Annotated in this window: 49 protein-coding genes (1 of these 49 cut by a window edge); 22 read left to right on the forward strand and 27 right to left on the reverse strand. The window is 70.0% G+C overall.

Annotation, left to right across the window (positions count from 1 at the left end; genetic code table 11):
• Positions 1 to 755 precede the first annotated feature (755 nt).
• Positions 756 to 1,598 carry a UbiA family prenyltransferase gene (locus tag MJ607_RS11725; RefSeq protein WP_243075783.1) on the reverse strand — a complete coding sequence of 281 codons (843 nt, stop codon included), beginning with the start codon at positions 1,596 to 1,598 and terminating at the stop codon, positions 756 to 758.
• Positions 1,599 to 1,608: 10 nt separating this feature from the next.
• On the reverse strand, positions 1,609 to 2,070 hold the full coding sequence (locus tag MJ607_RS11730) for a hypothetical protein (protein ID WP_243075784.1): 462 nt from the start codon (positions 2,068 to 2,070) through the stop codon (positions 1,609 to 1,611).
• Positions 2,071 to 2,240: 170 nt separating this feature from the next.
• Here MJ607_RS11730 and MJ607_RS11735 point away from each other — a divergent pair, with 170 nt between their 5' ends.
• A complete protein-coding gene (locus MJ607_RS11735) occupies positions 2,241 to 2,825 on the forward strand; it encodes a nitroreductase family protein (protein ID WP_243075785.1) in 585 nt (194 codons plus the stop codon).
• Positions 2,826 to 2,905: 80 nt separating this feature from the next.
• Here the strand turns inward: MJ607_RS11735 and MJ607_RS11740 are convergent, their stop codons facing one another.
• Positions 2,906 to 5,119 carry an ATP-dependent Clp protease ATP-binding subunit gene (locus tag MJ607_RS11740; RefSeq protein WP_243075786.1) on the reverse strand — a complete coding sequence of 738 codons (2,214 nt, stop codon included), beginning with the start codon at positions 5,117 to 5,119 and terminating at the stop codon, positions 2,906 to 2,908.
• Positions 5,120 to 5,268: 149 nt separating this feature from the next.
• Positions 5,269 to 6,264, reverse strand: a complete 996-nt coding sequence (locus MJ607_RS11745) for a GlxA family transcriptional regulator (protein WP_243075787.1) — start codon at positions 6,262 to 6,264, stop codon at positions 5,269 to 5,271.
• 108 nt (positions 6,265 to 6,372) lie between these two features.
• Here MJ607_RS11745 and MJ607_RS11750 point away from each other — a divergent pair, with 108 nt between their 5' ends.
• A complete protein-coding gene (locus MJ607_RS11750) occupies positions 6,373 to 6,609 on the forward strand; it encodes a hypothetical protein (protein ID WP_243075788.1) in 237 nt (78 codons plus the stop codon).
• 23 nt (positions 6,610 to 6,632) lie between these two features.
• Here the strand turns inward: MJ607_RS11750 and MJ607_RS11755 are convergent, their stop codons facing one another.
• From MJ607_RS11755 to MJ607_RS11765, 3 genes are all read right to left on the reverse strand, one after another.
• On the reverse strand, positions 6,633 to 7,727 hold the full coding sequence (locus MJ607_RS11755; protein WP_243075789.1) for a glycosyltransferase: 1,095 nt from the start codon (positions 7,725 to 7,727) through the stop codon (positions 6,633 to 6,635).
• 1 nt (position 7,728) lies between these two features.
• A complete protein-coding gene (locus MJ607_RS11760) occupies positions 7,729 to 8,952 on the reverse strand; it encodes a glycosyltransferase (protein WP_243075790.1) in 1,224 nt (407 codons plus the stop codon).
• 115 nt (positions 8,953 to 9,067) lie between these two features.
• Positions 9,068 to 10,249: an AI-2E family transporter gene (locus MJ607_RS11765; protein WP_243075791.1), complete on the reverse strand. Its 1,182-nt coding sequence runs from the start codon at positions 10,247 to 10,249 to the stop codon at positions 9,068 to 9,070.
• 151 nt (positions 10,250 to 10,400) lie between these two features.
• Between MJ607_RS11765 and cls the strand changes: the two genes are divergently transcribed.
• Entirely contained in the window at positions 10,401 to 11,864 is a 1,464-nt protein-coding gene (cls, locus tag MJ607_RS11770; RefSeq protein WP_243075792.1) for a cardiolipin synthase, read from the forward strand.
• Between the two features lie 87 nt (positions 11,865 to 11,951).
• Positions 11,952 to 12,551, forward strand: a complete 600-nt coding sequence (locus MJ607_RS11775) for a hypothetical protein (protein WP_243075793.1) — start codon at positions 11,952 to 11,954, stop codon at positions 12,549 to 12,551.
• Between the two features lie 130 nt (positions 12,552 to 12,681).
• On the opposite strand, the gene MJ607_RS11780 is transcribed toward MJ607_RS11775, so the two are convergent.
• The gene (locus MJ607_RS11780) at positions 12,682 to 13,794 is read right to left on the reverse strand and encodes an AI-2E family transporter (RefSeq protein ID WP_243075794.1); all 1,113 of its coding nucleotides are present in this window, start codon (positions 13,792 to 13,794) and stop codon (positions 12,682 to 12,684) included.
• 71 nt (positions 13,795 to 13,865) lie between these two features.
• Here MJ607_RS11780 and MJ607_RS11785 point away from each other — a divergent pair, with 71 nt between their 5' ends.
• Positions 13,866 to 14,699 carry a mechanosensitive ion channel family protein gene (locus MJ607_RS11785; protein WP_243075795.1) on the forward strand — a complete coding sequence of 278 codons (834 nt, stop codon included), beginning with the start codon at positions 13,866 to 13,868 and terminating at the stop codon, positions 14,697 to 14,699.
• A gap of 1 nt (position 14,700) precedes the next feature.
• Here the strand turns inward: MJ607_RS11785 and MJ607_RS11790 are convergent, their stop codons facing one another.
• The 3 genes from MJ607_RS11790 to MJ607_RS11800 are packed head-to-tail and all read right to left on the reverse strand — an operon-like array spanning position 14,701 to position 17,808.
• Positions 14,701 to 15,987 (reverse strand): ion channel protein, encoded by a 1,287-nt coding sequence (locus tag MJ607_RS11790; protein ID WP_243075796.1) that lies wholly within the window; start codon positions 15,985 to 15,987, stop codon positions 14,701 to 14,703.
• Positions 15,988 to 16,045: 58 nt separating this feature from the next.
• Complete coding sequence (locus tag MJ607_RS11795; protein ID WP_243075797.1) at positions 16,046 to 17,080, reverse strand: hypothetical protein; 1,035 nt, start codon at positions 17,078 to 17,080, stop codon at positions 16,046 to 16,048.
• A complete protein-coding gene (locus tag MJ607_RS11800) occupies positions 17,077 to 17,808 on the reverse strand; it encodes a potassium channel family protein (protein WP_243075798.1) in 732 nt (243 codons plus the stop codon). Before MJ607_RS11800 ends, MJ607_RS11795 begins: the two co-directional genes overlap by 4 nt.
• A 131-nt stretch (positions 17,809 to 17,939) precedes the next feature.
• Here MJ607_RS11800 and MJ607_RS11805 point away from each other — a divergent pair, with 131 nt between their 5' ends.
• Positions 17,940 to 19,358, forward strand: coding sequence for a DUF2252 domain-containing protein (locus tag MJ607_RS11805; RefSeq protein WP_243075799.1), 1,419 nt, complete (start codon positions 17,940 to 17,942; stop codon positions 19,356 to 19,358).
• On the opposite strand, the gene MJ607_RS11810 is transcribed toward MJ607_RS11805, so the two are convergent.
• A complete protein-coding gene (locus MJ607_RS11810) occupies positions 19,355 to 19,774 on the reverse strand; it encodes an MmcQ/YjbR family DNA-binding protein (RefSeq protein ID WP_243075800.1) in 420 nt (139 codons plus the stop codon). The two genes, MJ607_RS11805 and MJ607_RS11810, sit on opposite strands and share 4 nt — an antisense overlap.
• 162 nt (positions 19,775 to 19,936) lie before the next feature.
• Between MJ607_RS11810 and MJ607_RS11815 the strand changes: the two genes are divergently transcribed.
• Complete coding sequence (locus MJ607_RS11815) at positions 19,937 to 23,278, forward strand: DUF5979 domain-containing protein (protein WP_243075801.1); 3,342 nt, start codon at positions 19,937 to 19,939, stop codon at positions 23,276 to 23,278.
• A gap of 81 nt (positions 23,279 to 23,359) precedes the next feature.
• Here the strand turns inward: MJ607_RS11815 and MJ607_RS11820 are convergent, their stop codons facing one another.
• The 5 genes from MJ607_RS11820 to MJ607_RS11840 form a co-directional block, all read right to left on the reverse strand.
• Entirely contained in the window at positions 23,360 to 23,863 is a 504-nt protein-coding gene (locus MJ607_RS11820) for a heat shock protein transcriptional repressor HspR (RefSeq protein ID WP_243075802.1), read from the reverse strand.
• 108 nt (positions 23,864 to 23,971) lie between these two features.
• Complete coding sequence (locus MJ607_RS11825) at positions 23,972 to 24,967, reverse strand: DnaJ C-terminal domain-containing protein (RefSeq protein WP_243075803.1); 996 nt, start codon at positions 24,965 to 24,967, stop codon at positions 23,972 to 23,974.
• An 18-nt stretch (positions 24,968 to 24,985) separates the two neighbouring features.
• Positions 24,986 to 25,570: a nucleotide exchange factor GrpE gene (locus MJ607_RS11830; RefSeq protein WP_243075804.1), complete on the reverse strand. Its 585-nt coding sequence runs from the start codon at positions 25,568 to 25,570 to the stop codon at positions 24,986 to 24,988.
• A gap of 2 nt (positions 25,571 to 25,572) precedes the next feature.
• The gene (gene dnaK, locus MJ607_RS11835) at positions 25,573 to 27,441 is read right to left on the reverse strand and encodes a molecular chaperone DnaK (protein WP_243075805.1); all 1,869 of its coding nucleotides are present in this window, start codon (positions 27,439 to 27,441) and stop codon (positions 25,573 to 25,575) included.
• A 174-nt stretch (positions 27,442 to 27,615) separates the two neighbouring features.
• The gene (locus tag MJ607_RS11840; protein ID WP_243075806.1) at positions 27,616 to 28,734 is read right to left on the reverse strand and encodes a class I SAM-dependent methyltransferase; all 1,119 of its coding nucleotides are present in this window, start codon (positions 28,732 to 28,734) and stop codon (positions 27,616 to 27,618) included.
• Positions 28,735 to 28,765: 31 nt separating this feature from the next.
• Between MJ607_RS11840 and MJ607_RS11845 the strand changes: the two genes are divergently transcribed.
• Positions 28,766 to 29,338 carry a GNAT family N-acetyltransferase gene (locus tag MJ607_RS11845; RefSeq protein WP_243075807.1) on the forward strand — a complete coding sequence of 191 codons (573 nt, stop codon included), beginning with the start codon at positions 28,766 to 28,768 and terminating at the stop codon, positions 29,336 to 29,338.
• Here the strand turns inward: MJ607_RS11845 and MJ607_RS11850 are convergent.
• Both MJ607_RS11850 and MJ607_RS11855 read right to left on the reverse strand, forming a co-directional pair.
• Complete coding sequence (locus MJ607_RS11850; RefSeq protein ID WP_243075808.1) at positions 29,330 to 30,535, reverse strand: cation:proton antiporter; 1,206 nt, start codon at positions 30,533 to 30,535, stop codon at positions 29,330 to 29,332. The genes MJ607_RS11845 and MJ607_RS11850 overlap by 9 nt on opposite strands.
• A gap of 6 nt (positions 30,536 to 30,541) precedes the next feature.
• Positions 30,542 to 31,138 (reverse strand): cation:proton antiporter regulatory subunit, encoded by a 597-nt coding sequence (locus tag MJ607_RS11855; RefSeq protein WP_243075809.1) that lies wholly within the window; start codon positions 31,136 to 31,138, stop codon positions 30,542 to 30,544.
• Between MJ607_RS11855 and MJ607_RS20220 the strand changes: the two genes are divergently transcribed.
• The 3 genes from MJ607_RS20220 (at position 31,128) to MJ607_RS11870 (ending at position 33,952) form a co-directional block, all read left to right on the forward strand.
• A complete protein-coding gene (locus MJ607_RS20220) occupies positions 31,128 to 31,844 on the forward strand; it encodes a nitroreductase family deazaflavin-dependent oxidoreductase (RefSeq protein WP_243075810.1) in 717 nt (238 codons plus the stop codon). The genes MJ607_RS11855 and MJ607_RS20220 overlap by 11 nt on opposite strands.
• Before the next feature lie 159 nt (positions 31,845 to 32,003).
• Positions 32,004 to 32,411, forward strand: a complete 408-nt coding sequence (locus MJ607_RS11865; protein ID WP_243075811.1) for a PPOX class F420-dependent oxidoreductase — start codon at positions 32,004 to 32,006, stop codon at positions 32,409 to 32,411.
• A 98-nt stretch (positions 32,412 to 32,509) separates the two neighbouring features.
• Positions 32,510 to 33,952 carry an MFS transporter gene (locus MJ607_RS11870; protein ID WP_243075812.1) on the forward strand — a complete coding sequence of 481 codons (1,443 nt, stop codon included), beginning with the start codon at positions 32,510 to 32,512 and terminating at the stop codon, positions 33,950 to 33,952.
• A 74-nt stretch (positions 33,953 to 34,026) separates the two neighbouring features.
• Here MJ607_RS11870 and MJ607_RS11875 read toward each other — a convergent pair whose 3' ends face one another.
• Entirely contained in the window at positions 34,027 to 34,773 is a 747-nt protein-coding gene (locus MJ607_RS11875; protein WP_243075813.1) for a FadR/GntR family transcriptional regulator, read from the reverse strand.
• 108 nt (positions 34,774 to 34,881) lie between these two features.
• On the opposite strand from MJ607_RS11875, the gene MJ607_RS11880 reads away from it, so the two are divergent.
• Genes MJ607_RS11880 through MJ607_RS11895 form a run of 4 tightly spaced genes read left to right on the forward strand, consistent with a single transcriptional unit; the run spans position 34,882 to position 39,284 of the window.
• Positions 34,882 to 36,036 (forward strand): mandelate racemase/muconate lactonizing enzyme family protein, encoded by a 1,155-nt coding sequence (locus MJ607_RS11880; protein WP_243075814.1) that lies wholly within the window; start codon positions 34,882 to 34,884, stop codon positions 36,034 to 36,036.
• On the forward strand, positions 36,036 to 36,992 hold the full coding sequence (locus MJ607_RS11885) for an MBL fold metallo-hydrolase (protein ID WP_243075815.1): 957 nt from the start codon (positions 36,036 to 36,038) through the stop codon (positions 36,990 to 36,992). Before MJ607_RS11880 ends, MJ607_RS11885 begins: the two co-directional genes overlap by 1 nt.
• Positions 36,989 to 38,044, forward strand: coding sequence for a Gfo/Idh/MocA family protein (locus MJ607_RS11890; RefSeq protein WP_243075816.1), 1,056 nt, complete (start codon positions 36,989 to 36,991; stop codon positions 38,042 to 38,044). The genes MJ607_RS11885 and MJ607_RS11890 overlap by 4 nt, the downstream gene beginning before the upstream one ends.
• A 19-nt stretch (positions 38,045 to 38,063) precedes the next feature.
• Positions 38,064 to 39,284 (forward strand): CaiB/BaiF CoA-transferase family protein, encoded by a 1,221-nt coding sequence (locus MJ607_RS11895; protein ID WP_243075817.1) that lies wholly within the window; start codon positions 38,064 to 38,066, stop codon positions 39,282 to 39,284.
• A gap of 84 nt (positions 39,285 to 39,368) precedes the next feature.
• On the opposite strand, the gene MJ607_RS11900 is transcribed toward MJ607_RS11895, so the two are convergent.
• The 4 genes from MJ607_RS11900 to MJ607_RS11915 form a co-directional block, all read right to left on the reverse strand.
• Positions 39,369 to 40,313, reverse strand: coding sequence for a carbohydrate ABC transporter permease (locus MJ607_RS11900; RefSeq protein WP_243075818.1), 945 nt, complete (start codon positions 40,311 to 40,313; stop codon positions 39,369 to 39,371).
• Positions 40,300 to 41,127, reverse strand: coding sequence for a carbohydrate ABC transporter permease (locus MJ607_RS11905; RefSeq protein ID WP_243075819.1), 828 nt, complete (start codon positions 41,125 to 41,127; stop codon positions 40,300 to 40,302). Before MJ607_RS11905 ends, MJ607_RS11900 begins: the two co-directional genes overlap by 14 nt.
• Before the next feature lie 126 nt (positions 41,128 to 41,253).
• A complete protein-coding gene (locus MJ607_RS11910) occupies positions 41,254 to 42,612 on the reverse strand; it encodes an ABC transporter substrate-binding protein (protein ID WP_243075820.1) in 1,359 nt (452 codons plus the stop codon).
• A 151-nt stretch (positions 42,613 to 42,763) separates the two neighbouring features.
• The gene (locus MJ607_RS11915) at positions 42,764 to 43,345 is read right to left on the reverse strand and encodes a MarR family winged helix-turn-helix transcriptional regulator (RefSeq protein ID WP_243075821.1); all 582 of its coding nucleotides are present in this window, start codon (positions 43,343 to 43,345) and stop codon (positions 42,764 to 42,766) included.
• A 120-nt stretch (positions 43,346 to 43,465) separates the two neighbouring features.
• On the opposite strand from MJ607_RS11915, the gene MJ607_RS11920 reads away from it, so the two are divergent.
• Together MJ607_RS11920 and MJ607_RS11925 are read left to right on the forward strand one after the other, a co-directional pair.
• On the forward strand, positions 43,466 to 44,296 hold the full coding sequence (locus tag MJ607_RS11920) for a MarR family winged helix-turn-helix transcriptional regulator (RefSeq protein WP_243075822.1): 831 nt from the start codon (positions 43,466 to 43,468) through the stop codon (positions 44,294 to 44,296).
• A gap of 453 nt (positions 44,297 to 44,749) precedes the next feature.
• Positions 44,750 to 45,448: a sirohydrochlorin chelatase gene (locus MJ607_RS11925; RefSeq protein WP_243075823.1), complete on the forward strand. Its 699-nt coding sequence runs from the start codon at positions 44,750 to 44,752 to the stop codon at positions 45,446 to 45,448.
• Between the two features lie 18 nt (positions 45,449 to 45,466).
• On the opposite strand, the gene MJ607_RS20225 is transcribed toward MJ607_RS11925, so the two are convergent.
• The 3 genes from MJ607_RS20225 to MJ607_RS11940 all read right to left on the reverse strand — a co-directional run bounded on the left by MJ607_RS20225 (position 45,467) and on the right by MJ607_RS11940 (position 51,150).
• Positions 45,467 to 47,149, reverse strand: a complete 1,683-nt coding sequence (locus tag MJ607_RS20225) for a cell wall-binding repeat-containing protein (RefSeq protein ID WP_243075824.1) — start codon at positions 47,147 to 47,149, stop codon at positions 45,467 to 45,469.
• Between the two features lie 146 nt (positions 47,150 to 47,295).
• Positions 47,296 to 48,504, reverse strand: a complete 1,209-nt coding sequence (locus MJ607_RS11935; RefSeq protein WP_243075825.1) for a cell wall-binding repeat-containing protein — start codon at positions 48,502 to 48,504, stop codon at positions 47,296 to 47,298.
• Between the two features lie 405 nt (positions 48,505 to 48,909).
• Positions 48,910 to 51,150, reverse strand: coding sequence for a cell wall-binding repeat-containing protein (locus MJ607_RS11940; RefSeq protein ID WP_243075826.1), 2,241 nt, complete (start codon positions 51,148 to 51,150; stop codon positions 48,910 to 48,912).
• Positions 51,151 to 51,433: 283 nt separating this feature from the next.
• Between MJ607_RS11940 and MJ607_RS11945 the strand changes: the two genes are divergently transcribed.
• The 5 genes in view from MJ607_RS11945 to MJ607_RS11965 are tightly spaced (at most 54 nt apart) and all read left to right on the forward strand, a layout consistent with a single transcriptional unit that may run on beyond the window.
• Positions 51,434 to 53,164 (forward strand): nitrite/sulfite reductase, encoded by a 1,731-nt coding sequence (locus MJ607_RS11945; protein ID WP_374238057.1) that lies wholly within the window; start codon positions 51,434 to 51,436, stop codon positions 53,162 to 53,164.
• Positions 53,161 to 53,904 (forward strand): phosphoadenylyl-sulfate reductase, encoded by a 744-nt coding sequence (locus MJ607_RS11950; RefSeq protein ID WP_243075828.1) that lies wholly within the window; start codon positions 53,161 to 53,163, stop codon positions 53,902 to 53,904. Before MJ607_RS11945 ends, MJ607_RS11950 begins: the two co-directional genes overlap by 4 nt.
• The gene (cysD, locus tag MJ607_RS11955; protein ID WP_243075829.1) at positions 53,901 to 54,833 is read left to right on the forward strand and encodes a sulfate adenylyltransferase subunit CysD; all 933 of its coding nucleotides are present in this window, start codon (positions 53,901 to 53,903) and stop codon (positions 54,831 to 54,833) included. The genes MJ607_RS11950 and cysD overlap by 4 nt, the downstream gene beginning before the upstream one ends.
• Positions 54,833 to 56,146 (forward strand): sulfate adenylyltransferase subunit 1, encoded by a 1,314-nt coding sequence (locus MJ607_RS11960; RefSeq protein WP_243075830.1) that lies wholly within the window; start codon positions 54,833 to 54,835, stop codon positions 56,144 to 56,146. Before cysD ends, MJ607_RS11960 begins: the two co-directional genes overlap by 1 nt.
• Before the next feature lie 54 nt (positions 56,147 to 56,200).
• A protein-coding gene (locus MJ607_RS11965) for an ABC transporter substrate-binding protein (protein WP_243075831.1) crosses the window boundary here: on the forward strand, positions 56,201 to 56,845 show its 5' portion. It continues 441 nt past the right edge of the window; 645 of the gene's 1,086 nt are visible here — the first part of the coding sequence; it begins with the start codon at positions 56,201 to 56,203; the stop codon falls past the right edge of the window.

The following is a 56,845-nucleotide window of genomic DNA, read 5'->3' on the forward strand; positions in this document are numbered from 1 at the left end:
AGATCCCCGAACCCGACTACCGCGCCCTCACCGCATAACAACACGAGGGATCACACGCGACCGGATACACCACTCAAAAGGACTTGACCGGGTTCAGGTGGTGGTCGCGCCCGAGCGGGGTGAGTGGATGCCGCATCCACTCGCATGACCCGACACGAACTCACCCCACCCAGACTTGACTAGCCGGGTTGGGGTGAAGACACGACGCCTCCCCGACGGCGACCCGGCACGAACTCACCCCACCCCGACTTGGCACCCGGGTTCAGGTAGTGGTCGCGTCCGACCCGCTCCCGAGGCGTCGCCCGCTGCGCCCGAGCGGGGTGAGTGGATGCCGCATCCACCCCCACGACCCGACACGAACTCACCCCACCCCGACCTGACTAGCCAGGTTGGGGTGAAGACACGACGCCTCCCCGACGGCGACCCGGCACGAACTCACCCCACCCCGACTTGGCACCCGGGTTCAGGTGGTGATGGCGTCCGACCCGCTCCTGCGGCGTCGCCCGCTCCGCGAGCGGGGTGAGTGGATGCCGCATCCACCCCCACGACCCGACACGAACCCACCCCACCCAGACTTGACCAGCCAGATTGGGGTGAAGACACGACGCCTCCCCGGCTGCGACCCGGCAGGAACTCACCCCACGCCCGGCCGCCCGGCCGCCCGGCCGCACACCCCGGCTCGCGGCCAACCGTCCGCAGCGCGGGCTGTCGCCGACCGCCCATGACGTTCCCGAACACGACAGGGGCGCCCCGGCTCACGCCGCGACGGCGCCGCCCGTCGCGACGAGCTGGGCCGCGAGCAGCAGCGCCGCGACCATCACGAGACGGAACAGCGCGCGCGTCGGCGGCCGCACGAGCGCGAGCACGCCCGTCGCGACCGCGACGACGACGACGGCCGCGAAGAACACCCACGACACGGCCGAGACATCCGCGAGCGCACCGCCCGACGAGCCCACGAGCACCGCGACGGCCCCGACGACGATCCCGGCCGCGGCGAGCACGGCGGAGGCCCGGGCTCCGAGCCGGTGGGGCAGGCCGCGCACGCCCATGCGGCGGTCGTCTTCGAGGTCGGGCAGGACGTTCGTGAGATGCACGGCCGCGCCGAGGGCCGCCCCCGCGACCCAGCCCCAGCCCGCCGCGATCCTCGGGTCGGGCAGCGAGAGGGTCGCGAGCGAGGGGAAGATACCGAAGCTCACGAGGAACGGGACGATCGAGGATGCTGTCGCCTTGAGCCCCGCGTTGTACGCCCAGGCCGACGCGAGGAAGACGGCGTGGGCCGCCAGCATCCCGAATCCGAGCGCTCCCGAGAGCGCGAGCGCCACCGCGACGGCGCCGATCGCGCTGGCCCACGCCAGTCGCTCGCTGACGTCGCCGCGCGCGATCGGCTTGTCGGTGCGGCCGACGGCGCGGTCGCGGGGCGCGTCGATCGCGTCGTTGGACAGGCCGATCGAGACCTGCCCTGCGAACACCGCGAGGGTCAGCAGCGCGAGCCGCCACGGCTCGAGTCCGACGGCGATGCCGAGGGCGAGCGCGAGCGCCGAGACGACGAGCGTCGGACCCGGATGGGTCGACCCCCACAGCGCGCGCACGGCCGCCATCGAACGGAGCCTAGGACGCGACCCGGCGCCCGCGAACGATCCCGACGATCGAGAGCACGAAGGCCGCGAGGTAGGCGAGTCCCATGACGACCGCGGCGCCGTAGAAGATCGCCGCAGACGTCTCGTACGAGATCCCGGTCCACGTCGTCAGCGCCGAGTCGAGGTGGCCGCTGTCGCCCGAGTCGGGCACCGTGAGCGCTCCGAGGACGAGCGTGAGCCACAGCACGATCGTCGCGATGTCGTAGCCCAGGCGCGTCGACTTGCGCGCTCGCGCCTCCGGGTCGAAGCGCGTGAGGAGGGGCGGCACGAGCAGCGCGAGGATCGTCAGGACGCCGTAGAGCACCCCGACGATCGCGAGGTAGCCGATGTCGGCGCCGACCCAGCCGCGGCCGAGGAAGAAGAAGATGGGCAGGAGCACCCCGAAGACCCACTGGGCGAGGAACACGAACCGGCCGGATGCTGCGAAGCGCATGCTCCGACCGTAGCGCCCGCACCCTCCGCGACCCGGGAGCGTGCACCCGCCCCGCCCCGCGACCGGCCGAAACGCGGCGAAACATGGGAACAGCATTCAGGTTCGAGGAGTTGGATCGTCGAGGGCCGACGTCGTCCCGCCGGAATGCACACCACCCGAACGGAGCCGTCATGTCGCTCATCGCCACCCGCACCGCGTCCACCGAGGCGCCCATCCTGGACGTGCTCGCCGAGCGCTGGAGCACGCGGATCTTCGACCCCGCCGCAGTGATCGACGAGGGTGCCCTCGCAAGCGCGCTCGAGGCCGCACGCTGGGCGCCCTCCGCATCGAACACGCAGCCCACGCACTACATCGTGGCGCGCCGCGGCGGCGAGGCGCACGCCGCCATCGTCGTGACGCTCGCGGGCTTCAACCAGGCGTGGGCGGGCGACGCCTCGGTGCTGATCCCGGTCCTCGCCGAGACCGCCGACGAGACGGGCGCGCCGCGGCCGTGGGCCCTCTACGACGCCGGCCAGGCAGCCGCCCACTTCACGGTGCAGGCGCACGCCGTCGGGCTCTACACGCACCAGCTCGGCGGCTTCGACGTCGAGGCCGTGCGCGCCGCCTTCGCTCTCGACGAGCGGTTCCGGCCCATCACGATCATCGCCGTCGGTTCGCTCGGCGACCCGGCCGCGGCATCCGTCGCCATCGTCGACCGCGAGAACGCCCCGCGTCAGCGCCGCCCGATCGCGGACTCGGTCCTCCTCGACGCCTGATCCTGGCCAGCACGACGCGAACGGCCCGGCGACCACGCCCCGGCGGATGCCGCGCACAGGCCGTTCGCGTCGTCGCCGATTCAGTCGTCGAGCAGCTCGGCTTCGATCACATCGTCGTCGGAGGGCGAATCGGATGCCGCGCCGGCACCTTCGCTCGTCAGCACGAGGTCCGAGCCGTCGGCCGCGACATCCACCCGCACGACATCGCCGTCGCGGACTGCGCCCGACAGGAGCGCCATCGCGAGCCGGTTCTGGATCTCGGACTGGATGAGCCGGCGCAGCGGCCGCGCGCCGAAGACGGGATCGTAGCCGCGCTCCGCGAGCCACGTGCGCGCCTCGGGCGTCACGGCGAGCGTCAGCCGGCGGTCGAGCAGCCGCCGCTGCAGCGCGTCGACGGCGAGCTCGACGATCTGCGCGAGGTCGTCCTGCGTGAGCGCCTCGAAGATCACGATGTCGTCGAGGCGGTTCACGAACTCGGGCTTGAACGCCTGCCGCACGAGCGCCTGCACCTGCTCGCGCTTCTGCTCGGATGAGATGGTCGGATCGATGAGGATCGGCGACCCGAGGTTCGACGTGAGAATCAGGATGACGTTCTTGAAGTCGACCGTGCGGCCCTGGCCGTCCGTCAGCCGGCCGTCGTCCATGACCTGCAGGAGGACGTCGAAGACCTCGGGATGCGCCTTCTCGACCTCGTCGAGGAGCACGACGCTGTACGGCCGCCGGCGGACGGCTTCGGTCAGCTGCCCGCCCTGCTCGTAGCCGATGTAGCCGGGAGGGGCGCCGACGAGCCGCGAGACTGTGTGCTTCTCGCCGTACTCCGACATGTCGATGCGCACCATGGCGTGCTCGTCGTCGAAGAGGAACTCGGCGAGCGCCTTCGCGAGCTCGGTCTTGCCGACGCCCGTCGGCCCGAGGAAGAGGAACGAGCCGGTCGGCCGGTTCGGGTCGCTGATGCCCGCGCGCGAGCGGCGCACGGCGTCGGATACGGCCTTCACGGCCTCCTTCTGCCCGATGAGGCGTCGGCCGAGCTCGGTCTCGAGGTGCAGCAGCTTCTCGGTCTCGCCCTGAAGGAGCCTTCCCACCGGGATGCCGGTCCACGCCGCGATGACGGCGGCGATGTCCTGCTCGGTGACCTGATCGCCCACCATGCGCTCCTCCGGCGAGCTCGCCTCGGCCTGCTCGGCTTCGGAGATCTCGCGCTCGAGCTGCTTGATCGTCTCGTACTCGAGCTTCGACGCGCGCGTGTAGTCGGCCTCGCGCAGCGCTCGATCGCGGTCGATGATCGCCTGGTCGAGCCGCTTCTTGAGCTCACCGACGCGCTTCAGGCCCGCGCGCTCGCGCTCCCACCGCGACTCGAGCCCCGCCAGGTCGGTCTCGACGTCGGCCATCTGCTCGCGCAGCTTCGCGAGTCGCTCCTTCGACGCGTCGTCCTTCTCCTTCTTGAGGGCGAGCTCCTCGAGGTGCATGCGGTCGAGGCGGCGGCGCAGCTGGTCGATCTCGAGCGGGCTCGAGTCGATCTCCATCTTGAGGCGGCTCATCGCCTCGTCGATGAGGTCGATCGCCTTGTCGGGCAGCTGCCGGCTCGGGATGTATCGCTGCGAGAGGGATGCCGCGGCCACGAGCGCGCCGTCGCCGATCGTCACGCCGTGGTGGGCCTCGTAGCGGCCCTTGAGCCCGCGCAGGATCGCGACGGTGTCTTCGACCGACGGTTCGCCGACGTACACCTGCTGGAAGCGGCGCTCGAGCGCGGCATCCTTCTCGATGAACTCGCGGTACTCGTTGAGCGTCGTGGCGCCGATGAGGCGCAGCTCGCCCCGGGCGAGCATGGGCTTGAGCATGTTCGACGCCGCGACCGAGCCCTCGCCGCCGCCGGCGCCCATCAGCACGTGCAGCTCGTCGATGAACGTGATGACGCGCCCTTCGGACTCGGTGATCTCCTTGAGGACGCTCTTGAGGCGCTCCTCGAACTGCCCGCGGTACATCGCGCCGGCGACGAGCGCCGAGATGTCGAGGGTCACGAGCTCCTTGTCCTTGAGCGACTCAGCGACATCGCCCGCGACGATGCGCTGAGCGAGCCCCTCGACGACGGCGGTCTTGCCGACGCCGGGCTCGCCGATCAGGACCGGGTTGTTCTTCGTGCGGCGGGTCAGCACCTGGCTCACGCGCCGGATCTCGCTGTCACGGCCGATGACGGGGTCGAGCTTGCCCTGCCGCGCGCGGTCGGTGAGGTTGATCCCGAACTGCTCGAGGGCGCTGCGGGCATCCTCCTGTCCGGGCTGCTGGGTGGCGTTCATGCATCTCCTGAAAAGTTGAGTCGTCTTGGCTCAAGTTTAGCAAGTGACGGATGCCGCGGCAATGCGGCCCCGCACCCGGTCGTCGAGCGACCGCCCCACACGCGGCAGCCGATTCTGCGAGTCGCCGGGAGGCGCGGCTCGCCCCGCGATCAGGCGACCGGCTCGAGCACGCGGACGGGAGCCTCCATCGACTCCTCGTGGCACGCGAACCGGGCCCGATAGGCCGTGGGGGTCGTGTCGAGCACGCGGGCGAAGTTCTGGCGCAGGACGGCGGCCGAGCCGAAGCCGCTCTCGTACGCGATGCGGTCGAGACCCAGATCGGTCTTCTCGAGCAGCCGCTGCGCATGGATGATGCGCTGACGCGCGAGCCACGCGGCGGGCGTCGCGCCGTGGTCGGCCTTGAACCGGCGGGCGAAGGTGCGGGGCGACATGTGCGCCTTCGCGGCGAGCTGGTCGACGGTGAGCTCGAGGCGGAGGTTGTCGAGCATCCAGTCGGTCACAGGCGCGAGCGACAGGCTCTGCGCGGCCGGGAGGGGCTTGTCGATGAACTGCGCCTGCCCTCCGTCGCGCTGCGGCGGCACGACCATGCGCCGCGCGATCTTGTTCGTGAGTTCGGCGCCAAGCTCCTGCCGCAGCAGGTGCAGGCACGCGTCGAGACCCGCGGCCGTGCCTGCGCTCGTGATGATGCGGCCGTCCTGCACGTAGAGGACGTCGGGGTCGACGTCGATCGAGGGATACATGCGCTGCATCGTCTCGGCGTACATCCAGTGCGTCGTCGCACGGCGGCCGTCGAGCACACCGGACGCCGCGATCACGAACGACCCGCTGCACACGCTCAGCACCCAGGCCCCACGGTCGACGGCGCGGCGCACGACGTCGGTGACGCGCGGGTCGACGGTGCCCCACGTCTTCCGCGGGATCGGCGTCACGACGACGAGGTCGGCCTCTTCGGCGAAGGCCAGGTCGTGCTCGACGTTGATCGAGAACGCGAGGTTCGAGGCGATCGCGCCGGGCTCGGCCGCGACGATCCGGAAGTCGAAGGACGGGATGCCGTCATCCGACCGATCGAGGCCGAACGCCTCGCAGGCGAGTCCGAACTCGAAGGGGGCAAAACCCTCCTGCACGATGACGGCGACGGTGCGCATCTGGAACTCCTCCCGCCGAACGGCTCCGAATCGGTGTGGCAGTTTTCATACTGTCGATGTCCATCCTGCCACTCGTGGCAGTTCTGGTGCAAGCGTAGCGTGACTGCCATGTTCATGGTGATTCTTCTTGCAGCGCTCTCGATCTTCGCGATCGCCGCGACGGTCGCCGCCCTCCGCACGGACGGCTACCGACGCACGCCGACCGACTGGTCGCGCCTCCCTGACCGTTCCGCCTCCGACGACAGGCCCCAGATCGGCCAGACCCTGTGGAAGGTCGACGCCGCGCGCGTCGACTCCTCCGCACCCGACGCCGGCGTCCGCCGGCTCGAGCCCGCGCACCGCTGAGGCCGCGCTCCGACCGCGGCGGCTCAGCTCTTCGCGAGCCCCGCCGCGGTCTCGAGCAGGATGTCGGCCGAGCGCGTCCACGTGAACCGCGCGATGTGCGCGGCACCGGTCGCGACGAGCTCGGCGTGCAGCGCGGGGTCGTCGAGCGAGCGCACGGCGGCGGCGAAGGCCGCGGCATCCGTCGCCGGGGCATAGAGCGCGCCGCCGCCCGCGACCTCCCGGAAGATCGGCATGTCGGTGGCGACCACCGGCACGCCCAGCTCGAGCGCTTCGGCGAGCGGCAGTCCGTAGCCCTCGTCGAGCGATGCCGAGACGAGCACGGCCCGATCGGCGAGGAGCGCCGCGTATTCGGCGTCGGTGACGCCGCCGTGGAAGACGACCGACGCGCCCGCGGGCACGAGTGCCTCGAGCTCGGCACGGCGGGAGTCCGAGATGCGCGAGAGCAGGTGCAGCGTGCGCCCCGGCAGGTCGCGCATCGCGCGCACGAGCGTCTCGACGTTCTTGTACGGCATGAACGAGCCCATGTAGACGAGGTTCTCGGCGCCCGGGACGACCGAGATGCCCGCCGGCAGCTGCTCCGCGAGGCGCTGCGGAGCGTTGGGGATCACGACGACGGGCCGCTTCGTGAGGCGCACTGCCGCGAACTGGTCGGCGCTCGTCCGGCTCACCGTCGCGACGACGTCGGCGCCGTTCAGCGTGAGCCGCTGCGGCACGTACGACAGGTGGAACAGCCGCCACCCCAGCCGCACGTACCACGGCAGGTTCTTCGGCGGAGTGCGGTGCCGGTAGTAGATCGTGTCGTGCAGCGTGAGGATCAGCCGGAAGCGCCGCCCCCTCGACCCCAGCGTCTGCATCGGCGAGAAGACGACATCGGGTCGGTGGCGATTGAGGAGCCGAGAGGCGAGCGGCTCGCGCAGCGACGTCGGGGGGTTGATCACGATGACCGGCGCGCCCTCGGGGAGCAGCGCGCGCTGCGCGTCGTCGCAGATCACGAACGAGACCTCGACGTCGCGACGGGATGCCGCGGCCCACACGGCCGCCGCGAGCTCCGCCGAATAGCGGCTGATGCCGTCGTGGAAGTCGGTGCGGATGTACCGCGCGTCGAAGAGCAGACGCATGTCAGGAGTCGAGCGGTTCGCCGCGGTAGAGCTTCTCGAACGTGTCGAGCGTCTTTTCGATGTCGTGGATCTCGACGCCGTCGAGCGACGCCTGCTGCATGCGCAGGTATTCGTCGGGCGAGGCGGTCAGCACGCGGCGGAGCTTGTCGGCGAGGTCGTCGACGCTGCCCGGCTCGAAGAGATACCCGTTCCCGCCGTTCTGCACGAGGTGCGGCAGGGCGACAGCATTGGCCGCGACGATGGGGAGTCCCGACGCCATGGCCTCCATCGTGGCGATGGACTGCAGCTCGGCGATCGACGCGATCGCGAAGACGTCCGCGCGCGTGTAGGCGGCGCGCAGCTCGTCCTCTTCGATCTTGCCGAGGAACGTCACGCGGTCGGCGATCCCCAGCTGGTGCGCGACCTGCTCGAGATGACGACGCTGATCGCCGCCGCCCACGATCTCGAAGACGACGTCGAGGTCGCGCGCGAGCTTCGCGATCGCCTGCAGCGTGACGTCGACATGCTTCTCGGTCGTGAGGCGGCCGACGGAGAGCACCCGGCGATGCGGCCGGGGAGCGAGATCGGGCGTGTAGTTCGCCTTGCGGATGCCGCAGCTGATCGGGAGGACGCCCTCGATGTCGATCGTCTTCTCGAGGAACTCCGCGGCGCGGCGCGTCGGCGTCGTCACGGCGCGAGACATCTCGAACGTGCGGCGCGCGTCGTCCCACGCGAGCTTGAGCACGAGCTTGTCGATGAACGCCGGCATCGACGTGTGGTCGATGATGTTCTCGGCCATGACATGGTTCGTCGCGACGACCGGGATGCCGCGCTCGCGCGCGATGCGCGTGAAGCCGCGGCCGATGATGATGTGCGACTGACTGTGCACGACGTCGGGCTGCACGTCGGCGAGCACACGACGGGCGTAGAACTTCGAGCGGAACGGCAAGACGTAGCGGAGCCACTCGTGCGGACGCCAGCGGAACGCCGGCAGACGGTGGACCGTCATCTCCTCGCCGTCGATGACCTCGCGGAAGCGGCCGTGATTGCGGTGCCCGACGCTCGGCGCGACGATGTGCACGTCGTGTCCGCGTGCGGCGAGACCCGCAGCGAGCCGCTCGGCGAACCGCGCGGCGCCGTTGACGTCGGGCGCGAACGTGTCGGCGCCGATGAGGACGGTGAGCGAACGGGCGTCTCGATCGGCCGACTGTGCGGCGGGGGAATCGGGGGTCGCGGGGGGAGTCACGGGATGGGTGGCTGCCTATCTCTGCGGCGCGCCGGTGGGTGGGCTGGCGCTCGTCCACTCTACCGGAGCCCCTCCGAGCGACGCGGATCCGCGCTCGGCCTGCCGCCGCGACGCCTCAGATCTTGAGGTCCTGCTTGGGGACGACGACCTCGCGGATGATCAGGAGGATGGATGCCGTGATCGGCAGCGCGATGAGCACGCCGAGCACGCCGAGCAGCGTGCCGCCGACGAGCGCAGCGATGAGCACGAGCGCCGCCGGGATCTCGATCGCCTTGTTCATGACGCGGGGGCTCACGACGTACGACTCGATCTGGATGTAGACGAGGTACGCGATGAAGAAGATGAGCGCCTGCTGCGGGCTCGAGAACAGCGCGACGATCGACGCGAGGATCCAGAAGATGACGGAGCCGAAGAGCGGGATGAGCGTGATGACGAACGCGATGACCGCCATGAGCGCCGCGAACGGCAGGCCGATCACCCAGTGCAGGCCGAACACGACGACCGCGTTGATCGATGAGAGGATGACGCCGCCGATGAGGGCGCTGCCGACCGAGCCGGTGATCCGCTCGGTGAGGTCCGAGAGCTTGGGGCGGTTGCGCGCCGGAGCCAGCGCGTAGAGCGCACCCTTCATCGCCGTGAGTGATGCCAGGAAGTAGAGGGTGAGCGCCACCACGATGAAGCCACCCGAGATCGCGGCCACGATGCCGGCGCCGACGGCGAGGACGCCGCCGCCGATGGCAGCGAGGAACGCGGGGTCGGACAGTGAGAGCGCGAGCTGGTCGAGCGCCGCGCCGAGTCCGACCTGCCACTCCGCGGGCAGGCCCAGGAACCAGTCCGACTGCGGGATCTCTTCGACCGCCTTGGGCAGCTCGACGAAGAACTGCACGATCTGCGCGATGACGGGCGGCAGCACGAAGACGAGGAAGGCGACCATGAGCAGCGCGAACGCGCCGAACACGATACCGATCCCCGCGCCGCGCTTGACATTGTGGCGCTCGAGCATGCGGACGATGGGGTCGAGGCCGAGCGCGAGGAAGAGCGCCAGCACGATGTAGACGAGGATCGTCGAGATCGAGAGCATCGCGCCGCCGATCAGCAGCGCCAGAAGCACTCCGAGGGTCGCCGCGAACCCGACGATGAGAGGCCGGTCGAGCGTCGCGAGGATGCGCGCGCGGAGCCCCGTATCGAGACTCAGGACCGCGGGCTCGGCGAGGACGCCGGGGATCGGTGCGGCCTCGACGACGGCCGGCTCGGGCTGACGCGTGGAGGCGTCGGCAGACGGCGTCGGTTCGCTCATGGCGCCACTCTAGGGCCAGGTCCCGCGCGGGAGGCGACGACGCTCGAATCGGCGCTCACCCGGCCGGGGTGACCGCGCTCCGGCTCCCAGGCGGTAGCGTTCCGAGAGCGGCGGGGGAAACGCGCCCTGCCCCGGCATCGGGAGATCCGCCATGGAACCGACCCTGACCGTGAACCTCATCTGGCTCGCCGGCGTCCTGGTGAACTTCGCGATCATCGTCGCGGCCCTCCTCATCCTCCCCAAGCGCCGCAAGCCCACGGCCGCGATGGCCTGGCTGCTCGCGATCTTCCTGCTCCCCTATCTCGGCATCCTGCTCTTCCTCGTCATCGGGAGCATCAAGCTGCCGAAGTCGCGCATGGAGGCGCAGGCCCGCATCGACGAGCGGATCAAGGAGCGGGTCGCCCTCGCTCGGCTCGACTCGCCGCACGCCGACGAGCCGCGATGGTTCCAGCGGGTGCTCGAACAGGCGGAGCAGCTCACCGGCATCCCGGCCCTCCACGGCAACGCGATGACACTCAACGGGGATTACAACGGCTCGATCCTGCAGATGGCGCAGGAAGTCGACCTGGCCCAGCGCTTCGTGCACGTCGAGTTCTTCATCATCGGCTTCGACGACACGACGCGCCCGTTCTTCACCGCGATGGAGAACGCCGTGAAGCGCGGTGTGACGGTGCGCCTGCTCGCCGACTACATCGCGACGCGGAAGGTGCCGAACTCTAAGGAGATGACGGCGGAGCTCGACCGCATCGGCGTCGACTGGGCGTGGATGCTGCCCGTCGAGCCCTTCAAGGGCAAGTACCAGCGGCCCGACCTGCGCAACCACCGAAAGATCGTCGTCGTCGACGGCACTGTCGCCTTCACCGGCTCGCAGAACCTCATCGACCGCAGCTACGACTCCCCCAAGAACATCAAGCGGGGCCTCAAGTGGCAGGAGCTCGTGACGCGCGTCGAAGGGCCCGCGGCATCCGCCCTCAACGTCGTCTTCCTCTCGGACTGGCTCATCGAGACCGGCCATCAGCTCTCCGACGAGTACGTCGCGGTCGAGACGATGCCCGCCAAGGGAGACCTGCTGTGCCAGGTGCTGCCGAGCGGCCCGACCTACAGCACCGAGAACAACCTGCGCCTGTTCCTCGCGCTCATCTACGGAGCGACCGAGAAGGTGATCCTGACCAGCCCCTACTTCGTGCCGGACGAGGCCATGGTCTACGCCATCACGTCGGCGTGCGAGCGGGGGCTCGAGGTGCAGCTCTTCGTGTCGGAGGTCGCGGACCAGTGGCTCGTCGGGCACGCGCAGCGGTCGTACTACAGCGTGCTGCTCGAGGCGGGGGTGCGGATCTTCCTGTACCCCGCGCCGTACATCCTGCACTCGAAGCACTTCTCGATCGACGACGACATCGCCGTCATCGGCTCGAGCAACATGGACATCCGCTCCTTCAGCCTCAACGCCGAGGTCTCGGTGCTCGTGCGCGGCGAGTCCTTCGTCGCGGACATGCGCGCAGTGGAGCAGGGCTACCGCGACGCCGGGCGCGAGCTGACCCTCGAGGAGTGGCGCCGCGAGCCGCGCTCGGCCACCTTCTACGACGGCGTCGCGCGGCTGACCTCCGCCCTCAACTAGACGCGCCTCGCGGGTCCAGGTCGAGTAGGCCGCCGCAGGCGCCCGTATCGAAACCTCCCTTCCAGCCTCCGCACGTAGCCTGGAGGCATGACGACACTGCGCGCCGACGCCGACCCGACGCTCTGGGTGCCGGTGACCGATTCGCTCGGCTTCAAGGGACGCCGGCACCGCAAGGCCGCGATCCGGATGCTGCTGACGCAGGCGAATCGCGCGCTCGGCTCGACCGAGAAGCCGGGCAGCGGATTCCTCGCGTGGAGCATGAGCCAGGCGGCGCCGTTCCTTATCAAGCGCGCCGCGGGGCGCGTGCTCGTGTGGGTGTGGAAGGCCGACCCCGAGCTCGTCGTCGTCATGGCGCAGGTGCAGGAGGCGACATCCCAGCTGCGGGCCGCGCGCGCCTCGATGCCGATGGAGTACGACGACACCGAGTCGTTCCGCAATCCGCACCTCGGGGTGGGCGAGAAGCTCGCGATGCCGCTCCCCCGCGATGAGCGCACGCCCCCCTTCGCGACCTACACGTGGGACACCGGCTCGCACTTCCTGACCGTGACGGCCGTCTGCTCCGATCGCGAGCGGTTCGGCACGATCATCGGCAGCGTCGACGACCTTGCCCGCACGGTCCGCGTCGCCGAGGACCTCACGATCGGCGAGTCGCCCACGGTCCTGCGGATCGACCCGCCGACGGCCTGACGATCGGCCGCGGCATCCCGAAGCAACCGCGCCGCGCGGCATCCCTCCCACGCCTTCCAGGACGATTGCACCGCATTCGGACGTCTCGCGCGCATCCATCCGAATGCGGTGGAATCGTCCGAAGAAAGAATCAGTCCGCGGGCTCTGGAGGCTTGCCGTCGCGCAGCGGCGCAGCGTCGTGATCGCCCGACAGCCATCGCAGCCACACCGCGCGCGGATCACTCTCGAGGATGAGCGCGCGCACGAGGAGCGTCAGCGGGATCGAGAGGATCGCGCCGAGCGGCCCGATGACGAAGGTCCAGAAGATGACCGAGAAGAAGCTCAGGGTGAGGCTCAGGGCCACCGCGTCGCTCACGAACTTGGGCTGCACGAGCACCTGCAGCGTCACGTTGACGACGCAGTAGATCGCGACGACCGCGAGCATGAGGGGCCAGCCTCCGACGACGAGGGCCAGCAGCGCGGGCGGGATGAGCCCCAGGACGAAGCCGATGTTCGGGACGAAGTTGGTCACGAACGCGAGGATCGCCCAGACCGCCGGCGCCGGAACGCCGAGCGCCCACAGGGCCAGCCCGTCGATGATCGCGACGATCGCGCCGAAGGTCGCGTTCACGACGTAGTACCGCCGGACGCCCGAGTTGTAGACCTGGAACCGGCGCACCGTGGGGCGGATCTGCCGACCGAAGGATGCCTCGGCCCGCGCATAGCGCGACCCGTCCGCCGCCATGAAGATGACGTATGCGAGGACGAAGAAGAACGCCGTGAGCACCCCGAGGACGGTGCCCCCGAGCGACGTCGCGAACGACAGGATCGTCTGGGGCTGGAGGAGGGATGCCCCGGCGTCGGCGGCCCCGGACTCCACGCCGAGCGACTGGAGCAGACCCAGCAGGTTCTGCGCCGCCGCCCGCAGCTCGTCCTGGTAGTCCCCGACGAGCCGCGCGAACTGCACGCCTGCGAAGAAGAGCAGCGCCGCCATGATGCCGAGGATGAGGTACCCCACGACGATGACGGCCGTCGTCGCGGCCCACCGCGGCCAGCCACGGCGCTCGAGCGGGAAGCGGACGGGGTGGCAGATGATGACGATGACGGCACCGAGCACGAGCGGGCCCACCCATTCGCGCGCGTAGGACAGTCCTGCGAGCACGATGACCGCCGCCGCGAGGCCCAGCAGGATCCGCAGCATCGGCGGGAGGACGGGAGCCGCGGGCGCCGGCACGGGCGTGGCGGACGGGCGCGAGTGCTTCACGCGCGCAAGGCTAGCCGCGCGTTGCGGCGAGGCACCGGGGGCGCGCCCGGCCGCGTCGCTATCGTGAGCGCGTGGATCTGAGTCAGGTGCTTCCGACCTCCGTCGAGTGGTGGCAGGTGCTGCTCGCCGTGGTCGTCGTCATCGCCGGCTGGATCCTCTCCCGCGTCGCACGCAAGGCGACGATCGTCCTCCTTCGGCGCGCTCCGAGCGTCTCGGAGCTCGTGACGACCTTCATCGCGCGCTTCGTGTCCTACGCGATCGTGCTGCTGTCGGTCGCCGTCGCGCTCGCGGTGCTCGGCGTCAACATGCAGCCGCTCCTCGCGATCGCGGTAGTGCTCGCGGTCGTCGCGGTGCTCGTGCTGCGCGGGGTCGCCGACAACTTCGCGGCGGGGGTCGTGATCCAGGCGAGCCGTCCCCTCGTACTCGGCGACGAGCTCCAGGTCGAGGGGGTCGACGGGACGCCGACGATCGGCGTCGTGACCGACCTCAACTCGCGCACGGTCGTGCTCGAGACCTACGACGGCCGCACCATCCACGTCCCCAACGCGAAGATGGTCCAGGAGCCCATCGTCAACCACTCGACGGCGGGCCTGCGCCGAAGTGAAGTGCAGGTGCGGGCGGAGCGCGGCGGCGGTGAGGCGGAGGAGCTTCTCGCGCTCATCGCCGAGGCAGCGGCATCCGTCCCCGGCGTCGATCAGACCAAGCCGGCCTTCACGGCAGCCGTCTCGATCTCGCCCGAGCGCCTCACGGCGCGGGTCCTGTACTGGCACGCACCGACCGTCGGCCTCACCGTGACGGCAGCCGTCGTGCGCGCCGTGACGTCGGCCCTCGTCGCCGCGGGGGTCGACAGCACCGTGACGAGCGATCCCGGACTGCCGCCGCTCGTGCCGTCCGACAGCGTCTGAGCTAGGGCTTCGCCGCCGAAACCGACTTCGGCTCGCTCGGGTGCACGACGAGCTCGGGCGCCTTGGTCACGATGAGCCAGACCGGAAGGATGATGATGCAGAGCAGCGGGATCACCGTGACGTCGCCGCACAGCGCGACCCCGACGAAGATCGCGATCCAGCCGTCCTTCGTCGCTGCGAGGGTGATTCCGAGGACGCCGCACGCGACGGCGAGCGAGATCGGCATGCCGGGGACGAGTGAGTAGGCGAGCAGCCCGAACGCCGTGCCGATGAAGACGGCGGGGAAGATGCGCCCTCCGCGGAAGCCCGCGCTCGCCGCGATGAGGAGCGCCACGATCTTGACCGCCGTGAACAGCGCCAGCTGCTGCGGTGTGTACGCGTCGGGGTTCTCGAGGAGCTCGCCCGTCTGCTGCAGCCCCTTGAAGAGGGTGATGGGACCGCCGATGATGCCGAGCACGCCCAGGATCATGCCGCCGAGCGTCGTGAAGATGATCGGATTGCGCAGCGCGTGGAAGAGGCGGTGGATGTGCGGGAACACGAACGCGGCGAGGACTCCGAGCAGTGCCGAGACCCCCGCGACGAGCACGCCCTGCCACAGGAAGCTCCACTGGTAGTCCCCGATGGGTTCGAGGGTGAACCCGATCGACTGGCCGCCGATGAGCATCATCGTGACCGAGCCGGCGCCCGCCGCAGCGAGGGGAAGGAACAGCTTGTCCCACAGCGAACCCGGCATCGCCATGGCGCCGACCATGCCCGTGAAGACGAGCGCCGCGGCCACCGGCGTGCCGAAGAGGGCGCCGATCGTGCCCGACACGGCGAGCATGACCAGCAGAGCGGGCGGGACCTTGGTCGAGAGCCGGCCGAACACGGCGACCGCGAGAGCCGAGTTCACGGCGATCGTGGGATTCTCGGGGCCGAGACTCACGCCGCCCGCGAGCCCGAGGATCGACACCGCGAGGATCGTCGGCACGGCGTGGAGCTTGGGCGGCGTCCCGCCGAGCTCGGTCGTCGCCGAGTCGGGACCGCCATGGCCGGGCACGAGCCACACGATGGCGCCGACGGCGGCACCTGTGAGGGTCAGCGCGAGGAAGATCCACCACGGCGTGCTCTGGGTCGCGCCGAACAGGCCGGGCAGGTAGTCCCAGAGGAAATGCATGAGCTCGTCCGACACGAGGTCGAGCAGCCGCAGCACGACGGCGGAGCCGACGCCGATGAGCACGGCGGGGACCGACATCAGCAGCAGCGTGCGGATGCCGGGGCTCGCGGGACTGGCGGTCGCGTTCGTCATGCCTTCTCCTTCGTGATTCCGCCCCCATCCTGCCGGACGCCGTGCAGGCGCGGCATCCTCACTCCTGCGGACGCAGGTCTTCCTGCAGGGCCGCGGCGCTGCGGATGAAGAGGATGATCCACGTGAAGACGAGGGTCCCGGCGACCAGCTCGACGGCCGTCAGGGTGTAGTAGCCGATCGCGTAGAAGACGCCGAGCGCGACCACGACGGCGAGGAAGACCCAGCCGAGGTAGACGAAGAAGCGCGACATCCCGGTAATCCAGACCGGCAGCCGGACGACGAGGACTCCGTAGACGACAGCCATGCCGGACGCGAAGGCGGTGTGGATCCAGAACCAGTCGTCGACGGGGAAGACGCCCACGAACGCGAGGAACACGCCCACGAGGATGAGCGACAGGCGCACGCGCGCGACGCCCTTCGGATGATCCGTCGGGATGCCGGCGGTCGCGGCCCGCGCGAGCGTCGTCACCAGGACGCCCGCGACGATGAGCGTGAGGTTGAAGGCGAGCGACGAGACGTCGCCTGTCACGCCGAGCGAGCTCAGGTGCTCCTGCCACCACAGCGGATCCGAGGCCGTCAGCATGCTCGCGACGATGCCCTCGACGAGGAACGTCGCGAGGATCACGGCGAGCAGCTGCAGGTCGATGTGGGTCCCCGAGAAGAACGCGACGTACCCCGTGACGGCGGCGACCGCGCCGGAGAGCAGGATGACGGGGATCGCGAAGACCTCGGCGCCGATGAAGGCCTGCTCGAAGATGACCGAGACGAGGGTCCAGCTCAGCAGCGCGATGACGGCGTGGGCGAACGAGAGTGCCACGAGGTCGACGATGTCCAGGATGCCGGGCCGCACGCCGCCCGCGAGCATGCGCCCGCCGGCGAAGGCGACGACCGCGACGAGCGCCGAGGTGACGGCGGCGAACTGCCCGACCGAGTTCGGTCCCGCGATCGGCGCGGGCTGGAAGCGGAAGGCGATGACGGCGACGAGCGCGACGACGATGAACGAGGCGACGCCGACCGCGAGGGCGATCGACTCGAGCGTGCGCTCGCTCGGCGCGGCCGCCCGCGCGCCGGCGACCGGAGATGCGGTGGTCATGAGTTCTTCTCCCCCTGTGCGAGCAGCTGCTTGAGCTCGTCGACCTGCTGGATGAGGCCGCGGACCTGACCGCGTGTGGCGGCCTCGTCGTCGTCGCGACCCTGCGCCGCCTTCTCGATGACCCACGACGACACCGTCGCCGTCACGGTGCCGACGATCGCGATGCCGCCCGCCATGAGCCCGACCGCCCACATCCGCCCGATCGTCGTGATGGGGTAGTAGTCGCCGTAGCCGACGGTCGCGACCGTCACGAACGCCCACCAGATCGAGTCTCCGAAGGTCTCGATGTTGGCGCCCGGCGCGCGGCGCTCGACATCGAGCACCGCGAGCGAGCACAGGTAGATGACCAGGAGCGACGCGCCGGCGCCGTAGATCGCGATGCGGCTGCGCAGCACCGTGCCGGCGGTCTGCTTGCCGAACGTCATGGCCGTCAGCACCCGCAGCAGCCGCAGCGCGCGGAGCATCGGGATCACGACGATCGCGAGGTCGAGCAGATGAGTCCGGAACCACGCGGCGCGGGGGCGCCCGAGCGTGAGCCGGACGAGGTAGTCGACGACGAACGCGGCGTAGGTGAGCGCGATGACGGTCCACAGGACGACGGCGCTCGGGCCGTGGACGTCCGCGATGACCTTCCACGAATAGGCGACGAGCCACAGCATCGACGCGACGATGAGCGGCCAGTGGGTCAGCGACTCCCACCGGGTCATCGTCAGCCGCGAGCGAGCCATGGGTGCACTCTAGAGGCGACCGCGCGGCCGCCGACGGTGCATCGCCGGGGCGTCACCCGAGCCGAATGACCGGAGCCGGGCCCGGCTCGGAGCCCATCGCCGTCCGCGCGGGCCGGTGGCATGATGTGCGCATGACCGAGGCCAACTACATCTCCGCGCTCGAGTGGAGCCGCCCATCCACCGTCGCGGAACGGCTGGCCGAAGGCAAAGCCGCCCGAGAGGCGGCGCCGCGAAGCGGACTCGCGCACTTGACGACCACAGACCGCGACCCCCTCAGCATCCTCGAGGCGCAGAACGCGACGCGCATGCAGGAGCTCGTGCCCCTGCGCGTCGAGCGCATGTCGGCGAGTCCCTTCGCCTTCTATCGCGGCACTGCGGCCATCCAGGCCGCCGATCTCGCGGCCGACCCGCACAGCGGAATCCTGGTCGCGTCCTGCGGCGACGCGCACGTGTCGAACTTCGGGTTCTTCGCCTCACCGCAGCGCACCCTGATGTTCGATCTGAACGACTTCGACGAAGCGGCCTTCGCCCCGTGGGAATGGGATCTCAAGCGCCTCGTGACGAGCGTCGTGATCGCGGGGCAGGCCACCTCGCGCGACGACGACGTCGTCCAGACCGCCGCGCTCGCCGCCGTGCGGACATATGCCCGCGCGATGGCGGCGAACGCGGACCGCAGCAGCGTCCAGCGCTTCTTCGAGCACTTCGACGCCGAGTCCGGGCTGAAGGCCATGGACTCGGAGTCTCAGCGGACGATGCGCGCCGCCATCAAGGAGGCCGAGAAGCGGACCGGAGAGCGGGCGGCGCGCAAGCTCACGACGCTCAGCGAGGATGGACGGCTGCTCTTCGTCGAACGCCCGCCGACCATGACGCACACGACGCCCGAGATCGAGGGGCGTCTGCACGACAACATGCTCAAGTACCTGGAGTCTGCGAACGTCGATGTGCGCCTCGTGCTGCGCCAGTACGTGCTCTCCGACATCGCGATGCGGGTCGTGGGTGTCGGCAGTGTGGGGACGCTGTGCACACTCATCCTTCTTCAGGACGGCGATGCGAACGCGCTGATCCTGCAGGGCAAGCAGGCCGGGCGAAGCGTCCTCGAGGAGTACGGCGGCATCGAACAACCACCGGCGGTGGCCGAGTTCGTCGCAGAGCAGGGCGAGGGAGGGCGCGTCGTCGCCCTCCAGCGCATCCTCCAGGCCGTGTCGGATCCGTTCCTGGGCCACCTCAAGGCATTCGCCGGCGACTTCTACGTGCGGCAGTTCAACGACATGAAGGGCGGCATCGAGATGAATGAGCTCGAGGACACGCCCTTCCGGCAGTACGCAGAGTCCTGTGCCACCGTCCTCGCGCGCGCCCACTCCCAGTCACCGCACGCAGCGCAGGTTGCGGGCTACATCGGCAACGGGCGCATCGTCGGGGAGGCGATCCTCGAGTGGGCGTACGCCTACGCCGATCTCTCGCGGGCCGATTACGACGCGTTCGTCGCGGCACATGCCAAACCCCATCCCGCGACCGTCGCGACGCAGGCGGCGGCCAAGGCGCTCGGCTAACCCTCTCGCGGCGGGTGCGCCGCGAGCCACTCCTGCGCGACGCGCTTCGGCGCGCGGAGGAGCCAGGCATCCGTCACGACCTCGCGCAGCAGATCCTGGTCGATCGCGTCCAGCCGGACGAGCACGGCGGGGTAGCCGTCGAAGTGCGGGATCGTGAAGAACTCGGCGGGGAAGGTCTCGAGCAGCGCCTGCTTGCCGTCGAGCCCATCGGTACGCACGCCGACGACCGGCCCGTCCGGCCAGGTACGGCCGAGCGCCGCGAGGGCCGCCACATCGGTCTTGCTCGGCCCGCGCTCCCAGACGAAGAGCCCAGCACGCGTGCGCCAGGCCGCACCGCCGCGATGACCGTCCACCACCTCCGCAGCCTCGGGAAGGGCGAGCGCGATCGTCCGCACGTCCTCGAGCGTCGCTGCCATGAAGCCATGGTCGCGGCATCCGCCGGCTCGCGCCACCGCATGACCCGTGGCAGGCCCGCCGAGAAAGGGCGGCCAGGCCGCCGGCGGAAACGGCGCCTGTAGGGTACTGAACGAGCCGGCATCCTGATTCCTGCGTCCTGTGCCGGCGGGAGGAGCGACCGAATGCCCCACCTCGAGAACCCGGTCCGTCGCCTTGTCGCCGGGCTGACGGCCGCTGTGCTCGCCACGACAGGACTCGTCGTTGCCACGACGATCGAGCCCGCTCCAGCCGCGGCAGCCTTTCCCGAGACGGTCAACCCCTTCTCGCTCGGCGGCGGGTTCACGATCTACGCGCGCGAGGATGCGCTGCTGAAGAACCAGGAGACCGAGGGGAGCATCGCGGCGGGCGGCTCGGCCACCTTCGCACCCAGTGGCGCGAGCCAGTACGCGATCATCCACGTCGTCGCGGGCACGGGCGACTACGACCTCCCCGTCGTCGACGGCGACCCCACGCGTCTGCTCGTGGGCAGCTACAGCCCCGCGAGCACAGGCATCCTCGAGATCACGAGCGCAGGCACGACAGAGCCCTCGCTCCTCGGCGCCCTCAAGATGGTCGAGCGCGACGGGCCCTGGAGGGCGTTCGAGCGGTCCGACTGGCTGCGCCTCAACACGAACCCCGCGAACGTCGATCAGACCCCCCTCATCGACTCGACGCATCAGCAGTACCCCGCGGATTCCACTCCCCCCGCCGGCGCGGCAGGCAACGGCAGCATCTACACCGCCGACACGTCGCCGACCGCCGTCGCGGACTATGTCGAGGCGAACGCCGATGCGTCCTGGGAAGAGGCGCAGAGCTGTCTCGACGACATCGCCGACCCGATCGGGGGCATCGGATACCCCGTCGAGGTCGCGGAGGATGCGGGTGACCGCGTCGTGCTCGCGCCGCTCAGCGAGGACCAGCCGAACATCGTCGACTACGCCGACATCGCCGGAGCCGCGCTCATCCAGTTCTCGCAGGGCCCCGCGCCGGGCGTCTCGAACCCGCTCGTGATCCGCGTCGCCCCGGGCACGACCGAAGTCATCGGGGCGCGGGCCGACCCGCAGGGCGCCTACTCTCCGTACATGCTGTGGGACCTCTCGCAGCTCACCGGCGACGTGACCGTCACGGCGGCCCAGGCCCGCATCGACGGGTCGATCTACGCGCCCAACGCCTCGGTGACCGTCGACGCCGCGCCGCTCGACGGCCAGATCATCGGGCAGGACGTCACGCTGCTCGGCGGCGAGGCGCACTCGTTCCTCTTCGCGGGCGAGGTCCCCTGCGTCGCCGACAGCGGCACCTTCGAGATCAGCAAGGAGCTGGCGGGCATCGACGCCGACGACCTGCCGCCGGGGACCACGTTCACGGTCAACTACGTCGCGCGCGATCCCGAAGGCGCCGTGATCTCGACGGGCTCCCTCGAGGTGCCCGCGAACGGGACGCCCGTCCCGGCGGACGAGCAGTTCCCGCTCGGCACCACGGTGGAGTTCGAAGAGATCGTCCCCGAGGACATCCCCGGCTGGGAGTGGGGGGATGCCTCCGTCAGCCCCGACCCTCTCACGATCGGCGCGGGGGTCGCAGAGGTCGTCCTGACCAATACCGCCACCGAGCAGACGGGCACCTTCAGCATCGCCAAGTCGATCGTCGACCTCTCCGGCGGCGAGGCGGGTCCGCCTTCGGCCGCGAGCGTGCCGGTCGATTGGATCGCGCGCTTCGGCGGCGAGCAGATCGCAGCCGGCACGCTTGTCCTGCCGTTCGACGGCACCGTCGTCGAGGCAGGAGAGGACTTCCCTCTCGGCACGCGCATCGACCTCACGGAGGACCTTACGGGCATCGACCCGCCGGACGGGTACGAATGGGAGGGTGCGCACTGGTCTCCCGGGCGCACGTTCGTCATCACCGGCACGGGCACGGTCGAGGTCGAGCTGAACAACGCGGTCGCACCCGTGGAGGACGACCGCACCATCACGATCGTGAAGTCCGCGACCGCCGAGGCCTCGGATCCTTCGTTCGCGTACACCGTGAGCTACAACACCGATCCGCCGGGCTCGCGCACGACGCGGGCACTCCCGGTGGGAGACCCGCAGCTTCTCGACGACCTCGAGTCGGGTGCCGACATCCTCGAACTCGCCGAACTCCTCCCCACCCTCGACGGCACGCCCGTCGACCCGGCGGACTGGGCGGTCCCGGTCATCCGCGTCACGGCCGAGGACGGGACGGTGACGGAGTACCGGCCGGAGCACTTCGAAGGCGCAGGACCGATCGAGACGGCGATCGTCGAGATCCCCCTGCCCGAGACGGGCGATCTCGGGATCGAGGTCGTCAATGCGCTGCGCGAAGGCACGTTCACCGTGTCGAAGTCGTTCGCCGGCATTCTGGACGGCTCTGCCATCGTCGAGGGCCTCGTGTACACGGTCGGCTGGACCGCGACGCTGCCGACCGGCGATGTCGAGCGCGGGACCATCCGCGTGCCCGGCGACGGAACACCCGTGGGTCCCCTCGACGCCGAGGGGACGGCGCGCACCTTCCCGTTCGGCACGGTCATCGACCTCGCCGAGCTGCCCGCACCTGCCCTCCGCGGCGTGTCCTGGCTCGCCCCGGCGTTCGTCCCCGGCCAGCTCGTCATCGGCGAGGGTGCGGAGGCGACGGTGAACTCGACGCTCACGAACAACCCGCTGCAGATCATGGGCACCTTCCAGGTGACCAAGAGCATCGTGGGCATCGATGCCGACGACCTGCTCGCCGACTCGTTCACGGTCGACTACGTCGCCTACGTGCCCGGCGCGGAGAACCAGGCGGGCAGCTTCGCCCTGCCCGCCGACGGGACCCCGGCAGGACCCCTCGATGAGGCGGGCGACCCGCTCGAGTTCCCCATCGGCACGATCGTCGACCTCGCCGAGGCCGAGCCGGACGCCTCCATGCTGCCGCCGGGTTACGAATGGGCCGAGACGGTGTGGAGCCCATCGAGCGCCGTCGTCATCGGCTTCGGCGAGACGCCCGTCCTCGAGGTCACCAACACGGCGGTCGAGCTGACCCGCTGGTCGGTCGTCAAGACGGTGCGGGGGGATGGCGCATCCGCACTCCCCGCCGGCACGACGTTCCCCATGGACTGGTGGTGGGACGGCGAAGCGCAGACGCGCATCGACCTCGTCCCGAATGTCGCGGTCGTCTCGCCGTACTTCCCCGTGGGATCGATCCTCGAGGTGCGCGAAGGCGAGCTCCCGAGCGTTCCCGGAGTGGATTGGGGCACACCGGTGTGGTCCGCGAACGGCGAAGTGCTCACACCGGATGAGGACGGACGCGTCGTCCTGCCTGTCTCGGTGACGGGTGAGAACGACCCCGCCCAGCTCGCGCTCGACAACACGGCGTCGGCGCGCCCGCTCCCCGCGACGGGCGGGGGCGGCATCCCGCCGCTCGTGCCGCTCGGAGCGCTCGCGATGGTCCTCGTCGGAATCGCCCTCGTGATCTCGCGCGCACGGAGGGCGTGAGCCGGGACGGGATTCGGGCGGGCGCGGGTCCGGCACGGCCGCGATCCGGATCGGATCCCGGCGGGCCCGGCCCGTGGGTCGTCAGCGACCCTCGTCGTCCGCCTCGGCGTCGGCTGCGGCATCCGTCGTGCCCGGCTCCACCGTGCTCTGCTCGATCCGCTGGCGCGGCTGCCACAGCACGACCTCCGTCGCACGGCGCAGGCGCGTGCCGTGGCGCAGCGTGACGACGGCTCCCGTCGCGCCGGCGGCGAAGACGCGCGCGCCGGGACGGCGGTCGAGCTCGCCGCGCACGCGCTCCTCGAGGTCGCGGACGCGCAGGTGCAGCTCGCGCACGCGGTCCTCGAGCTCGACGATGCGGGCGATCGCGGGCAGGCTCATGCCGTCGGCCGACATGCGCGCGACCTCGCGCAGCTGCTGCACGTGGCGCAGGGAGTAGCGGCGGGATCCGCCCTGCGTGCGCGCGGGGACGACGAGCCCGACGCGGTCGTACTGGCGCAGGGTCTGCGGGTGCATGCCCGAGAGCTCCGCCGCGACGGCGATCGCGAAGATGGGGGCGTCCTCGTCGAACTGCTGCTGCTCAGCCATCCAACCCACCTCTCGCCGCTGCCTGCCGGAACACGAGGTTCGGCGAGCGCAGGCGGCCCATGCCGCCCGCCATCTCGCCGAACCTCCTGATCTCGCGCACGATGGTTCCTAGCCGCGCGCCTTCGTCATGAGGTCGGCGCGCGGGTTCTCCTTGGGCTCGAGGGCGTGGAACCGCTCGAGTGCCTCGCGGGCCGCGTCGTCGAGGTGCGAAGGCACCGCGACCTGGACCTCGGCGAGCAGGTCGCCCGTGCCCTTGGCCGTCTCGACGCCGCGCCCCTTGACGCGCAGGACGCGCCCCGACGGCGTGCCGGGGGCGACCCGCAGGCGGACGGGATCGCCGCCGAGCGTCGGCACCTCGATCGTCGCGCCGAGCGCGGCCTCGGTGAAGGTCACCGGCACTGTGACGCGCAGGTTGAGCCCCTCGCGGGAGAAGACCGGGTGCGGCCGCACCGCGACCGCGACCACGACATCGCCCGCCTCCCCGCCGTCGGGTGAGGGGCGGCCGCGGCCGCGCAGGCGGATCTTCTGGCCGTCCGAGACGCCGGCGGGGATCTTGACCTTGAACGGCTTGCCGTCCTCGCCCTGCAGCGTGATGGTCTCGCCGCGCGTCGCCGTCAGGAAGTCGATCGTCGTGCGCGCCGTGACGTCCGAGCCGCGCGTCGGACCGCCGTAGCCGCGGAAGCCGCCGCTCGGCTGGCCGAAGCGCCCCGAGCCGAAGGTGCCGCCCTGCTGCTGGTTGAACATCTGGAAGATGTCCTCGAAGTCGCCCGGCTGCGCACGTCCGCCGCGGCCGCCCTGGCCGAACATCGAGAAGACGTCCTCGAAGCCGCCCGCGCCCTGGCCGCTCGCCGTGAAGCGCGCACCCCCCGCGCCCATCGCGCGGATCTGGTCGTACTCCTTGCGCTGCTCGGCGTCGGAGAGCACCGAGTAGGCCTCGCTGATCTCCTTGAACTTCGCCTCGGCGGCCGCATCCCCCTGGTTCGAATCAGGGTGATGCGTGCGCGCCAGTTTGCGGTACGTCTTCTTCAGGTCGGCGTCACTGACGTCCTTCGAGACTCCGAGGACCTTGTAGAAGTCCTTGTCCAACCAGTCCTGACTGGCCATGCGTGCTCCTCTCGGGCGTCACTCCGCCGGGACGGCGACGACGACCTTCGCGGGTCGCAGCTCGACCGAGCCGAGGCGGTAGCCCACCTCGACGACCTCGAGCACCGTCGGCACCTCGACGCCCGGGGTGGGGGCCTGGAAGATCGCCTCGTGCTGCTGCGGGTCGAAGACCTCGCCCGCCTCGCCGTAGGCGGTCACACCCAGGCGCTCGGCGACGGCGCGCACCTTCTCGCCGATCTGCGCGAAGGGCGAGCCCTCCACGAGATCGCCGTGCCTGGCGGCGCGGTCGAGGTCGTCGAGCACGGGGAGCAGGCCCTTGACGGCCTCGCCCTTCGCGCGCTGCACCTCGATCTCGCGCTGCTCCTCGGTGCGCCGGCGGTAGTTGGCGTACTCGGCCTGCAGGCGCTTGAGGTCGTTCAGCAGCGCCGACTCGAGGTCGGCGAGCACGGCGTCCTCGGCCGCGGCATCCGCGTTCTGAGCCGAGCCGAGGATGTCGTCGACCGTCAGCTCTTCACCCTGGTCCTCCTGCGGGTCGGACCCGGAAGCCTGCGCTTCCGGGTCCTCGCCACCGGGGACCTCGTTCTCGAAGTCCTTGTTCGCCATGGTTACTTCTTGTCGTCCTCGTCGTCCACGACCTCGGCGTCGACGACGTCCTCGTCGGGGTTCGACGGCGCCTGCTCGTCGGACGGGCCGTCGGGAGCGGCATCCGGAGCCGCCTGCGAAGCCTGCGACGACGCGTAGATCGCCTCGCCGAGCTTGTTCTGGCTCTGGCCGAGGGCGTCGAACGCCGTCTTCACGGCGTCGTCGTCGTCACCGGCGAGAGCGGCCTTGAGCGCGTCGACGTCGGCCTGGACCGACTCCTTGACGTCGGTCGGCAGCTTGTCGTCGTTGTCCTTGATGAGCTTGTCGATCGAGTACGCGAGCGTCTCGGCCTGGTTGCGCACCTCGGCGGCCTCGCGGCGCTTCTTGTCCTCGGCGGCGTGCTCCTCGGCCTCGCGCACCATGCGCTCGATGTCGTCCTTGGGCAGCGACGAGCCGCCCGTGATCGTCATCGACTGCTCCTTGCCGGTGCCCTTGTCCTTCGCGGAGACGTGCACGATGCCGTTGGCGTCGATGTCGAAGGTGACCTCGATCTGCGGGATGCCGCGCGGAGCCGGCGCGATGCCGGTCAGCTCGAACGTGCCCAGCGGCTTGTTGTCGCGCGTGAAGTCGCGCTCGCCCTGGAAGACCTGGATCGCGACGGACGGCTGGCTGTCGTCGGCCGTCGTGAAGGTCTCGCTGCGCTTGGTCGGGATGGCCGTGTTGCGCTCGATGAGCTTCGTCATGATGCCGCCCTTGGTCTCGATGCCGAGGCTCAGGGGGGTCACGTCGATGAGCAGGACGTCCTTGCGCTCGCCCTTCAGCACGCCGGCCTGGAGGGCTGCGCCCACGGCGACGACCTCATCGGGGTTGACGCCCTTGTTCGCCTCCTTGCCGGCCTCGCGCTTGACGAGCTCGCTGACGGCGGGCATGCGCGTCGAACCGCCGACGAGCACGACGTGGTCGATGTCGGCGACCTTGATGCCGGCTTCGCGGATGACGTCCTCGAACGGCTTCTTGGTGCGGTCGAGGAGGTCCTTCGTGAGGTCCTCGAACTTGGCGCGCGTGATCGTCTCGGACAGCGAGACGGGGCCGTTCTCGGTCAGCGAGAGGTAGGGAAGGTTGATGCTCGCGCTCGTCGAGGACGAGAGCTCCTTCTTCGCCTGCTCCGCGGCCTCCTTGAGGCGCTGCAGCGCGATCTTGTCCTTCGAGACGTCGACGCCGGTCTGGTCCTTGAACTGCTTGATGAGGTACTCGACGACGCGCTGGTCCCAGTCGTCGCCGCCGAGGCGGTTGTCGCCCGCCGTCGAGCGCACCTGGATCGTCGAGAAGTCGTCGTCCTTGCCCACTTCGAGAAGCGAGACGTCGAACGTGCCGCCACCGAGGTCGAAGACGAGGATGAGCTCGTCCTCCTTGCCCTTGTCGAGGCCGTAGGCGAGCGCCGCGGCGGTGGGCTCGTTGATGATGCGCAGAACATTGAGGCCCGAGATCTCGCCGGCCTCCTTCGTGGCCTGGCGCTCGGCGTCGTTGAAGTACGCCGGGACCGTGATGACGGCGTCGGTGACGGTGTCGCCGAGGTACTGCTCGGCGTCGCGCTTGAGCTTCTGGAGGATGCGCGCGGAGATCTCCTGCGGCGTCCACTTCTTGCCGTCGACGCCGAAGCTCCAGTCGGTGCCCATGTGGCGCTTGACCGACGAGACGGTGCGGTCGACGTTCGTGACGGCCTGGCGCTTGGCGGTCTCGCCGACGAGCACCTCGCCGTCCTTGGTGAATGCGACGACCGAGGGGGTCGTGCGGAAGCCCTCGGCGTTCGCGATGACCTTGGGCTCGCCGCCCTCGAGGACGCTCACGACCGAGTTGGTCGTACCGAGGTCGATTCCAACAGCACGTGCCATGTGTATCTCTCCTTCTTGCGGGGCGAGCGGATGCCGCACCCCAGGGTCTTGCGGAAGTCGTGCTCGCGGCCGGCGCCTGCCTCGAGCCTGCCGAGGGGTTGAGCCGCGATGACTCAAGGCTAAACCGTCTCGCTCGCGGCGTCAAATGAACTTGAGCCGACTCATATCAACTTTTCAGCGAGCGGTGGATGCAGTGATCGTGAACGTACGGTCCCGCGCGATCTGCCGTGTCGGCCCGACGAGCCGCTCGAGGTCGGGCCGGTACTTCAGGTGCGCGTTCCACACGGCCCACAGCTCGCCGCCGGGGGCGAGCACGCGGCCCGCATCGGCGAAGAGCTTGAGCGCGATCCCGCGGTGCACCGTCGCGCCGATGTGGAACGGAGGGTTCAGGACGATGAGCCGCGCACTGTCGTCGGGGCGCGACGAGAGGGCGTCGTCGCGCACGACCTCGACCCGGTCCGCGACGCCGTTCGCAGCTGCCGTCGCGCGGGCCGAGGCGACGGCCGCGGCGGACTGATCTGTCCCGACGACGCGCAGCCCCGGCCGCGCCCGCGCGAGCCACGCGGCGATGACGCCCGTGCCGCAGCCGAGGTCGATCGCCTCGTCGACGTCGGGCGCGCCGTCGAGGTGCTCGAGCAGGAAGCGCGTGCCGATGTCGACTGTCGCACCCGCGAACGCGGCACCGCGGGCGACGACGGTGAGGCCCGTCGCGGCATCCGTCCTCGTCTTCGGCCACGTCTGCGCGGCGCCCGGCAGGGGCTTGGCGGCGATGAGCACGCGCGCCTTCTGCCGCGCGTGCGTGACGTCGAGCCGGCCGAAGCCCGCGCGCATGACGTCGTTCATCGAGACGGCCATGTGCTTGACCATGCCGCCCGCGAACACCCGCACATCGGGTGCCGCGTACCGGGTGATCGCCTCGACGATCTCGCTCAGGGCGTCGAGCGACCGCGGCAGGCGCAGCAGCACCAGCGTTGCGCCGGCGAGCAGAGTCGCGTCGAGATCATGCGACCGCCAGTCCTGCGCGATGCCGAGGCGCCCGGCGTTGGCCGCGAGCGCATGCTCACCCGAGAGGGCGTCCTGATGGACCCGGATGCCGCGCACCCCGTGCCGCGCGACGGCGCCGAGGGTCAGCGCGCCGTAGGCATCGCCGATGACCGCGACCGTCTCCGGCGGCGCGGCCGCGAGGGCCTCCGCTGCCTCGTCGAGCAGCAGGCGGTCGGCGGCGTCGGCCGCGACGAGCTCGGGAGCCTCGACATCGGGATGCCGCGACAGCGCGCCGAAGTCGAAGTCCATGACTCCACGCTAGGGCCGCCATGATGATCGCATGGGCCTGCCATGGGACTTCCACCCCGTGCAGGGCGAGCGGGTGACGCTCGACCTGCTGCGGGACGCCGACCTCGAGGCGCTGCACGAGATGCAGTCCGACCCCGCCGTCTGCCGTTACCTGCTCTACGAGCCGCGTTCACTCGAGCAGGTGCGCGAAGCGCTGCGGAGGGATGCCGCGGCGACGCGTCTCGCGTCGGCGGGCGACTTCATCCAGCCGGCGATCCGCGAGCGGGACGGGACGTTCCTGGGCACGATGTACTTCACGATCGCGAGCGTCGAGGACACGGGCGAGATCGGCTGGATCATGCTCCCCCGGCACCACCGCAAGGGCTACGCGCGCGAGGCCGCCGCGCTCGTGCTCGACCTCGCGTTCGGCGAGCTCGGCCTGCACCGCGTGTTCGCGGAGCTCGACCCGCGGAACGCGGCATCCGTCGCCCTCTGCCGGAGTCTCGGGATGCGGCACGAGGGCCACTTCGTCGAGCACATGTGGCTCAAGGACGAGTGGACCGACACGGGGCACTTCGCGATCCTCGAACGCGAATGGCGGGCCCGCGGCTCGGAGTCACGATGAGGACGCCGACGCGAGCCGCGCACGGCGGTCGGACTGGACCCGCTTCGCCCAGCGTGCGAACCACCGCGTGTCGGGGATCCGCGCGATGAACGGGCCCGTGATGATCGTGATGAGGACGTACGCGGTCGCGAGCGCCGCGAGCGACCTGTCCAGCCCGCCTGCGACCGCGAGCCCCGCGATCACGATGCTGAACTCGCCGCGCGGCGTGATCGCGAAGCCCGCGCGCCAGCGCCCGGCCTCGCCTATCCCGGCGCTGCGCGCCGCGAGATAGCCCGTCAGCACCTTCGTCCCCATCGTGGCGATCGCCAGCGCGGCCGCCGGCACGAGCATCGGGACGAGGTCGCGCGGGTCGGTCGAGAGCCCGAAGAAGAGGAAGAAGACCGAGGCGAACAGGTCGCGCAGCGGCGTCAGCACCCGTTCGGCGTGCTCCGCGGCAGGACCCGAGATCGCGATTCCGACGAGGAAGGCGCCGACGGCGGCCGACACGTGCGCCTGCGCTGCGAGCCCCGCGACGAGCACGGCGAGGCCGAGCACCGACAGCAGCAGCACTTCGGCGTGGCGCGACCAGACAAGTCTCGACACGGTCGCGCTGTGCCGGAGCGCAATGTAGAGGATCACCGCCACGACCGCGAGCGCGAGCGCGACGCTGAGGGTTCCGCCGCCGAGGTCCATGCGCACGAGCAGCGCCGTGAGGATCGGCAGGTAGAACGCCATCGCGAGATCCTCGATGACGACGATCGAGAGCACGACCGGCGTCTCGCGGTTCGTGAGGCGCCCGAGATCGTGCAGCATCTTGGCCGCGACCCCCGACGACGTGACCCACGTGATCCCCGCGAGTGCGACGGCGCCCACGGGACCCCAACCCAGCAGGAGCGCCAGGGCGGCACCGGGCAGGGCGTTCAGCAGCATGTCGATGAGTCCGGCCATGCGCGAACGGCGCAGGCTTCCGACGAGCTCGTCGGGGCTGTACTCGATGCCGAGCAGCAGCAGCAGGAGGATGACGCCGATCTCGGCGCCGATCTCGATGAACTCCCCGCCCTGCGTGATCGGCAGGATCCCGCCTTCGCCGAAGGCGAGGCCGCCGATCAGGATGAGCGGGATCGGCGAGATGCCCAGACGCGCCGCGAGGCGCGCGAGGAGTCCGATGCCGAACAGGAGCGCGCCGATTTCGATCAGGACGAGGGCGCCGTCGTCCATGGCGGCTCAGCTCTCGTTGAGGATGCGGACGAGCTTGTCCAGGCCCTCGCGCGTGCCGACGACGATGAGAGAGTCGCCCGCATCGAACACGTCCTGGGGCGATGGCGACGGCACCACGCCATCGTCGCGCACGATGGCGACGATGGAGCAGCGCGTCAGCGTCCGGGCATGCGTATCGCCGAGCGGCCGCCCGACATAGCGGGAATCCGCGCGCACGGGGATCTGCTCCATGTAGAGCCCCGCGAGCTGATCTCGAAGGCCGGCGATCTGCGTCAGGATCAGCGAGCCGCCGAGCACCTCCGAGAGAGCGGTGGCCTCGTCGTCGGTCAGCGCGACAGTCTCTTCCGCGCGGTCCGGGTCGTCCTCGTCCGAAATCGCGAGCTCGCGGCTTCCGTCGCGGAAGTTGATGACCGACAGACGGCGGCCCGCCTCGGTGTTGATGTCGTGCCGCACGCCGATGCCCGGCAGCTCGGCACGTTCCACGTGCGCTGGCATACGCCCATCATGGCATTGCAGGTCGGCGCGGATGAGGGCATCGGTACTCCCACGACGGACCGCCCATCGGGCGGTGGGTTCGACGTAGTCTTGCCGCGTGTCGGTCAAGAGGGTCGTCAGAAGCGCCTTCGGCGCCGCGCTGCTCGTCAACGCCGTCCCGCACGGCGTGAGCGGCGTCCAGGGGAGGCCCTTCCCCAGCCCCTTCGCCGACCCGCCCGGCGTGGGCATGTCGCCACCGCTCGTCAACGTCGGCTGGAGCGCCGCCAATGCGATCGCGGGAGCGCTCCTCCTGCGGCGCGGCATCCGCTCTCGGAGTGAAGCCGTCGCAGCGGCGGCCGGCGCCGTGGCGATGGCTGCCGTGCTCTCGTACCACTTCGGCGACGTACTGGCCGGCGGCACGGGTCTGCGCGGTGTCTCGGCACGGCAGCCGGGAGGCGGCCCGCCCCGGGCGCTCGTGAAGGCGACCGAGCCGATCGCGAGGGCACTCGCGGGTCGCCGCGGGTTTCCGCTGTGGGCGGTCCTGAACCACCGCGGGCGCAAGAGCGGGACGGCCTACTCCACGCCCGTCGCGATCGTGCCAACCGTGGATCCGTCGCTCGTCCTGATCGGCCTGCCCTGGGGCCCGAAGACCAACTGGGCCCGCAACGTCGTCGCGGCGGACTCCGCCGACCTCACCTGGAAGGGCGCGCGGCACACGACCTCGGCACCCCGGATCGTCGGCTCCCCCGAGGCGGCGGCACTCGCCAAGCCCCTCTTCCGCGTCATCGTGAAGCGGATGCCGGCCGCGATCGTCCTGCGACTGTCGCGCGGCTGATGCCGGGTCACCGCCGCCTGAGAGGCGCGCGGGTCGGGGGAGGCAGGGCGCGCATGTCGGCCGTCCGGGAGTGCTCACCGTCGACATCCCGGCATCCGGCCGATCCTCCTCCCCACCCCGCCGGACTGGGGCACGGCGGATCCCGGCTACGGTCGGATGATGCACGCAACCGACCCCTGGTCGCAGGTCGCCGCCAGCACGTACGTCTCGCTCGGGACCTATCGCCGCACCGGCACGGTCGTCGCGACGCCCGTGTGGATCGCAGCCGACGGCGACGAGCTCGTCGTCACGACGGATCGCTCGACCGGCAAGGTCAAGCGCCTGCGTCGCGATGAGCGTGTGACGCTCCGCCCCTGCGATCGCGCGGGGAAGATCGCCTCCGACGCCGTGACGGTCGCGGCCTCGGCGCGCCTCGACAGCGACGACGCCGCGGGCAATGCCGCGCTCGCCGCGAAGTACGGCTTCCCGTTCCGCGCCATCGTCGCGCTGCAGCGGATGACGCGCCGCCTGCAGCGAGCGCCTCGCGAGAGGGTCATCATCCGGATCACCGGCCCCGTGGCGGAGTGAGGGTGGGCGCACAGGACTAGCCTGGGCTGGCATCGCGATGGCGCGGTGCACGCGCCGGCGCAACCCGGCGTTCACCGGAGGACCCTAGCGTGACCGACATGAGCCCCGCAGCCCCCGACGGGCACGAGCCGCCGCCCATCCATGAGCCGGTGCTCTCGGACGGGGTCATCCGCGCGACGGATCTCACCGAGACGCGCGTGCCGCGCCGGCAGGTCTACTCGTGGGCGCTGTGGGACTGGGCGACGCAGCCGTTCAACTCCGTCATCCTGACGTTCGTCTTCGTCTCGCTCTACCTCGTCTCGGACAGCTTCCTCCCCGCCGACGTCGCGGCGCAGAACGCCGACGGCGGGCTCGTGTGCTCGCGCGCCGCCGACGCAGCAACGGCGTACTGCCAGGGCCTCTCGGATCTCGCAGAGTGGTACGGCTGGGTGGCGTTCGCCGCCGGCATCCTGATCCTGCTCCTGGCTCCCGTGCTCGGTCAGCGCGCCGACGCGCTCGGCAACAAGAAGCGCTGGGTGATCGGCGGCACCGCGGTGCTCGCACTGCTGCAGTTCGCGCTGTTCTTCGTCTACGCAGAGCCGGCGTTCTTCTGGCTCGGCGCGATCATCGTCGCCCTGGGCTCCATCGCCTCCGAGATCGCCGGCGTCAACTACAACGCGATGCTCGTGCAGGTCTCGACGCCCCGCACGATCGGGCGGGTGTCGGGGCTCGGATGGGGCCTCGGCTACATCGGCGGCATCCTGGCCCTCGTCCTCGTCGTCGTGCTGAACCAGTTCGAGTGGTTCGGGCTCGACGTGTCGGACGGGCTCGCGTACCGCCTGATCGCCGTCGGCGCGGCGGTGTGGACCATCGTCTTCGCGCTCCCGTTCGTCTTCAACGTGCCCGAAGCGCCCGCGCGCGAGGACCGCGACCGCGTGCCGTTCTTCCGCAGCTACGTGATCCTCGTGAAGGACATCGCGGCACTCTTCCGCGAGCACCGGCCGACCTTCTGGTTCCTCATCGCGAGCGCCGTCTACCGCGACGGGCTCGCGGGCGTCTTCGCCTTCGGCGGCGTGCTCGCGGCCGTCTCGTTCGGCTTCTCGCCCACCGAGGTGATCCTCTTCGGCATCGCGCTCAACCTCGTGGCGGGCGTCTCGACGATCGCCGCCGGCTGGCTCGACGACCACTTCGGCGCCCGCGCCGTCATCGTCTCGGCGCTCTCGCTGCTCATCGCGAGCGCCCTGTTCGTCTTCATCTTCCGCGAAGAGGGCAAGATCGTCTTCTGGATCGGCGGGATCATCCTCTCGGCCGCCGTCGGACCCGCGCAGGCATCGAGCCGCGCCCTGCTGGCCCGCCTGACTCCGGTCGGCATGCAGGGCGAGATCTTCGGCCTCTACGCGACGACCGGTCGCGTCATGAGCTTCCTCTCGCCGCTGCTGTGGGCGCTGTTCATCGGCGTCTTCGGCGCGACGCACTTCGGCATCCTGGGCATCGTCATCGTGCTCGCCGCGGGGCTCGTCCTGCTGCTCCTGGTCCGGCTCCCGAAGCACCAGCGCCTCTGACCTACTCGAGTCGCGTCGGCACCGGGCGCAGCTGCGGGTCGGCCGGGCACACCGGGGACGGGATGCCGCGCGGCTCAGTCCTTGCCGCGCTTGAGTGTCGGCATGCGCCGCCGCTCCCACGAGCCGAGGATGTGCTCGTCCATCGCGCGGCGCGCGGCGGCGGCATCCCCCGCGATGATCGCCTCGAGGATCCGCTCGTGCTCGTCCATCGTCATCTCGAAGGCGTGCTCGGGATCCACGCCGTGATAGCGAGTGCTCTCGAGCGCGCGGTCGAAGAGCACGAGCGCGATGTTCTCGGCGAGCAGATTGCCCGAGAGCTCCATGACGGCGTGATGGAAGCGGATGTCGGCCTGCCGGAAGGCCTCGGAGTCCTCGATGGTGTCGCGCATGTCCTGCAGGCCCGCGCGCAGCCGCTCGATGCCCTCGTCGGTGGCGGCGCCTGCGACGGCGCCTGCCATCGCAGACTCGAGCGCACCGCGCACGACGCTGAGGTCGTCGAGGATCCCGAGCGCGTCGTCGTGCCCGATGAGGGACGACAGCACGAGCGGGTCGATGAAGTTCCAGGCCTTCATCTCGTTGACGTGCGTGCCCCGCCCTTGCGCGACGGTGACCATGCCCTTCTCCTGCAGCCGCTTCATCGACTCGCGGATGACGGTGCGGCTGACGCCGAACTGCTGGCTGAGGACGGCCTCGGGCGGGAGCGTGTCGCCGGGCTGGACGCGGCCCGAGACGATCATCTCGACGAGCTCGTTGAGCACCGCGACCCCGATGCGGTCGAAGGGCGCTCGGTTCTCGCGCAGGCCTCGGGGCTCGTCACTCATGGCGCCACTGTAGCCCGCGGCATCCCGAACCGAGCGGGTTCTCTCGCGACACGCCATACATGTGATGTATGCTGTTTTAGATCCACTCGATCGAGAGTCAAGGGCGATATGAAGATCACGGGATACCGCACGCTGCAGACGCGCCACGACTGGGGGCGCCCCGTGGGCGACGCCAACGGCTTCATCGCATCGGGCATCACCGAGGTGCCGCTCGTGATCCTCGAGACCGACGAGGGCATCGAAGGCGTCGGCATGGGATCGCACCACGACCTCGACCGCATCTTCCCCGCGCTCGAGGGCAGAGATCCGCGCTCGGTCGCCTCGCTGTACGACGCGATGCTCGCGCGCGTGTTCAAGACGGGGCACTCCGGAGCGACCTTCGGCGGGATCGGCGCGTTCGACACCGCCCTGTGGGACATCAAGGCGAAGGCCGCCGGCGAGCCGCTGTGGCGCCTGCTCGGCGGCGGCGACCGCTTCGTCACGGGCTACGCGTCGGGCCTCGACATCGCCCTCGACGACGACCGGCTCGCCGCCTTCTACACGGGCATGGCGGAGCGCGGCTTCACGAGCGGCAAGCTCAAGGGCGGGCGGGATGCCGAGACCGACGTCCGCCGCCTGCAGATCCTCGCCGACGTCCTGAGCGTCAATACCCCGCGCCCCGCGCTCATGCTCGACGCCAACGAGTCGTGGAACCTCAAGCAGGCCGTCCGCTACGTGACCGAGGTCGAGCGCTCGATCGACCTCACCTGGATCGAGGAGCCGCTGCGGCGGTGGGATGCCGCGGGTCATGCGCGGCTCTCGGCATCGGTGCGCGCCGCCGTCGCGACGGGCGAGAACCTCACGGGCCTCGAGCAGTTCCGGCCCCTCTTCGACGCGGATGCCGTCGACGTCGCGCAGGCCGGCGCCGTGTGGGGGATCACGCACTTCCTGCGGGTCGCCATCGCGGCGCACAGCCGTGATCTGCCCGTGAGCCCCGTGGGGCTCACCGCCAACTACGCCGTCGCAGGTGCCGCGACGGCCGTCCCGAACCACCTCTCCGCCGAGATCCAGGATCTGGGCGTGCCGTTCGGTGTGACGATCGACCAGGAAGTCCTGGACGGCGGCATCGTGCTCGGCGACCAGCCCGGCATCGGCATCTCGATCGACGAGGGTCTCATCGCGCGCAGCCGCGAGGCGGGCTCGTGGGCGACCCCCGAGGGCCCGCACGTGCGCTCGCACCGCACGGGACTGCACCTCGTCTCGGACGGCACGTGGGAGCTCTGATGCAGCTCCGCCCCGGGCTGCACCGCATCGAGGCGCCGCTCGGCGAGCGCTTCATCGCGATGCACCTGTTCGAGGGCCCCGAGGGGGCCCTCCTGTTCGACACCGGGATCGCGGAGAGCGTCCCGGGAACCCTCCTGCCCTACCTCGATGCGATCGGGTTCGACCTCGCGCGGCTGCGGTGGGTCGTCAGCTCGCACTGCGACTTCGACCACACGGGCGGCAACGCCGCGCTCGCGGCCGTCGCACCGCACGCCGAGTTCCTCGCGGGCCGCGCCGACGTCGCGATGACCGAGGACGTCGAAGTGCTGATCCGCGGCCGCTACGGCGAGTTCGCCGAGCCCGACGGGTTCGACGATCCGCCCGAGACGACAGCCTTCGTGCGGGCGTCGACGGGGCTCGTGCCGGTCGCGCGCGCGCTCGACGGCGGCGAGGTGTTCGACCTCGGCGATCGCCGCGTGACGGTGCTCGCCGTCCCGGGCCACTCGCCGGGGCACCTCGCGCTGTGGGACGAGCGCAACGCGGCCCTCGTGATCTCGGACGCCGTCCTCGGCGAGACGGTGCCGACGGCCGACGGCGCGCCCGCCTTCCCGCCGACGTATCGCGACACCGCCGACTACGTCCGCACGATCGACGCCCTCGCGGCTCTCGACGCCGAACTGCTCCTCACGGCGCACTATCCCGTCTACGAGGGTGCCGCCGTCGCCGAGTTCCTGGAGACGTCCCTCGCCTACACCGACCGGATCGACGAGGTCGTCTCGGCCGAGCTGCGCGCGGCCCGGACGGGCCTCACGACGCTCGAGCTCATCCGGCGCGTCGCGGGAGCACTCGGCCCGTGGGAGCCGTCGGCCGCGGATTACCTGATCTTCCCCGTGACGGGCAACCTCGAGAGGCTCGCGGCGGCAGGCCGGGTCGCGGTCGGCGCCCGCGACGGCCTCCGCACATGGGCCTGGACATGACGACGCGCGTGCGCGTCGGGGCCATCGGCGCGGGATGGTGGGCGACGAGCAACCACTTCCCGCTGCTCGCGGCGCGCGACGACGTCCAGCTCGTGGGCGTGTGCGGCCTCGGACCTGATCTCCCCGAGATCCGCGACCGATTCGGCTTCGGCTTCGCGACCGAATCCTCGGACGAGCTCTTCGACGCGGGCCTCGACGCCGTCGTCATCACGACACCGCACGATCTGCATCATCCGCTCGCCGCGCAGGCCCTCGACCGGGGCCTGCATGTCCTGTGCGAGAAGCCCATGACGCTGCACGCCGACGAGGCGTGGGACCTCGTCGCGCGCGCCGAGCGGGCCGGCACCGTCTTCCTCGTGCCGTACGGCTGGAACTACAAGCCGTTCACGGTCGCGGCGAAGCGGATGCTCGCGGCCGGCCGCATCGGAGAGATCCAGTACGCGCTGTGCCACATGGCCTCGCCGACGCGGGGCCTGTTCGGAAGCGACCCCACCCACATGCTCGAGCGGTGGAACTCGCGGACGGCCCCCGACCCGACGACGTGGTCGAGCCCCGCGCGCGGCGGCGGCTACGCGCACGGCCAGGTGACGCATTCGACGGCGCTCCTGTTCTGGCTCACGGGCCTGCGCGCGGCGACCGTCGCAGGTCGGGTCATGGATGCCGGCACCCCCGTCGACCTCTTCGACGCGGGCGTCGTCCGCTTCGACAACGGCGCGCTCGGGTCGCTCAGCGGCGCCGCGACCCTCGCGGACGGCGACAAGTACCAGGTCGACATCCGCCTCTTCGGCACCGAGGGCGTGCTCATGATCGACGTCGAGCGGGAGCGCGTGACGCTGAGCCGCTACGACGGCGAGCGCGAGCACGTCGTCATCGCCGAGGGTGAGGGCGAGTACGAGTGCCTCGAGCCGCCCGCCCGATTCATCGACCTCATCACGGGGGCCGCGACCCACAACAACTCGGGGGTCGACGTCGCCGCGCGCTCGGTCGAGCTCATCGACGCCCTCCTGCGCTCGTCGGCCGACGGCGGCGCCGAGACACGTGTCCACGATTGACGAACGAAGGCCTCGCACCATGAACGCTCCCTCCCGGATCCTCGACGGCTACCGCGTCGTCGACTGCTCCATCGCGATGGCGGGTCCGTTCGCCGCGCAGCGCCTCGGCGATCTCGGCGCCGACGTCATCAAGGTCGAGCCGACGGCGGGCGAGTGGCAGCGCTTCGCCGCGGCCGGCGGCGCGCAGGGCAACCGCATCAACGTGTCGTTCCTGTCGCTCAACCGCAACAAGCGCTCGCTCGCGGTCGACCTGAAGTCCGACGAGGGCAAGAACGTCGTGCGCGAACTCGTCCGCACCGCCGACGTGTTCATCCAGAACTACCGCCCCGGCGTCGCCGCGCGGCTGGGCCTGGACTACGCGACGCTGAGCGCCCTCAACCCCTCGCTCGTGTACGTCTCGATGTCGGGCTACGGCGAGGACGGCCCCTACCGCGACCGCCCCGGCCAGGACCTCCTGCTGCAGGCGATGAGCGGCGCGATGCTGTCGGCCGGTCGCGCGGGCGAGCCCCCGACGCCCGCGGGCCAATACCTCGCCGACGCCGTGACGGCCTCGACGGCGTTCGAGGCGGTGCTCGCCGCCCTGCTGCACCGCGAGCGGACGGGCGAGGGCCAGCTCGTGACGGTCAACATGCTCGATGCCCTGACGACGCTGCAGATGCAGGAGCTCTCGGTGCACACGGTCGGCTCCGTCCCGCAGGAGCGCGGCGCCGAGCCCAACGCGCACGTGTACATCCGGGCGCCGTACGGCGTCTTCGCGACCTCCGACGGCTACATCGCGCTCGCGTTCGCCGACCTCGCGGTGCTCGGCGAGGTGATCGGCGAGCCCTCGTTCGCGGGCCTCGATGCCGAGGAGCACGGCTGGACCCACCGCGACGAGCTCTACGCCAAGACGGCTGCCCGACTCGCGGGCGACACCTCCGAGCACTGGCTCGACGCGCTGCTGGGCGTCGGGATCTGGGCGGGGCCCGTCTACGGCTACGCCGAGCTCGTCGAGGATCCGCAGATCATCCACAACGGCACCTTCATCGAGTACGACCACCCCACCGAGGGGCACATCAAGACGCCCGGGTTCCCGTACAAGTTCCACAAGACGCCGGCCTCGGTCGAGCGCGGCGCACCTCTCGTGGGCGAGCACTCGCGCGAGATCCTCGCCGAGCTCGGCTTCGCCCCCGAGGCGATCGACGGCATGCTCGCGGGAGCGGTCATCGCCGAGACCCCGCTCCCCGACGCCGCCTCCTGAGCCCGAGCGCGGGCCGGCTCGCGAGACCGAGACAGATGACGGATGCCGCGGCGCAGGCCGCGGCATCCGTCATCTGTCGTCCGTCTACTCCTTCGTGCCGCCCGCCGTCATGCCGCTCACGAGGAACCGCTGGGAGAACAGGAAGATGATCAGCACGGGCGCGACCGACAGGACCGTCGCCATCGCGAGAACGGGCAGGTCGATCGTCACGGAGCCCGCCGTCGTCGGGTTGAACAGCGGCACGTTCGAGAGCAGCTCGGCGAGGCCGACCTGGATGGGGGACTTGCGCCCCGGCACCATGACGAACGGCAGGAAGTAGTTGTTCCAGTTGCCGACGAGGTTGAAGAACCCGACGAGCGCGATGACCGGCGTCGCGAGCGGCATCGCGATCTGCGCGAACACCCGGAACTCCCCCGCGCCGTCGATGCGCGCCGCGTTGAGCAGATCGCGCGAGACGGCCGTCGAGAAGTAGATGTAGGTCAGATACACGCCGAACGGGAAGAACGAGAACGGCAGGATGACCGACAGCGGGGTGCCCACGAGCTTAAGGGCGCTCAGCTCGAGGAAGATCGGCAGCACGAGCGCCGTGTTCGGGATGAGCATCACGATGAGGGTCGCGACCAGGAGCGTGCGGCGGAACCGGAACTCCACGAGCGCGAGGGCATACCCGGCGGGGATGCTGACGACGAGAGTCAGGATCAGCGCGACGCCCGAGTACAGCGCCGCGTTGCCGAGCCAGACCCACACGATCCCGTTCTGGAACTCCATGAGCTCCTGCCAGTTCGACGCGAGCGTGCTGAACGCGCCGAAGGAGAAGGGGTTGTCGAGCAGCAGCTGACGCGGCGTCTTCGTCGGCGCGAGCAGGAGCCACACGATCGGGACGATGAAGAACAGGATGAAGAAGGCGATGACGCTCCACGAGAGCACCCTGCCGATCCACCGCGCGGGGCTCGGTCGCAGGGTCTGCGCATCGCGCAGCCCGTAGGTCGACCGGCCCTTGGGGCGGACGATGGTCTCAGTCGCGCTCAAAGAGTCCCCCTCGGAAGACGAACAGCGCCGACAGCCCGACGGCGACGAGGAGCAGCAGCAGCGAGATCGCCGCCGACCCGTTGAAGTCGCTCTGCTTGAAGGCGTAGAGGTAGGCGAGCTGGTTGAGCGAGTAGTCCTGCGGCACGACGCCCTTCGACGCCTGCGAGAGCACGCGCGGCTCGACGAACAGCTGCGTGCCGGCGGCGAGCGACATGACGGCCATGTACGAGATCCACTTCCGCATGAGCGGGATCTGGATGTACCACGCCGAGGCGATGGGGCCCGCGCCGTCGATGCGGGCGGCCTCCATGATCTCGTCCGAGATGTTGTTGAGGGCGCCGTACATGATGACGATCCAGCCGCCCGCGCCGGCCCAGAACGCGATGAGCGTGAACACGATCGGCAGGTTGTCGATTGAGACGACCTGCGTGAAGGTCTCGAACCCGAACGCGCGCAGGATGCCCGACACGGGGCTCACCGTCGGGTCGAGCAGGAAGAGCCACAGCATGACGCTCGAGGCTCCGGCGAGCGCGCCGGGGATGTAGTACAGGAAGCGGACGGATGACGAGGCCACCCGGTACCGGATGCCGTGCACGAGCAGCGCCAGCAGCACGACGAAGATCAGGAGCGAGGCGAGCCAGAACACGATGTAGATCGCGACGTGCTGGACGGCGGGCCAGAAGCGGTAGTCGTTGAAGACCTTGACGAAGTTGTCGACGCCCGCGAAGGCGCCGTTCTTCGTGAAGGCGAGGAAGACCGCGTAGAGCGCGGGGAACAGGCCGAACGTGAGGAGCAGGACCGTATAGCCGCTCACGAACAGGTAGCCGATGCGCGCCTGGCTGCGGTCGGGTGCTTTTCTGCGGCCAGCCCGCCGCCGGCCCCCGAGGGGACCGACGGCGGGAGCCGTCAGCTGTGCTGTCGTGGCGATGATCGGACCTGACTATTCCGCGATCTCGTAGCCCTGGACCTGGGCCTCGTTGATGATCTGGGTGTGCCACTCGTCGACGACGTCGGCGATGGTCTTGCCCTCGGCGAGCGCCGGGACGACGACTGCCGCGTAGGCGGTCTCGGGGCTGAAGCTCGGGAAGCCCCAGCCGCTCCACACGCTCGAGGCGGCGGTCGAGAGCGCACCCTCGAAGTCACCCACGAAGAAGCCGCTCTCGGCCTGGGTCGACAGCCACGATGCCGCTGCCGAGTCATAGGCGGGCAGGCCCGAGGCGAGCTCGACTGCCTTGTCGGACGAGATGACGTACTCGAGGAACTGCGACACGGCGTCGAGGTTCTTCGAGTGGCTCGAGCCGTACCAGACGCCGCCGCCGACGTTGCCGGTGACCTTGTCCTCGCCCTCCCAGTACAGCGGGTTCGCGGCGCCGAAGGTGCCGGGGTCCGCGTTGATGTTGTCGGGGTTCTGGAAGAGGGCACCCGCGTACCAGGCCGGTCCGGGGATCGCGACGAGCTTGTCGGCGTACTGCTCGACGAACGTCGCGCTGAAGACGCTGTCCTGCACGAGCGTGCCGTTGCCGGCCATGTGGTCGAGCAGATCGGTCATCGCGACCGAGTGCGGGTCTTCGAAGTCCGACGAGAAGGTGTTGCCGTCGAGCTGGAAGATGGGCGCTTGGGCTCCCCAGTAGTAGACGTAGGTGCCGACGAACGAGTCGCCGATCGAGCCGAGGATGTAGCCGGGGTGCTCCGCCGCGAGCTTGTCGCCGAGCGCCTCGTAGTCCTCCCAGGTCTCGGGGATGTCGTAGCCGAACTCGTCGAGCAGCGGCTGGTTGTACCAGAGCGCGACGGGCGCGAGGTCGTTGCGGAGGCCGAAGACGGTGCCGTCGACGGTCATCGGGTCGTTGGCGCCCTTCGTGAAGCCGCCCAGGAACTCGTCCGAGAGGAGGCCCTTGTTGAGCGGAGCCGCGAAGGCCTGCACGCCGTTGGTCTCCTTCGCCGCCCACGCCGCGTCGTTGGTCTGCGTCGAGAAGACGACGTCGGGCCAGCCCTCGCCGGACTGGTCGAAGAGGGCGACCTTGGTCTGGAACGACCCGGATCCGCCGGCGTTGCCGTCATACGTCTCGATGTTGATCTCGACGTCGGGGTTCTCCTCCTGGAACGCCTTCGCGATGGGCTCGCGCGCGGCATCCACCCACACCGTGATGGGGCTGTCGGCGACCTGCTCGGCGGCGGCGAAGCCGTACTCGTCGCTGACCTGAGCGGTCTCGCCCGAGCACGCCGTGAGAGCGACGAGACCGAGAAGGGCGGTGCCCGCGGCAAAGAGTCGAGGGAGATTTCTGCGCTGCTGTGCGGCCATTGCAAAGAGCCTTTCTGGGTCGGCTTCGTCGACGACTGATCGCTACGGGGCGACCATCGGGTTTAGTAGATCATACATCTGACCTATGAGCAATGGAAGGCGTTACCGACCCGCCGCGAGTGAGCGGGAAGAGGGATGCCGGGGGTGCCGGTCAGTCGCGCGGCCAGGCCTCCGCGAGCTTCGTGAGCAGCCGCGCGAGCTCGTCGCGGTCGGCCTCCGAGAAGTCCGCGAGCGCCGCGTCGATCGCGTCCCGCCGCTCGCCGCGGAACCCCGTGACGATCGTGCGGCCCTGGTCCGTCAGCGCGATGCGCGTGCGCCGCGCATCGGCAGGGTCGGCCTCGCGGCGCACGAGCCCGAGCTCGACCGCCTGCTGCACGAGCCGCGACGCACGCGGCTGATCGACGCCGATCGCCTCTCCGACCTCGCTCACCGACAGGGGACCGGATGCCGCGACGAGCGCCTCGAGCAGGCGCAGGCGCGCCGGCCCGCCGAACCGCGCACCCGCCATCCACGGCGGCGGGCCCCACGGTCCGCCGCGCCGGCCGCCGTGGTGCGGACCGCCGTGATGCCCGTCGTGGTGGCCGTCATGGGGACCGTCGTGGCGACCGTCATGGCCGGGGCGGCCCCATCCGCCATCCGGTGCGTCCCACGGGGGGCGCGGCATCCGGCGCCCTCGAAGGCGGGCGAGCGCAGCGGCGATCGCGTCGACGGGGTCGGAGGACGGGGAGCTCATGCCCTCCAATTTACATGCGACTTGACATGCTTCAGGAGTGCATGTCACACTACAACTACATGCACATGAGCATGTATCTCTCGGCGGGGCCTCGGGCCGACCGCCACGAAAGGACTTCCCATGGAGAACGACAACGACTTCACACCGGGCGCCGACGGCGCCGTTCCCACCGACCGCCGACCCCTGGGCTACTGGCTCCGCGCGGTCGACGCCCTCCTCACGCAGGAGTTCGCACGCGTCCTCGGCGACGAGGGCGTGAGCCGACGCGACTGGATGCTGCTGAACGCGGTGTCGGGCGACGTCGAGGTGCCCGGCCTCGCCGAGCGCCTCGCCCGCCGCGGCAAGCGCCTCGCAGGGCTCGAGCGCCGCGGCTGGGTCGACCAGGCCGGCGACGGCACCTGGACCCTCACCGACGAAGGGCGCGCCGCCAAGGAGCGGCTCGCGAGCCTCGTCGGCGACATCCGCGGACGCGCCGCAGGCGCTGTCTCGCCCGAGGACTTCGCGACGACGATGACCTCCCTCGAGGCGATCGCACGCGAACTCGGCTGGAGCGAGGATGCCTCGCCCTTCGGCCCGCGCGGACGCCGCGGCTTCGGTCCCGGTCGCGGATTCGAGCGCGGCGCGGGCTTCGGGTCCGGGTTCGGTCCGGGCTTCGGTCCTGGCTCCGGGTTCGGTCCGGGCTTCGCGCGCGGGTTCGCGCCGTGGCACGGACAGGAGCGCGGCTATGGGCACGCGGCCGAGCACGAGTGCGGGCACGGTCACGGGCACGGCGAGTGGCACGGCGAGTGGCACGAAGGCCGTCACGGCGGCCCGCACCACGGCCACCACGGCGGCGGACACCACGGCCACGGCGAGCGTCCCGGCCACGGCGAGCGCCCGCAGGGATCGGAGCACGCCTACGAGCGCGGCTTCGATGCCGGCTACGCGCGCGGCGCGGCCGAGCGCGGCTGAGCGGACTCCGCTTCACCCGGTCCCCGGGCCGGCCCCTTCTCACGGGTCGCCCGGGGACCGCCTGTCTCCCAGGACGGCACTTCGGCAGCCTCAGCGGCCGCGATGGCCGCCACTCGGCCCTACGGGGTGAGGACACGCCGCATCACCGCGCAGCACCCGACGCCGACCCACCCCAAACCCGAGCCACCCGCCCGGACAGGGTGAGCCCATGCCGCATCGACGCAGGGCACCCGACGCCAACTCACCCCAAACCCGAGCCACCAGCCCTACGGGGTGAGGACATGCCGCGTCAACGCGCGGCACCCGACGCCGACTCACCCTTTGCCGCACGGTCCCGTGTCCGCCGAGGGGTCGTTCGGCGACTCCACGCCCTCGGGCACGACGCTTCGGCCGGCTCAGCGACGGGGTGGGAGCGAGAACCGGCGGTGCCCGCGGGCACGGCAGAATGGCGGCATGACGCCTCCCGCCCTCCTCGCGATCTCGCACGGCACCGCGTCCCCCGAGGGGCAGGCCGCCGTGGCTGCCCTCGTCGACGCCGTCGCCGCGCGCCTGCCCGATGTCACCGTCCGGCTCGGACATGTGGATGTTCAGCAGCCGGATGTCGCGGCATCCCTCGACGCCCTTCCCGACGGCGCTCCCGTCGTCATCGTGCCGCTCCTCCTTTCGGCGGGCTACCACGTGCGCGTCGACCTCAAGGAGCAGATCGCGGGCCGCGGCGACATCACGATCGCCCCGGCACTCGGGCCGGACGCGCGCCTCGTCGACACCCTTATCGAGCGGCTCGCTCCGCTCGACCTGACGGACGGCGACGACCTCGTGCTCGCCGTCGCCGGCTCGAGCGACGATCGGGCCAATGAGGACTGCCGCGCGATCGGGCGGATGCTCGGCGAGCGCCTCCGCCGCGACGTCGGCGTCGGCTTCCTCGCCGCCGCCGACCCCCGCCTCGGCGAAGCCGTCGCGGCGGCGCAGGCCGCGGCATCCGGTCGCGTCGTCGTCGCGAACTACCTGCTCGCGCCCGGGTACTTCCATGACCTCGCTGTGCGCCTCTCGGGCACCTCGCCCGTCGCACGCCCGCTGCTCGACGACGACGCGCCCGCGGCATCCCTCGTCGACCTCGTCATCGACCGCTATCGCTCGGCCCTCTCCGGCTGAGCGGAAGCACGAGGCGTCTCAGCAGGTGACGAGTTCCTCGACCGGCCGACCGAGTGAGGCTTCGCTCCCGAACAGATTGATTGACGCGACCTGCTTGATGACAATTCCGTCCATCACTGCCGGCGGTACGCATCCCGAGTACGCGAGGTAGAGCGGGGCGCCGAGGGCGCCCGCCAGCGGCCCACCGGTCAGGGCATCGGCATAGTTCGCGCCTGTTGTCACGAATGCGTGGTCGCTCTGGCCGATGAGCAACCCGCTGACGATGCTCGCCGTCTCGTAGCGATCGGCTCCTGCGTATCTCGACACGGCGTCCGCGCCGAATTCACCATTGAGGTCATTCTGCAGCCGACTGCCGACCGACGGGACGCCCCCGACGATGAACACCCTCGTGACGCCCAGGTCATGCAGAATCGTGCGGGTCCGGTCGTCCAGGCCCGCCTGCCCATCGACAAGGATGACGGGCGCGTCGTACGCCCCCGCCGCTGGACCCGCGGCGAGCGCGTCCGGGTAGTTGCGGGCTGTAGCTATCAGGGCATGCGTGGCTCCCGCCGAGCCGAAGGCATCCCGGACGATAAGGTCGGCAGTTGCGTAACGATCAGCACCTCCCAGGCGCAGCACCTCCGCGTCATCCGAAACCAGTCTGCGCACTGTGGCCTCGACATTCGAGGACACCGAGTTCGCGTCGCCGAGAATGACGACGCGGTGCGGGTCAAGCTCAACGAGGCGATCCGCGACGATCGCAGGAAGGGCGGACGGATCGGTTGAGAGGATCACCCCGCCCTGGCGGATCGCAGCTGGGCCGGCGGCAAGTGCATCGGGGAAGTTGTAGGCATTCGTGACGTAGACGACCGTAGCCCGCTCACCCATGGGAACGATCTGGCGACTGATCTCCACCGCCGTCGCGAACCGATCTGGTCCTGCATGTCGATCGACGTCGAAGTAGCGCGGTCCAAGGGTCACCTGACCGAGGTCGAAGTGCATCCCAGGCTCGATGACGAAGTCCGTCCGATCCCCGAACAGTCGCGCGTCGAGGTAGTACTCGGCGCCGATCCCCGACCGCGGGTCAGCCTGGAATTGCGCAGCGTAGGTTCCCGCCGGCAACTGCGGAACATCGACATGGCCTTCCGTGATCGACTGACTGCCATTCAGCGCCATCTCGTACGATCCGGTGAATTCATCGAGCCGCCACAGGAACGTGTAACCGGCGGCAAGAAGGCTCGACCCGTTGCCGTCCGTCGCCGCGACGTCGGCCTCCATCGATGCGTAAGCCTGCAGCTCGAGATCGATCCCGACTACCTTCTGCCCCGGCGCCACGTGGATGATGTCCGCGCCGACCGAGTCGACGTCCATCGCACCGCCCACGAAAGTCGAGGGAGTTCCTTCGACTTCAAGAACGACCTTGTAGTCACCGGGGGCGACGTTGTCGATCGTGTAAGTCCCGTCCGCTCGAAGCCAGGTGTTGCCGCCGAGGCTCTCCCACTCGCCATGCTCACCCTTTGCCGCGTACAAGTACGCGTTACCCCAGGCAGCCGTCACCGCTCCTTGCGAGCGGACTGTCACTGCACCCTCGATCGAGCCTGGCGACTGGAGAGCAGGGGCGTCAGCGGCGTATGCCGCTGGGGCTCGACCTGCGAAACCTGCGAAGGAGGCGATGATCACGAGCGCGAAAATGGCAAGAACGGTCCGCGGCACGGCGCTCACGCTCCCTTCGCTCCAGTCGGAATGAGAGCGTGGAGTGACGCTAACACGGTCGTTGAGTCGGGCTGGCGGTCGCAAGACGGCGACCCGCCCGGAGAGGGGGAGGCGCCGGGATCCTCGACCCGATAACCCCACCCTCTCCCTGAATGTCAGCAGGTCGCGAGCGCGTCGATAGCGGGGCTCAGCGACGGGTAGCCGCCGAAGATGAAGATGCCGGCCACTTGCTTGTCCCAGAGGGCATCTGCCGCCGGGTCGGGGATACAGTCCGCTGACGACAGATAGAGCGGCGCGCCGTACGCGCCGGCAAGAGGCCCACCCGTGAGAGCGTCGGCGAAGTTCGCGCCCGTCGTGAGGAAGGCAACGTCCGACTCAGCGAAGTAGAAGTCATTGATGAGCGCGGCCGTCTCGTAGCGGTCGGCTCCTGCCAGCCGAGCGACGTGGGCAGAGCCCAGCTGCGAGCGCAGCTCGGCTTCAAGCTGTGAGTTTACGGAGGGCAGACCCCCGACGATGACGGCATCCACTACACCCAAGTCGTCGAGGAGTGCACGGGTGCGGTCGTCTAGCCCGCCATGCCCGTTCACGAGGATCACCGGCGCGTCGGCCACACTTACCGCAGGGCCGGCGGCGAGCGCGTCAGGGTAATTGTTCCCGGTGGCGATCACAGCGTGCGTCGTCCCAGTGGCCAGGAAGGCGTCTCGAACGATGAGGTCCGCCGTCGCGTACCGGGAGTCGCCGCCGAGCCTGTCGACGTCGGCTGTCGGCAGAAGCTGGCGAATCGTCGCCTCGACGGCACCAGACACCGATTTGGTATCGCCCAGAATGACAACACGTGCAGGGGCGAGCTGGCCGAGGCGGTCGCTGACGACCTGTGGAAGGTACTGCGGATCCGTGGAGAGGATTGCGCCTCCCGCGCGGATCGCCGCCGGACCGGCGGCCAGCGCGTCGGGGAAGTTGAAGGCGTTCGTCACGTAGACGACGGGGGCGTGGTCACCGGGACCGTAGAGCTGCTTGCTGATCTCGACTGCCGTCTCGAAACGGTTCGTCCCCGCGAGGCGCCAGGTGTCGAAGAGGCGCGGGTCGAGGATGACGTCGTCGAGCTTCGTCTCAGCTCCGCCGACGACCACGACGGGCGTGCCTTCGCCGAAATACGGCGAGTCGTCGTAGTACTCCCAACCGAGTTCCGATGCCGCAGCCGGGCGGAACTGCACGATGTACGTCCCCTCGTCCACCGACGCCTGCCACGAGACTCCATCGCCGCGCGGGGACCACCGGCTCGGTCCTGGGCTCTCGGGCTGCAGGTAATACAGATCGTCCGCTGCGTTGAGCTTCCAGAGACGGATGTCGACGCTGGATGGCACGGGAGCAGGCGTCGGCATCCCACCAGCGGTCAGGCGCGTGTATACGGGAACGATGAGGATCCCAGAGGCAGCGGCCACCCGAGAGTTGGTCGTGGGACCCGAGTCCGATGCCCCGCGTTCAGGCACGGCTGGAGGATTGGGTGCGGCCGACGCTGCGAGCGGAGCGCTGGCGATGAGGACCGTCGCCGCGGCGAGCGCGGCGACAGCGGAGATGAGGCGAGTAATCTTCGTATCCACTTCAGTCTGGGAGCGGGTATTTCACGGAACCGTACACGAGTGTCCGCTGCTCGCGGAGCACCTGTGGATGAGAGGGATTTCGCGATGGTGAGAATGGACGTCTGCAGCATCCTGGAACGATATGTCGGCGTCGCTGAGCAAGCGTCCGGTCAGTTGACGCGTCCCACGTCAGCACGTCCAGAGGTCTTCGACGTCGGCACTGAGCGACGCGGTGCTGCCGTAGAGCTGGATCGCCACCACGTTCTTGAACCACATCGCGTCGCCCGCACTCGCGGGGATGCAGTCCGGCGTCGAGAGGTAGAGAGGCGCCCCGAACGACCCCGCGAGCGGTCCACCGGTCAGCGCATCGGCGAAGTTCTGCCCTGTCGTGAGGAACGCATAATCGGAGTCGGCGAAGAAATGGTCATTGATGAGTACCGCGGTCTCGTAGCGGTTAGCACCCGCGAGCCGTGTGACGTTCGCAGCGCCGAGTTCCGCGACCAACCCGGCCTCGAGCTGCGCACCTACGGAGGGCAGCCCGCCGACGATCACGACGTCAGTGACTCCGAGATCACGGAGCAATGTGAGCGACGCCCCGTTGAGACCGCTCTTGCCGTCGACGAGGATCACCGGCGCGTCACCCAGCCCGGCCGCCGGACCCGCAGCCAGCGCATCCGGGTAGTTCCAGCCCGTAGCGATGATGGCATGCGGCGAACCGGTTCCGGCGAACGCGTCACGCACGATGAGTTCCCCTGTCGCGTAACGGCTCGCGCCACCCAACCGGTCTATCTGCGCTCCCGGCACCCGCGCCCGCACCGCTTGTTCCACTGCCTTCGACACGGATCTCTCGTCCCCCAGGATCACCACGCGCGAAGGATCGAGCTCCGAGAGCCGGTCGCCGATCGCGGTCGGCAGGTTGAGCGGATCCGTCGAGAGGATGACCCCGCCCGCGCGAATCGCAGCCGGCCCCGCCGAAAGCGCATCGGGGAAGTTGAACGCGTTCGTCAGATAGACGACCGGCGCGCGCTGACCCGCCGGGATGACAAGCTTGCTGATTTCGGCCGCGGTCTCAAACCTGTTCGCACCCGCGATCCGCGACACATCGAAATACCGCTCCTCCAGCACGATGTCCTGGAACTCGACACTCTCCCCCGCCGCGACCACGACATCGATCCGATCAGCGAAGTAGCGTGCATCCGTGTGCCACTCCGCGCCCAACAAAGGACTGGCGGCATCGGGCTTCGCCCGGATCGCATAGGTCCCGGTTTCAACGATGAGCGCACCCGTACCGCCGCTGGAATCTGTATGTTTCCGCGAGTAGAAGCCGTAATGGCCGGTGTCGTCCAGCTTCCACAACTCCACGTCCGCGGACGAGGGCACGGACGTGCCATTCGCGTCCTTCCGTAGGACGGTTCCCGACAGAAGTCCCCCTTGCTCGATGACCGTCTCACCGACATCGCTGACCTTGCCATCGACGACTTCGATGGTCGCTGCGAGAGTTGCGTCGCGGGTGCCTGGCCAGTAGATCCGCGGAGTCTTGAAGTCCGGGGAGCTCCCGAAGAACAGCGTGAATGTTCCTTGGACCGGCGCGACGTACGTGAACCTGCCATTCTCGACGGGAATCCCACCGACATCGGGTATGTCGTCGACGGAGGCCGTCCCGAGTGGGACGAGGTGTGCAAATCCGCGGAACGGGAGCGGGCCCGTTGGTGTGGACACCGACACGGATCCTTGCACGATTCCCAATGTGGCCAACGTGAAGTCGATCTCTCTTGCAGTGCCGGGCGCTACGAAGAGCGTTGATGGCGTGTCCGATCCCGGGCCGACCACGAAGTTCTGATAAGTGACTCGCCATCGGTCCCCCGAACCGACGAGCCGGTAGACCCCGGGCTCCAACTTCGACGAAACGTAAACGCCGGCCACGAGGGTCATGTAGACGGGGTTCAGGGTCTGCGGGTCGGGCGTTTGGCCAACGAGTTCGATTCCCAGAGATGCAGGTGGGCCGACGGGACCGAACGCATCGAGGAGGTTCACTCGCAGGGACGCGCCGCGCTCCAGCGCTGCATCCTCATGACTCGTTCCTCCGCCTTTGACGATCGTCAGCTTCGCGGCATCCCTCCGGTAGGAATTTCCCGCGAACTCGCTCAGGATCGGCTCTTGTCCCACGTACATGAACCGGACGATGTAGGTGCCTTCCGGCACCTCAGCAAACTTGTATGCACCAGTGCCGTCGGGGGTCGCCTCGCCGATGAGAGCATCGGACAAGTCTCTGAGGTGGACGCGCACCGACGCAAGGCTCGCACCTGCCGGCACCGAGACCGACCCGTCGACGACCCCCGTTCCCGTTGCGTAGGCCATCGGCGGCGAGCTGAAGATCGTCAGCGAAACGAGGAGGACGAGCGTTGTCATGGTGGAGATGAGGCGAGTCATCGGGTTCTCCACTTCGTTGTGGTGATGGCGTGGACCGTACACCTCTGTCCACCTTGAGGGAAGATCCCCACGCGAAGCGGATATCCGCACCGGGTGGCCTGCATTTTCTGGACCGAGTCCGGGAAATGGGCCCGATGCAACCTGTGTGACGCCCCGTTACGCAACTTAACGTCGCTTGACGCTCGGATAGGTCTCCGAAGGCGCCGCTTCTACTCTCGCGGGAGTGGACTCGCTAGAGTCTGCGCCCGGGCATGCCCGGGATGACCGGAGGCCTACCGTGAGCATCAGCGACACCGACACGCGTGCAACGCCGCCGCGCCCCGAGGGAGCACGCGCACGTCCGCCCCGCCCGTCCACGCGCCCCAACGGGCAGTGGAAGATCGACGGCACGACGCCCCTCAACGGCAATGAGGAGTGGAAGCAGGTCGACAACGGCCTGAGCGTCCGCGAGCGCATCGAGCAGACGTACTCGAAGGGCGGCTTCGCCTCGATCGACCCGACCGACCTGCACGGCCGCTTCCGCGTGTGGGGCCTCTACACGCAGCGCAAGCCCGGCATCGACGGCGGCCGCACCGCGACCCTCGAGCCGCACGAGCTCGAGGACGAGTACTTCATGCTGCGCGTCCGCATCGACGGCGGGCAACTCACGACCGAGCAGCTGCGCGTCGTCGCGGGGATCTCGACCGAGTTCGGCCGCGACACCGCCGACCTGACCGACCGCCAGAACATCCAACTGCACTGGATCCGCGTCGAAGACATCCCCGAGATCTGGCGCCGCCTTGAGGCCGTCGGCCTCCAGACGACCGAGGCGTGCGGCGACGTCCCGCGCGTCATCCTCGGCTCGCCCGTCGCGGGCATCGCGGCGGACGAGCTCATCGACCCGACGGCGCAGATCGACGAGATCACCTCGACCTTCATCGGCGACGAGTCGCTCGCGAACCTCCCCCGCAAGTTCAAGTCGGCCATCACGGGCCACCCCAGCCAGGACGTCGTGCACGAGATCAACGACGTCGCGTTCGTCGCCGTCGACCACCCCGAGCTCGGTGTGGGCTACGACCTCTGGGTCGGCGGCGGCCTCTCGACGACCCCCGCCCTCGCGGAGCGCCTCGGCGTGTTCGTCTCGCCCGAGCGGGTCGCAGAGGCGTGGCACGGAGTGGCGCAGATCTTCCGCGACTACGGCTACCGCCGCCTCCGCAACAAGGCGCGCCTGAAGTTCCTGCTCGCCGAGTGGGGACCCGTGAAGTTCCGCCAGGTGCTGCAGGACGAGTACCTCGGCTACGCCCTGCCTGACGGCCCCGCTGCACCGAAGCCCAAGACGCACGGTGACCACGTCGGCGTCCACAAGCAGAAGGACGGCCGCTTCTACATCGGCGCGACGCCCATCGTCGGGCGCATCTCGGGTCCGAGCCTCGCGAAGCTCGCCGACCTCATCGAGGCGCACGGCTCGACGCGCCTGCGCACGACGCCGCACCAGAAGGTCGTCATCCTCGACATCCCCGAGGACCGCGTCGAGTCGCTCGTCGCAGGCCTCGACGAGCTGGGCCTCCAGGCCCGCCCGAGCCTCATCCGCCGCGGCACGATCGCGTGCACGGGCATCGAGTTCTGCAAGCTCGCCATCGTCGAGACGAAGGCCTACGCGACGGCGGCCGTGCTCGACCTCGAGAAGCGTCTCGAGAAGTTCGACCTGCCGCACCCGATCGCGCTGCACGTCAACGGCTGCCCCAACTCGTGCGCCCGCATCCAGACCGCCGACATCGGCCTCAAGGGTCAGCTCGTCACGATCGACGGCGAGCAGGTCCCTGGCTACCAGGTGCACCTCGGCGGCGGCCTCGCGAGCGCCGACCGCGACGAGGCGGGCCTCGGCCGCACCGTGCGCGGCCTCAAGGTCGCGGCGGACGGCATCGCCGACTACACCGAGCGCGTCGTGAAGCGATTCCTCGCCGAGCGCGACGTCGCGGCGGACGAGACCTTCGCCGAATGGGCCCACCGCGCCGACGAGGAGGCCCTCCAGTGACCGTTTCACTCGCCCCTCGCGTCGCCGTCAAGCGCTCGCACGAAGAGCTCGCGGCCCTCGCCGAGCAGGGAAACCTCGAACTCGGCAGCCTGACCGACCACGAGGCATCCGCTGCCGAGGTCGTCGCGTGGGTCGCCCGCAATTTCGGGACGGATGCCGCAGCCGTCGCCTGCTCGATGGCCGACGCCGCTCTGCCGCACCTCGTCGCCGAGCAGCTCGCCGGCGTCGACGTGCTCTTCCTCGACACGGGCTACCACTTCACCGAGACGTACGCGACGCGCGACGAGGTGCAGCGCGCGCTCGACGTGCGGATCGTCGACATCACGCCCGACCAGACCGTCGCCGAGCAGGACGCCGAGTTCGGCGCCAAGCTCTTCGAGCGCGACCCGGGCCTGTGCTGCGCGCGCCGCAAGGTCGCGCCCCTGCAGGAGGCGCTCGGAGGCTACGAGGTGTGGTTCACCGGTGTGCGCCGCGACGAGGCGCCCACCCGCACCAACACGCCGCTCGTGACGTGGGACGAGCGCAACGGACTCGTCAAGGTGAACCCCGTCGCGGCGTGGAGCTTCGACGACGTGCTCGCCTACGCGACAGCGCACAAGGCTCCCGTCAACCTGCTCGTCGGGTTCGGCTACCCCTCGATCGGCTGCGAGCCGTGCACGAAGCCCGTCGCACCGGGCGAAGACCCTCGGTCGGGCCGCTGGGCCGGCCTCTCGAAGACGGAATGCGGGCTCCACGAATGACCGACACCGACACGACGACCGCGACCACGGCGCCCGCGCGTCTGGGCACGCTCGATCTGCTCGAGGCCGAGGCCATCCACATCATCCGCGAGGTCGTCGCGGAGTTCGAGCGGCCCGTCCTGCTCTTCTCGGGCGGCAAGGACTCCGTCGTCGTGCTCCACCTCGCGACGAAGGCGTTCTTCCCGGGCAAGGTGCCCTTCCCCGTGCTGCACGTCGACACGGGGCACAACTTCCCCGAGGTCATCGCGTTCCGCGACGAGACGGTCGAGCGCCTCGGCATCCGTCTCGAAGTCGCCCGCGTGCAGGACTACATCGACGACGGCCGCCTGCAGGAGCGCGCGGACGGCACGCGCAACCCGCTGCAGACGCTCCCGCTTCTCGACGCGATCGCGGCGGGCAAGCACGACGCCGTGGTCGGCGGCGCACGCCGCGACGAGGACAAGGCCCGCGCCAAGGAGCGCATCATCTCGCTGCGCGACGAGTTCGGGCAGTGGGATCCGCGCAACCAGCGCCCCGAGCTGTGGAGCCTGTACAACGGCCGCCACACGCCGGGTCAGCACGTGCGCGCCTTCCCCATCTCGAACTGGACCGAGCTCGACATCTGGCGCTACATCGAGCGCGAGCAGATCCCGCTTCCTCCCCTCTACTTCGCGCACGAGCGCGAGGTCTACGCCCGCGACGGCATGTGGCGCGCCGTGGGCGAGGTCTCGCCCCCGCGGCCCGACGAGACGATCGAACTGCGCACCGTCCGCTACCGGACGGTCGGCGACATGAGCTGCACGGGTGCTGTCGAGTCGGATGCCGCGGACGTGGCATCCATCGTCTCCGAGGTGGCGCGCACGACGCTCACCGAGCGCGGCGCGACGCGAGCCGACGACCGGCTCTCGGAGGCCGCCATGGAGGACCGCAAGAAGGACGGGTACTTCTGATGTCGACGACACTCGAGACCGGGACGCTGTTCCGCTTCGCGACGGCGGGATCCGTCGACGACGGCAAGTCGACGCTCGTCGGCCGCCTGCTGCACGACTCGAAGGCGATCCTCGCCGACCAGCTCGAGCAGGTCGCGCGCACGTCGGCCGAGCGCGGCTTCGCGCACGGCGCGTTCGACTTCGCCCTCCTGACCGACGGCCTGCGCGCCGAGCGCGAGCAGGGCATCACGATCGACGTCGCCTACCGCTACTTCTCGACGGGTGCGCGCAGCTTCGTGCTCGCGGACTGCCCCGGCCACGTGCAGTACACGCGCAACATGGTCACGGGCGCGACGACGGCGGACGCCGTCATCGTCCTCATCGACGGCCGCAAGGGCGTGCTCGAGCAGACGCGGCGCCACCTCGCCGTCGTCGCCCTCCTGCGCGTGCCGCACGTCATCGTCGCGGTCAACAAGATCGACCTGCTCGGCTACTCCGAGGAGTCCTACGCGCCGGTCGCCGAGCAGGTGCGCACCGTGACGGCCGAGCTCGGCATCGCGGGCGTGCACGTCCTGCCCGTCTCGGCGCTCGAGGGCGACAACATCGTCGACCGCTCCGAGCGCACGCCTTGGTACGACGGCCCCGCGCTGCTCGAGCTGCTCGAACAGCTCCCGGCGGCCGACGAGCTGGAGACCGAGTTCGAGCCCTTCCGCCTGCCCGTCCAGCTCGTGCTGCGACCGCAGGGCGGGCTCGCGCCCGAGCTCGCGGCCGACCCTGAGCTCGCGGAGCGCTACCGCGACTACCGCGCGTTCGCGGGCCGCATCTCGTCCGGCTCGGTGCGCGTGGGCGATGCCGTCACGGTGTTCCCGTCCGGCGTCGAGACTGTCGTGACGGGCATCGAGGTCGCCGGCGCCACTGTCCTCGAGGCGCACGCGCCGCAGTCGATCGCCCTGCAGCTCGGGGCCGAGGTCGACGCCGCGCGCGGCGCCGTCATCGCGGCATCCGGAACCCTGCCGTCTGGCTCGCGCGACGTCTCGGCGGAGCTCTTCCAGCTCGACGCGCGCGCCCTGCGCCCCGGCACCCGCGTGCTCGTCAAGCACGGCACGAGCACGGTCCAGGCGCTCGTGTCGGCGATCGACGCGCGCCGCGACCTCGACACGCTCGCCTACGAACCCGCCGAGCTGCTCGAGACCAACGACATCGGCCACGCGACGCTGCGGCTCGCGTCCGACCTGCCTCTCGAGTCGTACGAGGAGAACCGCGCCGGCGGCTCGTTCCTCGTCATCCATCCGTCCGACGGCGCGACACTCGCCGCCGGCATCGTGCGGGCCTGACCGGCTGCACGCGCTCCACCCACCCCATCCACGCCGAATGAAGGAGGCGACACAGTGAACACCATTCGCACAGCGACGACGATCACCACCCTGGGACTGATCGGCATGATGATGGCAGGCTGCGCCTCGGGCGTGAGCACGGCATCCGTCGACACCCCCGCCGACAGCGCGCCCTCTGTCACCGAGCTGCGTCTCGGCTACTTCGCGAACGTCACGCACGCGCCGGCCCTCGTCGGCCTGCAGGAGGGCCTCTTCGAGGACGCCCTCGGCGACGTCGACGTCACGACGTCGATCTTCAACGCGGGTCCCGCGGCGATCGAGGCGCTCACGGCCGGTGCGATCGACGCGACCTACATCGGTCCGAACCCGTCGATCAACACCTTCATCCAGTCCGCCGGCGAGTCCGCGCGCATCATCGCGGGCGCCGCGACCGGTGGAGCGGCGCTCGTCGTCGCAGACGGCATCGACACCCCCGCCGACCTCGCGGGCACGACGCTCGCGACGCCGCAGCTGGGCAACACGCAGGATGTCGCGCTGCGCGTGTGGCTCGAGGACGAGGGCTACGAGACCGACACGACGGGTGGCGGCGACGTGAGCATCACTCCGACCGAGAACGCGCAGACCCTGACGCTCTTCCAGTCGGGTGACCTCGACGGCGCCTGGCTGCCCGAGCCTTGGGTCTCGCGGCTCATCGTCGAG

Source organism: Microbacterium sp. SS28 (assembly GCF_022761035.1).
In the GTDB taxonomy this organism is placed as follows: domain Bacteria; phylum Actinomycetota; class Actinomycetes; order Actinomycetales; family Microbacteriaceae; genus Microbacterium.

What these genes read in the sequence shown, in the direction of transcription:
- MJ607_RS11725 (WP_243075783.1), bottom strand. Translation starts at nt 1,598, where the DNA reads ATGGCGGCCGTGCGCGCGCTGTGGGGGTCGACCCATCCGGGTCCGACG.
- MJ607_RS11730 (WP_243075784.1), bottom strand. Translation starts at nt 2,070, where the DNA reads ATGCGCTTCGCAGCATCCGGCCGGTTCGTGTTCCTCGCCCAGTGGGTC.
- MJ607_RS11735 (WP_243075785.1), top strand. Translation starts at nt 2,241, where the DNA reads ATGTCGCTCATCGCCACCCGCACCGCGTCCACCGAGGCGCCCATCCTG.
- MJ607_RS11740 (WP_243075786.1), bottom strand. Translation starts at nt 5,119, where the DNA reads ATGAACGCCACCCAGCAGCCCGGACAGGAGGATGCCCGCAGCGCCCTC.
- MJ607_RS11745 (WP_243075787.1), bottom strand. Translation starts at nt 6,264, where the DNA reads ATGCGCACCGTCGCCGTCATCGTGCAGGAGGGTTTTGCCCCCTTCGAG.
- MJ607_RS11750 (WP_243075788.1), top strand. Translation starts at nt 6,373, where the DNA reads ATGTTCATGGTGATTCTTCTTGCAGCGCTCTCGATCTTCGCGATCGCC.
- MJ607_RS11755 (WP_243075789.1), bottom strand. Translation starts at nt 7,727, where the DNA reads ATGCGTCTGCTCTTCGACGCGCGGTACATCCGCACCGACTTCCACGAC.
- MJ607_RS11765 (WP_243075791.1), bottom strand. Translation starts at nt 10,249, where the DNA reads ATGAGCGAACCGACGCCGTCTGCCGACGCCTCCACGCGTCAGCCCGAG.
- cls (WP_243075792.1), top strand. Translation starts at nt 10,401, where the DNA reads ATGGAACCGACCCTGACCGTGAACCTCATCTGGCTCGCCGGCGTCCTG.
- MJ607_RS11775 (WP_243075793.1), top strand. Translation starts at nt 11,952, where the DNA reads ATGACGACACTGCGCGCCGACGCCGACCCGACGCTCTGGGTGCCGGTG.
- MJ607_RS11790 (WP_243075796.1), bottom strand. Translation starts at nt 15,987, where the DNA reads ATGACGAACGCGACCGCCAGTCCCGCGAGCCCCGGCATCCGCACGCTG.
- MJ607_RS11795 (WP_243075797.1), bottom strand. Translation starts at nt 17,080, where the DNA reads ATGACCACCGCATCTCCGGTCGCCGGCGCGCGGGCGGCCGCGCCGAGC.
- MJ607_RS11800 (WP_243075798.1), bottom strand. Translation starts at nt 17,808, where the DNA reads ATGGCTCGCTCGCGGCTGACGATGACCCGGTGGGAGTCGCTGACCCAC.
- MJ607_RS11805 (WP_243075799.1), top strand. Translation starts at nt 17,940, where the DNA reads ATGACCGAGGCCAACTACATCTCCGCGCTCGAGTGGAGCCGCCCATCC.
- MJ607_RS11810 (WP_243075800.1), bottom strand. Translation starts at nt 19,774, where the DNA reads ATGGCAGCGACGCTCGAGGACGTGCGGACGATCGCGCTCGCCCTTCCC.
- MJ607_RS11815 (WP_243075801.1), top strand. Translation starts at nt 19,937, where the DNA reads ATGCCCCACCTCGAGAACCCGGTCCGTCGCCTTGTCGCCGGGCTGACG.
- MJ607_RS11820 (WP_243075802.1), bottom strand. Translation starts at nt 23,863, where the DNA reads ATGGCTGAGCAGCAGCAGTTCGACGAGGACGCCCCCATCTTCGCGATC.
- MJ607_RS11825 (WP_243075803.1), bottom strand. Translation starts at nt 24,967, where the DNA reads ATGGCCAGTCAGGACTGGTTGGACAAGGACTTCTACAAGGTCCTCGGA.
- MJ607_RS11830 (WP_243075804.1), bottom strand. Translation starts at nt 25,570, where the DNA reads ATGGCGAACAAGGACTTCGAGAACGAGGTCCCCGGTGGCGAGGACCCG.
- dnaK (WP_243075805.1), bottom strand. Translation starts at nt 27,441, where the DNA reads ATGGCACGTGCTGTTGGAATCGACCTCGGTACGACCAACTCGGTCGTG.
- MJ607_RS11840 (WP_243075806.1), bottom strand. Translation starts at nt 28,734, where the DNA reads ATGGACTTCGACTTCGGCGCGCTGTCGCGGCATCCCGATGTCGAGGCT.
- MJ607_RS11845 (WP_243075807.1), top strand. Translation starts at nt 28,766, where the DNA reads ATGGGCCTGCCATGGGACTTCCACCCCGTGCAGGGCGAGCGGGTGACG.
- MJ607_RS11850 (WP_243075808.1), bottom strand. Translation starts at nt 30,535, where the DNA reads ATGGACGACGGCGCCCTCGTCCTGATCGAAATCGGCGCGCTCCTGTTC.
- MJ607_RS11865 (WP_243075811.1), top strand. Translation starts at nt 32,004, where the DNA reads ATGCACGCAACCGACCCCTGGTCGCAGGTCGCCGCCAGCACGTACGTC.
- MJ607_RS11870 (WP_243075812.1), top strand. Translation starts at nt 32,510, where the DNA reads ATGAGCCCCGCAGCCCCCGACGGGCACGAGCCGCCGCCCATCCATGAG.
- MJ607_RS11875 (WP_243075813.1), bottom strand. Translation starts at nt 34,773, where the DNA reads ATGAGTGACGAGCCCCGAGGCCTGCGCGAGAACCGAGCGCCCTTCGAC.
- MJ607_RS11880 (WP_243075814.1), top strand. Translation starts at nt 34,882, where the DNA reads ATGAAGATCACGGGATACCGCACGCTGCAGACGCGCCACGACTGGGGG.
- MJ607_RS11885 (WP_243075815.1), top strand. Translation starts at nt 36,036, where the DNA reads ATGCAGCTCCGCCCCGGGCTGCACCGCATCGAGGCGCCGCTCGGCGAG.
- MJ607_RS11890 (WP_243075816.1), top strand. Translation starts at nt 36,989, where the DNA reads ATGACGACGCGCGTGCGCGTCGGGGCCATCGGCGCGGGATGGTGGGCG.
- MJ607_RS11895 (WP_243075817.1), top strand. Translation starts at nt 38,064, where the DNA reads ATGAACGCTCCCTCCCGGATCCTCGACGGCTACCGCGTCGTCGACTGC.
- MJ607_RS11910 (WP_243075820.1), bottom strand. Translation starts at nt 42,612, where the DNA reads ATGGCCGCACAGCAGCGCAGAAATCTCCCTCGACTCTTTGCCGCGGGC.
- MJ607_RS11915 (WP_243075821.1), bottom strand. Translation starts at nt 43,345, where the DNA reads ATGAGCTCCCCGTCCTCCGACCCCGTCGACGCGATCGCCGCTGCGCTC.
- MJ607_RS11920 (WP_243075822.1), top strand. Translation starts at nt 43,466, where the DNA reads ATGGAGAACGACAACGACTTCACACCGGGCGCCGACGGCGCCGTTCCC.
- MJ607_RS11925 (WP_243075823.1), top strand. Translation starts at nt 44,750, where the DNA reads ATGACGCCTCCCGCCCTCCTCGCGATCTCGCACGGCACCGCGTCCCCC.
- MJ607_RS11940 (WP_243075826.1), bottom strand. Translation starts at nt 51,150, where the DNA reads ATGACTCGCCTCATCTCCACCATGACAACGCTCGTCCTCCTCGTTTCG.
- cysD (WP_243075829.1), top strand. Translation starts at nt 53,901, where the DNA reads ATGACCGACACCGACACGACGACCGCGACCACGGCGCCCGCGCGTCTG.
- MJ607_RS11960 (WP_243075830.1), top strand. Translation starts at nt 54,833, where the DNA reads ATGTCGACGACACTCGAGACCGGGACGCTGTTCCGCTTCGCGACGGCG.